This window comes from Deltaproteobacteria bacterium (assembly GCA_019309545.1).
Lineage (GTDB): Bacteria > Desulfobacterota > Desulfobaccia > Desulfobaccales > Desulfobaccaceae > Desulfobacca_B.
Map to the genome: position 1 here is coordinate 1 of JAFDGA010000010.1, position 57671 is coordinate 57671.

At 53.3% G+C, this 57671-nt stretch carries 56 protein-coding genes and 1 pseudogene (1 of these 57 running past the window's edge); 18 read left to right on the forward strand and 39 right to left on the reverse strand.

The genetic code is table 11. The features are described from left to right. Both JRG72_04420 and JRG72_04425 read right to left on the reverse strand, forming a co-directional pair. On the reverse strand, positions 1 to 161 hold a 161-nt coding region (locus JRG72_04420), incomplete at its 3' end, for a hypothetical protein (protein ID MBW2134466.1). Positions 162 to 233: 72 nt separating this feature from the next. After that, complete coding sequence (locus JRG72_04425; GenBank protein ID MBW2134467.1) at positions 234 to 1544, reverse strand: hypothetical protein; 1311 nt, start codon at positions 1542 to 1544, stop codon at positions 234 to 236. 527 nt (positions 1545 to 2071) lie between these two features. Here JRG72_04425 and JRG72_04430 point away from each other — a divergent pair. The 6 genes from JRG72_04430 to JRG72_04455 all read left to right on the forward strand — a co-directional run bounded on the left by JRG72_04430 (position 2072) and on the right by JRG72_04455 (position 7293). Beyond that, a complete protein-coding gene (locus JRG72_04430; protein ID MBW2134468.1) occupies positions 2072 to 2569 on the forward strand; it encodes an FKBP-type peptidyl-prolyl cis-trans isomerase in 498 nt (165 codons plus the stop codon). After that, entirely contained in the window at positions 2562 to 4271 is a 1710-nt protein-coding gene (locus JRG72_04435; protein ID MBW2134469.1) for a long-chain fatty acid--CoA ligase, read from the forward strand. Before JRG72_04430 ends, JRG72_04435 begins: the two co-directional genes overlap by 8 nt. Before the next feature lie 89 nt (positions 4272 to 4360). Continuing rightward, the gene (locus JRG72_04440) at positions 4361 to 4867 is read left to right on the forward strand and encodes a DUF2062 domain-containing protein (GenBank protein ID MBW2134470.1); all 507 of its coding nucleotides are present in this window, start codon (positions 4361 to 4363) and stop codon (positions 4865 to 4867) included. Beyond that, a complete protein-coding gene (gene rsmA / locus JRG72_04445) occupies positions 4815 to 5678 on the forward strand; it encodes a ribosomal RNA small subunit methyltransferase A (protein ID MBW2134471.1) in 864 nt (287 codons plus the stop codon). Before JRG72_04440 ends, rsmA begins: the two co-directional genes overlap by 53 nt. A 1-nt stretch (position 5679) precedes the next feature. Beyond that, positions 5680 to 6558 carry an EamA family transporter gene (locus tag JRG72_04450; GenBank protein MBW2134472.1) on the forward strand — a complete coding sequence of 293 codons (879 nt, stop codon included), beginning with the start codon at positions 5680 to 5682 and terminating at the stop codon, positions 6556 to 6558. 3 nt (positions 6559 to 6561) lie between these two features. Beyond that, on the forward strand, positions 6562 to 7293 hold the full coding sequence (locus JRG72_04455) for a UPF0280 family protein (GenBank protein MBW2134473.1): 732 nt from the start codon (positions 6562 to 6564) through the stop codon (positions 7291 to 7293). 194 nt (positions 7294 to 7487) lie between these two features. Here the strand turns inward: JRG72_04455 and hemB are convergent, their stop codons facing one another. After that, on the reverse strand, positions 7488 to 8459 hold the full coding sequence (gene hemB, locus JRG72_04460; protein MBW2134474.1) for a porphobilinogen synthase: 972 nt from the start codon (positions 8457 to 8459) through the stop codon (positions 7488 to 7490). 341 nt (positions 8460 to 8800) lie between these two features. On the opposite strand from hemB, the gene speD reads away from it, so the two are divergent. The 4 genes from speD to JRG72_04480 all read left to right on the forward strand — a co-directional run bounded on the left by speD (position 8801) and on the right by JRG72_04480 (position 14816). After that, the gene (gene speD / locus JRG72_04465) at positions 8801 to 9184 is read left to right on the forward strand and encodes an adenosylmethionine decarboxylase (protein MBW2134475.1); all 384 of its coding nucleotides are present in this window, start codon (positions 8801 to 8803) and stop codon (positions 9182 to 9184) included. A 135-nt stretch (positions 9185 to 9319) separates the two neighbouring features. After that, positions 9320 to 9928: a tetratricopeptide repeat protein gene (locus JRG72_04470; GenBank protein ID MBW2134476.1), complete on the forward strand. Its 609-nt coding sequence runs from the start codon at positions 9320 to 9322 to the stop codon at positions 9926 to 9928. Between the two features lie 5 nt (positions 9929 to 9933). After that, positions 9934 to 10149, forward strand: a complete 216-nt coding sequence (locus tag JRG72_04475; protein MBW2134477.1) for a hypothetical protein — start codon at positions 9934 to 9936, stop codon at positions 10147 to 10149. Positions 10150 to 11228: 1079 nt separating this feature from the next. Further along, entirely contained in the window at positions 11229 to 14816 is a 3588-nt protein-coding gene (locus JRG72_04480) for a tetratricopeptide repeat protein (protein ID MBW2134478.1), read from the forward strand. A gap of 332 nt (positions 14817 to 15148) precedes the next feature. On the opposite strand, the gene JRG72_04485 is transcribed toward JRG72_04480, so the two are convergent. From JRG72_04485 to JRG72_04495, 3 genes are all read right to left on the reverse strand, one after another. Then, complete coding sequence (locus tag JRG72_04485) at positions 15149 to 15310, reverse strand: hypothetical protein (GenBank protein ID MBW2134479.1); 162 nt, start codon at positions 15308 to 15310, stop codon at positions 15149 to 15151. Positions 15311 to 15622: 312 nt separating this feature from the next. Continuing rightward, the gene (locus tag JRG72_04490; GenBank protein ID MBW2134480.1) at positions 15623 to 16756 is read right to left on the reverse strand and encodes a hypothetical protein; all 1134 of its coding nucleotides are present in this window, start codon (positions 16754 to 16756) and stop codon (positions 15623 to 15625) included. Then, entirely contained in the window at positions 16710 to 17693 is a 984-nt protein-coding gene (locus JRG72_04495; GenBank protein ID MBW2134481.1) for a lysophospholipid acyltransferase family protein, read from the reverse strand. The genes JRG72_04490 and JRG72_04495 overlap by 47 nt, the downstream gene beginning before the upstream one ends. Before the next feature lie 293 nt (positions 17694 to 17986). Between JRG72_04495 and JRG72_04500 the strand changes: the two genes are divergently transcribed. Together JRG72_04500 and JRG72_04505 are read left to right on the forward strand one after the other, a co-directional pair. Further along, entirely contained in the window at positions 17987 to 20707 is a 2721-nt protein-coding gene (locus JRG72_04500; GenBank protein ID MBW2134482.1) for a response regulator, read from the forward strand. Between the two features lie 121 nt (positions 20708 to 20828). Continuing rightward, entirely contained in the window at positions 20829 to 22085 is a 1257-nt protein-coding gene (locus JRG72_04505) for an outer membrane protein transport protein (GenBank protein ID MBW2134483.1), read from the forward strand. A gap of 75 nt (positions 22086 to 22160) precedes the next feature. Here the strand turns inward: JRG72_04505 and sixA are convergent, their stop codons facing one another. The 29 genes and pseudogenes from sixA to JRG72_04650 form a co-directional block, all read right to left on the reverse strand. Continuing rightward, positions 22161 to 22625, reverse strand: a complete 465-nt coding sequence (gene sixA, locus JRG72_04510; protein MBW2134484.1) for a phosphohistidine phosphatase SixA — start codon at positions 22623 to 22625, stop codon at positions 22161 to 22163. Positions 22626 to 23703: 1078 nt separating this feature from the next. Continuing rightward, positions 23704 to 24081 carry an EamA family transporter gene (locus JRG72_04515; protein ID MBW2134485.1) on the reverse strand — a complete coding sequence of 126 codons (378 nt, stop codon included), beginning with the start codon at positions 24079 to 24081 and terminating at the stop codon, positions 23704 to 23706. A gap of 16 nt (positions 24082 to 24097) precedes the next feature. Beyond that, entirely contained in the window at positions 24098 to 24976 is an 879-nt protein-coding gene (gene hpnK, locus JRG72_04520) for a hopanoid biosynthesis-associated protein HpnK (protein ID MBW2134486.1), read from the reverse strand. Next, positions 24976 to 26049 carry a radical SAM protein gene (locus JRG72_04525; protein ID MBW2134487.1) on the reverse strand — a complete coding sequence of 358 codons (1074 nt, stop codon included), beginning with the start codon at positions 26047 to 26049 and terminating at the stop codon, positions 24976 to 24978. Before JRG72_04525 ends, hpnK begins: the two co-directional genes overlap by 1 nt. Further along, positions 26046 to 27506, reverse strand: coding sequence for a hopanoid biosynthesis associated radical SAM protein HpnJ (gene hpnJ / locus JRG72_04530; protein ID MBW2134488.1), 1461 nt, complete (start codon positions 27504 to 27506; stop codon positions 26046 to 26048). The genes JRG72_04525 and hpnJ overlap by 4 nt, the downstream gene beginning before the upstream one ends. 117 nt (positions 27507 to 27623) lie before the next feature. Next, the gene (locus tag JRG72_04535; protein ID MBW2134489.1) at positions 27624 to 28334 is read right to left on the reverse strand and encodes a class I SAM-dependent methyltransferase; all 711 of its coding nucleotides are present in this window, start codon (positions 28332 to 28334) and stop codon (positions 27624 to 27626) included. 129 nt (positions 28335 to 28463) lie between these two features. Continuing rightward, the gene (locus JRG72_04540) at positions 28464 to 29222 is read right to left on the reverse strand and encodes a hypothetical protein (GenBank protein MBW2134490.1); all 759 of its coding nucleotides are present in this window, start codon (positions 29220 to 29222) and stop codon (positions 28464 to 28466) included. Positions 29223 to 29261: 39 nt separating this feature from the next. Beyond that, the gene (locus JRG72_04545) at positions 29262 to 31187 is read right to left on the reverse strand and encodes a molybdopterin biosynthesis protein (GenBank protein ID MBW2134491.1); all 1926 of its coding nucleotides are present in this window, start codon (positions 31185 to 31187) and stop codon (positions 29262 to 29264) included. Positions 31188 to 31202: 15 nt separating this feature from the next. Next, positions 31203 to 32441, reverse strand: coding sequence for a molybdopterin molybdotransferase MoeA (locus JRG72_04550; GenBank protein ID MBW2134492.1), 1239 nt, complete (start codon positions 32439 to 32441; stop codon positions 31203 to 31205). 148 nt (positions 32442 to 32589) lie between these two features. Next, complete coding sequence (locus tag JRG72_04555; protein MBW2134493.1) at positions 32590 to 33465, reverse strand: radical SAM protein; 876 nt, start codon at positions 33463 to 33465, stop codon at positions 32590 to 32592. A gap of 54 nt (positions 33466 to 33519) precedes the next feature. After that, the gene (locus tag JRG72_04560; protein MBW2134494.1) at positions 33520 to 34647 is read right to left on the reverse strand and encodes a site-2 protease family protein; all 1128 of its coding nucleotides are present in this window, start codon (positions 34645 to 34647) and stop codon (positions 33520 to 33522) included. Between the two features lie 65 nt (positions 34648 to 34712). After that, entirely contained in the window at positions 34713 to 35522 is an 810-nt protein-coding gene (locus JRG72_04565; protein MBW2134495.1) for an Fpg/Nei family DNA glycosylase, read from the reverse strand. Then, a pseudogene (locus JRG72_04570) lies at positions 35500 to 36248 on the reverse strand (hypothetical protein). Before JRG72_04570 ends, JRG72_04565 begins: the two are co-directional and overlap by 23 nt. A gap of 24 nt (positions 36249 to 36272) precedes the next feature. Further along, complete coding sequence (locus tag JRG72_04575; protein ID MBW2134496.1) at positions 36273 to 37010, reverse strand: DUF72 domain-containing protein; 738 nt, start codon at positions 37008 to 37010, stop codon at positions 36273 to 36275. Between the two features lie 61 nt (positions 37011 to 37071). After that, positions 37072 to 37974, reverse strand: a complete 903-nt coding sequence (locus JRG72_04580; GenBank protein ID MBW2134497.1) for a F0F1 ATP synthase subunit gamma — start codon at positions 37972 to 37974, stop codon at positions 37072 to 37074. Positions 37975 to 38021: 47 nt separating this feature from the next. After that, positions 38022 to 39173 (reverse strand): hypothetical protein, encoded by a 1152-nt coding sequence (locus tag JRG72_04585; GenBank protein ID MBW2134498.1) that lies wholly within the window; start codon positions 39171 to 39173, stop codon positions 38022 to 38024. 68 nt (positions 39174 to 39241) lie between these two features. Further along, positions 39242 to 40801 (reverse strand): alternate F1F0 ATPase, F1 subunit alpha, encoded by a 1560-nt coding sequence (locus tag JRG72_04590; protein ID MBW2134499.1) that lies wholly within the window; start codon positions 40799 to 40801, stop codon positions 39242 to 39244. After that, positions 40791 to 41591, reverse strand: coding sequence for a F0F1 ATP synthase subunit B (locus JRG72_04595; GenBank protein MBW2134500.1), 801 nt, complete (start codon positions 41589 to 41591; stop codon positions 40791 to 40793). Before JRG72_04595 ends, JRG72_04590 begins: the two co-directional genes overlap by 11 nt. 10 nt (positions 41592 to 41601) lie before the next feature. After that, positions 41602 to 41871 carry a F0F1 ATP synthase subunit C gene (locus JRG72_04600; GenBank protein ID MBW2134501.1) on the reverse strand — a complete coding sequence of 90 codons (270 nt, stop codon included), beginning with the start codon at positions 41869 to 41871 and terminating at the stop codon, positions 41602 to 41604. Then, positions 41871 to 42626 carry a F0F1 ATP synthase subunit A gene (locus tag JRG72_04605; protein MBW2134502.1) on the reverse strand — a complete coding sequence of 252 codons (756 nt, stop codon included), beginning with the start codon at positions 42624 to 42626 and terminating at the stop codon, positions 41871 to 41873. Before JRG72_04605 ends, JRG72_04600 begins: the two co-directional genes overlap by 1 nt. 19 nt (positions 42627 to 42645) lie before the next feature. Further along, complete coding sequence (locus JRG72_04610; GenBank protein MBW2134503.1) at positions 42646 to 42939, reverse strand: ATP synthase subunit I; 294 nt, start codon at positions 42937 to 42939, stop codon at positions 42646 to 42648. A gap of 2 nt (positions 42940 to 42941) precedes the next feature. Further along, entirely contained in the window at positions 42942 to 44168 is a 1227-nt protein-coding gene (locus JRG72_04615; protein ID MBW2134504.1) for a cation:proton antiporter, read from the reverse strand. Then, positions 44152 to 44481 carry an AtpZ/AtpI family protein gene (locus tag JRG72_04620; GenBank protein MBW2134505.1) on the reverse strand — a complete coding sequence of 110 codons (330 nt, stop codon included), beginning with the start codon at positions 44479 to 44481 and terminating at the stop codon, positions 44152 to 44154. Before JRG72_04620 ends, JRG72_04615 begins: the two co-directional genes overlap by 17 nt. Next, a complete protein-coding gene (locus JRG72_04625; GenBank protein MBW2134506.1) occupies positions 44468 to 44863 on the reverse strand; it encodes a F0F1 ATP synthase subunit epsilon in 396 nt (131 codons plus the stop codon). Before JRG72_04625 ends, JRG72_04620 begins: the two co-directional genes overlap by 14 nt. Before the next feature lie 4 nt (positions 44864 to 44867). Next, complete coding sequence (locus tag JRG72_04630; GenBank protein MBW2134507.1) at positions 44868 to 46253, reverse strand: F0F1 ATP synthase subunit beta; 1386 nt, start codon at positions 46251 to 46253, stop codon at positions 44868 to 44870. Between the two features lie 2 nt (positions 46254 to 46255). Then, positions 46256 to 46687: a universal stress protein gene (locus JRG72_04635; GenBank protein ID MBW2134508.1), complete on the reverse strand. Its 432-nt coding sequence runs from the start codon at positions 46685 to 46687 to the stop codon at positions 46256 to 46258. 116 nt (positions 46688 to 46803) lie between these two features. After that, positions 46804 to 47007 carry a hypothetical protein gene (locus JRG72_04640; GenBank protein ID MBW2134509.1) on the reverse strand — a complete coding sequence of 68 codons (204 nt, stop codon included), beginning with the start codon at positions 47005 to 47007 and terminating at the stop codon, positions 46804 to 46806. A 2-nt stretch (positions 47008 to 47009) separates the two neighbouring features. Beyond that, a complete protein-coding gene (locus JRG72_04645) occupies positions 47010 to 47180 on the reverse strand; it encodes a hypothetical protein (protein ID MBW2134510.1) in 171 nt (56 codons plus the stop codon). Positions 47181 to 47585: 405 nt separating this feature from the next. After that, entirely contained in the window at positions 47586 to 47816 is a 231-nt protein-coding gene (locus JRG72_04650) for an NAD(P)-binding protein (protein MBW2134511.1), read from the reverse strand. A 416-nt stretch (positions 47817 to 48232) separates the two neighbouring features. Here JRG72_04650 and JRG72_04655 point away from each other — a divergent pair, with 416 nt between their 5' ends. Then, positions 48233 to 48439: a transposase gene (locus JRG72_04655; protein MBW2134512.1), complete on the forward strand. Its 207-nt coding sequence runs from the start codon at positions 48233 to 48235 to the stop codon at positions 48437 to 48439. A 284-nt stretch (positions 48440 to 48723) separates the two neighbouring features. Here JRG72_04655 and nadC read toward each other — a convergent pair whose 3' ends face one another. The 4 genes from nadC to JRG72_04675 all read right to left on the reverse strand — a co-directional run bounded on the left by nadC (position 48724) and on the right by JRG72_04675 (position 53018). Then, a complete protein-coding gene (nadC, locus tag JRG72_04660) occupies positions 48724 to 49578 on the reverse strand; it encodes a carboxylating nicotinate-nucleotide diphosphorylase (GenBank protein MBW2134513.1) in 855 nt (284 codons plus the stop codon). Positions 49579 to 49657: 79 nt separating this feature from the next. Further along, positions 49658 to 49948, reverse strand: a complete 291-nt coding sequence (locus JRG72_04665; GenBank protein MBW2134514.1) for a hypothetical protein — start codon at positions 49946 to 49948, stop codon at positions 49658 to 49660. A 110-nt stretch (positions 49949 to 50058) separates the two neighbouring features. Next, complete coding sequence (locus tag JRG72_04670; GenBank protein MBW2134515.1) at positions 50059 to 50250, reverse strand: Rho termination factor N-terminal domain-containing protein; 192 nt, start codon at positions 50248 to 50250, stop codon at positions 50059 to 50061. A gap of 110 nt (positions 50251 to 50360) precedes the next feature. Continuing rightward, a complete protein-coding gene (locus tag JRG72_04675; protein ID MBW2134516.1) occupies positions 50361 to 53018 on the reverse strand; it encodes a valine--tRNA ligase in 2658 nt (885 codons plus the stop codon). A gap of 450 nt (positions 53019 to 53468) precedes the next feature. Between JRG72_04675 and JRG72_04680 the strand changes: the two genes are divergently transcribed. The 5 genes in view from JRG72_04680 to JRG72_04700 are tightly spaced (at most 45 nt apart) and all read left to right on the forward strand, a layout consistent with a single transcriptional unit that may run on beyond the window. Beyond that, positions 53469 to 54116 carry a TetR/AcrR family transcriptional regulator gene (locus JRG72_04680; protein ID MBW2134517.1) on the forward strand — a complete coding sequence of 216 codons (648 nt, stop codon included), beginning with the start codon at positions 53469 to 53471 and terminating at the stop codon, positions 54114 to 54116. Between the two features lie 45 nt (positions 54117 to 54161). Beyond that, entirely contained in the window at positions 54162 to 55259 is a 1098-nt protein-coding gene (gene mqnE, locus JRG72_04685; GenBank protein ID MBW2134518.1) for an aminofutalosine synthase MqnE, read from the forward strand. Next, positions 55259 to 56380, forward strand: a complete 1122-nt coding sequence (gene mqnC / locus JRG72_04690) for a dehypoxanthine futalosine cyclase (protein ID MBW2134519.1) — start codon at positions 55259 to 55261, stop codon at positions 56378 to 56380. Before mqnE ends, mqnC begins: the two co-directional genes overlap by 1 nt. 20 nt (positions 56381 to 56400) lie before the next feature. Then, a complete protein-coding gene (locus JRG72_04695) occupies positions 56401 to 57267 on the forward strand; it encodes an MTAP family purine nucleoside phosphorylase (protein MBW2134520.1) in 867 nt (288 codons plus the stop codon). Further along, positions 57255 to 57671, forward strand: partial view of an amidohydrolase family protein gene (locus tag JRG72_04700; protein MBW2134521.1) — the start only. 822 nt of this gene lie beyond the right edge of the window; 417 of the gene's 1239 nt are visible here — the first part of the coding sequence; its start codon is at positions 57255 to 57257; its stop codon lies off the right edge, out of view. The genes JRG72_04695 and JRG72_04700 overlap by 13 nt, the downstream gene beginning before the upstream one ends.

Consider the following 57671-nt stretch of genomic DNA (forward strand, 5'->3'; position numbering starts at 1 on the left):
ACTGAACAAGCCGCTAGCGGATTGTGACCGCTGCCTAAAAATAAGGCCCGGATCGCCATGCGGCGAAGATGGCGGCGTTTGGTCGCCGCGGCTTGAGCCGCGCCCTCTGGTTCGGCCCGGGAGCAATTTCCGGCATGGGGCATGTTCGGCAGCCTGGCCATAGCCCAGATAAAGCACCATCTTCACTGCTACAGAACAACTAAAATTTTTGGGGATCGCTATAATACTCGAATTTAGTATACAAAATAAGTCCCGCAGGCGCGATCCAGGCTTTCTTGAGAAAGGCTGGGCGGAATTTGATAAAAACGTGAGTGGTCTAAAATATGTTCCACCAGGTCGCGGGGGTGGCAGGCATCCATCCGGCGTTGCTGGTCGGCGTAATAATTGTTCAACAAATAATTGACCGCCTCAGGATTAAACTCGATCTGATATTGCTGGCATACCAGACGGAAGATCTCGATAAACTGTTCCCGGGTCACTGGAGTCAGTTTCACTTTGGATCGGATACGCCGTAGAAAGGCATCATCTATCAGGCTGGTAGGCTCCAGATTGGTGGCGAATACCATAAACACATCAAACGGAATGGTAAATTTTTGACCGGTATGCAGTCGGAGCAGATCCTGGTGATTCTCCATGGGGATTATCCAGCGGTTGAGTAATTCATGGGGGTGAATGCTCTGGCGGCCGAAATCGTCCACGATCAATAGGCCGTTATTAGCCTTTAATTGTAAGGGGGCTTCATAATATTTCAGAGTCGGACTGAATGATAGATCAAGCATGTCCATGGTTAATTCGCCTCCCACAATTACTGCCGGGCGGGAGGTCCGGACCCAACGGCGGTCGATTAATTCCGGTTCCGTGGCCGGGGCGGCCACCGGCCGGTGAACCATTTCGTCAAAGACGCGAATGATTTGCCCATCGATATAGAGGGCATAAGGGATCAGAATCACATCTTCCCACATCTCTCCTAATCTCAAAGCGATAGTAGTTTTGCCATTACCCGGTGGCCCGTAAAGAAATAGGGGTTTGCCGCTAATTATAGCCGGCCCTAACTTGTTTAATAATTCCGGGGCTATCACCAGTCCCTGCAGCACTGCCTGGAGCCGCTCGGGGCTGACGTTGGTGATCTGAATACTCTGACTGGTGGCCTGTTCCCAATAATCATTCAAGGTTACCGGAGCCGGGCCAATGTAGGCATCATAATTCAAGATCTGGTCCGCCCGCTTTTTCCCCTCACCGGTAAGGGCGTAGCGCAAGGTCAGGTCGGTGGTAGTCAATAGCTGGCGGTAGGGATCACTCCCGAGAATCTCCACATATTTCTGTCTGACCAGGTAATCCAACAAGTCCATGATGATCGGGACCGATAACTTGAGGCGTTCCTCTAAATCGGTCAGTTTGAAGGCCTCCAGGTAAAAACAATGTTTGAGGGTAAGATTGGCCAAAAAGATATCCGGGATCTTGGTATCCTCAATGGACTGCGGCATAGGACGATACGGTAAAAGTTTTTGGGGCTGTTCCTGGTCAACTGGTATGGCTTTTTGCATGGCTTCTTTCCTGGGCTTATCGCTAAGGAATGTATGTACCAACAATCGGCAGGCGGCGGGAAAACTTTACAGATTTTTGAGGCATTAGGCTTCCGGAAGTAATAGTCAGGTCGGATTGGCACCCGCGCTGCCCTCCGGGGGGAAATTATTATCTAAATATTAAAACAAGATAGACCTTTTGACAAGTATAAATATGTCCAGGTCTGATAACTCTTTGGATTGGACCTCCTGCACCAATCTAAGTTTGAAATTCATACCACCTGGGGTTTTTAAGAATGGGTGGATTAGCTAGGCCCTTGCCTAATTTTTTTTCTTTGCTTATAATGGTAGACAATTTTGACCCCGGCCGGAGCTCTCGGAAGCCAAGGCGGTATCAGAACCGGAGGATTAGTCCCAACAGCTCTCATGGCGCGGTCCCTTTCTTGATTCAGTCAGAAATCACTTAACCCCCGGTCGGACCGAAAGGCTGGCCTATTAATACCCGACACGAAAACCGAAGCGATTAACTCTGCTTTTGAGGAGAACATATGAAAATAGATAAAAATTCCTTTGTCAACCTGGAATATCAGTTGCGGATCGGCGAACAGGTCCATCCTCCCTCAGGCCAGCCTGAGGAAATATCCATTTGCATCGGTCATGGAGGCATGCCTTTAGGTCTGGAAAAGGCCTTGCTGGGGATGGAAGAGGATGAGATCAAGGTGGTTAACCTGAGCCCCCAGGAGGCTTTTGGGGAGGTGAACGAACAGCTGATTTACGAGGTTGCCCGGAATGAGTTTGATCCCTCGGTAAAGCTGCGACCAGGCCTGATCTTTGAGGCCACCGACGACCAGGGCCGACCTTCCAAGTTCTTTATTCGAGAGCTCCGGCCGGAGACCGTGCTGATCGACTTTAATCACCCTCTGGCCGGAAAGGATTTGGAGGTGATGATCAACGTCCGCCAGGTTCGGGAAGCCACTGAGGAAGACATTGTTCGAATTTACGGCCCTCGCGCCACTGAAAGAACGGCGCCTGCCGAGCATGAATAAGGAATCTTTAGCCGTAGCCAGCCAATTCTGCTGGCATCGACAGTATGATCCCGGGGTGCCGGCGGAGATTGAGATTCCCAAGATTACCCTTTCCCAAGCGCTGTCTCAGTCGGCCCGAGATTTTCCCCAAGCCGTGGCCCTGCGCTTCTTGGGCCGGAAAATCACCTACCGCCAGTTAATCGATCAGATTGCCCGGCTAAAAACCGGGCTATATCATTTGGGTCTGAGACCCGGGCAGCGGCTGGCCCTGCTGCTGCCCAACTGCCCGCAAGCAGTACTGGGTTATTATGCTGCCCTGGAATTGGGGGCCGTGGTCGTAATGTTAAATCCTCTCTCCACGCCCCGGGAATTGGCTTATCAACTGAAAGATTCCGGGGCTCGGATTCTGATCGGACTGGATCACCTGGTTCCCAAGTTGAACGATTTAAGCGAGGCAGTTAATCTGGAGCGCCTGATTGTCACTAGCTTGGCCGATTATCTGCCTTTCCCGCTTAACTGGCTCTATCCCTTTAAGGCCCGCCGCCAGGGGTGGCATACCGGAGTTCGGTCTGATAAGGGGGAGATCAGGTTTACCGGAGTGCTCAAAACCCCTTTGCCACCTGCTCCTGAAGGGCCGCAGGAATGTGAGGCCATGGCGGTATTACAATATACCGGAGGCACTACGGGGGTGCCCAAGGCGGCAATCCTGACTCATCAGAACCTGATGACCAATGTGGCCCAGATTAACGCCTGGCTGCCGCGTCTGAACCGCGGAGCCGAACGGGTTCTGGCGGTGTTGCCGTTTTCCCATGCCTTTGGCATGACCGCGGCCATGAACTGGCCCCTGTCGCTGGGCGGCACGGTGATCATCCTGCCCCGGTTCGAGGTGGATCAGGTCCTTAAAACCATTCAGAAATATCGTCCCACTGTCTTTCCCGCGGTCCCCACCATCTTTGTAGCCCTGATCAATCACCCCCGGATTAGCAAGTTTGATTTATCCTCCATCTGGGGTTGTATCAGCGGCTCCGCGCCTTTGCCCCGGGAAGTGCAGGAGCGCTTCGAGAGTCTGACCCGAGGGCATATCCTGGAGGGTTATGGTCTGACCGAGGCCGCGCCCGTGACCCATCTCAATCCCATTCAAGGGGTGCGCAAGCCGGGCAGCATCGGCTTGCCTTTTCCAAACACCGAGGCCCGCATCGTGGACGCTGAATCTGGCACGCGGACGCTGGGCCCGGAGGAAGTAGGAGAATTGATCATTCGTGGCCCCCAGGTGATGAAGGGATATTGGCAGAACCCCGCCGAGACCGCTCTGGTTCTCCGGGATGGCTGGCTCTATACCGGAGATCTGGCCACCATGGATGCCGAAGGCTATTTTTATATTGTGGACCGCAAAAAAGACGTGATCATTGCTGGTGGTTACAAAATCTATCCCCGGGAAGTTGAAGAGGTCCTCTATCAACATCCCCGGGTTTTAGATGCAGTAGTGATCGGAGTGCCTGACCCCTACCGCGGGGAGACGGTGAAGGCCTTTGTGGTCCCTAAACCGGGGATGCAACTCACGGTGGAAGACATCCAGGAATTTTGTAAAGCTCAATTAGCTGCTTACAAGGTGCCCAGGATCATCGAATTAAGGACGGAGTTACCCAAAACCATGGTAGGCAAGGTGCTGCGCCGGGCCTTAAAGGAAGAATCACTGGTCCATGAAGATTCGACAGTGTCGTAATTTAAACCGAAAGTTAACAATTTTCTAAATGTTTTGAGGTCAAATGGCATCTAAAGCAGTCCCAGGTTATTACTGGGTAGTGACCGAGCATGCGTTGGCGCCGTAGAATCCGGTTTTTTTATCTGCGTTTCCGGCGGCTCCAGGGGGCCCCGCGTAAACTGGCCTGCAGTGTGGCCCTGGGGGTATATATCGGAGTAACCCCGACCATACCTTTTCATATGGTCATTGCCTTGGCATTGTCCTCTATTTTTCGCCTTTCCCGGGTTGCTGCGGTGATGGGCTGCTGGATCAGCAATCCCCTGACTATCCCGCCCTTCTATTATTTCAGTTTTAAGGTGGGACAATTAATACTCTTTTCAGGGGAGAGCTTTTCACTGCCAGACACTTTTAATTTTCTGGAAGTCTTGCGTCTGGGCTGGCGGATTAATCTGGCCCTGCAGGTGGGCGGGCTGATCATTGCCCTGCCGGTGGCGGTCATTGCCTATTTTTTAACTTACTGGGGCATCCGGCGCTATCGGTCCCGCAACTCCAGGAAGTTTAACCGTGCCCTTCGTCTCTCCCAAAGTCCTGTGCCGCCGTCTGGGACTGAAGCCTAAAAAATCTTTGGGCCAGCATTTCCTGCTGCACCCGGATCAGGCCCGGCGCATTGTCGCGGCTTTGGAACTGGAGGGGCGGCCGGAAACTGTGGTCGAAATCGGGGCCGGTCTGGGAGCCCTGACGGTTTTCCTGGCTGAGGCCGCCGCCCAGGTGTTTGCCGTGGAAATGGATGTCCGTCTGGCCCAGGGGTTAAGCTCGGAAGTACTGGCCGACGCCGCCAATGTCACGGTAATAACTCAGAATGTGCTGCACTTTGACTTTATCGGGCTGAGCGAAAACATTGGCCACCGTCTGGACGTAATCGGTAATCTGCCTTATCAGATTACATCACCGTTGCTGTTCAAATTAATCGCTGAAAAGCGGGCCCTTCACACCATGGTCTTTATGGTCCAGCAGGAGGTGGGCCAACGTCTGCTGGCTCAGCCCGGCAGTAAGGATTACGGGATTCTCTCGGTCTTGATCCAGTATCATACCCGGCTGGAACGGCTTTTTTCCCTGGGCCCGAACAACTTTTATCCTCCCCCGAAGGTAGATTCGCTGGTTATCCGGTTGCGTCCGGATGGGGAAACTATTCGAGCCGACGATGAGGCTTATCTGGTCCAGGTGGTCAAAATCGCCTTCAGCCAGCGGCGTAAGACTCTGAAAAATACCTTAGCCACCCAGGCCGCCGAGCTCAGGTCTACCCCGGAGCAGGTATTAGCTATCCTGGAGCAATCAGCCATTGATCCTAAACGGCGGGCCGAAACCCTGGGCGTGGCCGATTTCGTCCGCCTCAGCAACGCCATCCGAAGGGCCGCGGAGTTGGGATAACATGGGGGAGCAGCTCTGGATCATCTATGCTCTGGGCTCGGCCCTGGGCCTGGCCAGCGCCGATGCCTTGACTAAGCGCTTTTTTGCCGGAATGCCACCTTACGGCATGATCCTGGTGCGGCTGCTCTATGCTTCCCCATTTCTGGGGGTCGGTTGGTTGTGCATCTCCATCCCTCCCTTGGGACGGACCTTTTTTTATGCCGTAGCCGCTGCCCTGCCGCTGGAAACCGTGGCCCAACTTCTCTATATGCGGGCCTTAAAAGTTTCCCCGATTTCACTGTGTACCCCGATGCTGGCCTTCACCCCGGTGCTGCTGATTCTAACCGGTCAGATATTGTTAGGGGAGTCTTTAAATATCTGGGGCATCGGCGGTATCGGCTTGGTGGCGCTGGGGAGTTATATTCTCAATTTAGACCGGCGGCGCTATGGTTTTCTGGCCCCCTTGGCCGCCCTCTGGCAGGAGGAAGGCCCTCGCCTGATGTTGCTGGTGGCGGCCATCTTTGCCTGTACCTCGGCCCTGGGCAAACTGGCGGTGCTCAATTCTGCCCCGGCTTTTTTCGGATTATTCTACCCCTGTGTCTTTACTGGATTGATGCTGTCCGGCTATCCTTGGAGCCGTTCCCGACCTGGGCGGAGTTTGTTGGTCCACCCCGGTTGGGGGCTGGTGCTGGGTTTCTGCGCTGCCGCCAGTATCCTCTGCCATATGCACGGCATTCAGATTGCCCCAGCGGCCTATCTGATCGCCTTGAAACGAACCAGCCTGGTGATCAGCGTCCTCTATGGCGGTCTGTGGCTGAAAGAAATCCACTTCTCCTCCCGGCTGGGCGGAGCTATGCTGATGGCCGCCGGAGTACTGGTCATTGCCGTCAAAGGAAGCTGAGCCATGCTAACCCAAGAACGGACCTATCGAACCCATATGGCCCGTGGTCAGCTGGCGACTTTTCGGGTAGTGGTGAGAGAAACCGATTTATTGGTCCTGGCCGCACGAGATCTCAGCGACTTAACCCTGGACCTGATTTGTCAACTGCGCTATCAACTGGAGCGTTATATTGCCGGGCATCCTGATTTCCTTCATACCCTTTCACCATGGCCGTCTGATCCCTTTGCTCCGTTAATTGTCAAAGAGATGATTGTCGCGGCGGCCTCGGTGGGGGTGGGGCCGATGGCGGCAGTGGCGGGCGCGGTGGCCGAACAGGTGGGCTTGGCCTTAAAGGCTCAGAGCCCGGAAGTGATTATTGAAAACGGGGGGGATATCTTTCTGGCCGTGCAAGGCCGGGCCACGGTTGCCATTTACGCCGGCAACTCACCGCTGAGCCACCGGGTCGGGATTCAGGTCGAGGCCTCGGCAAACCCGCTGGGTATCTGCACCTCTTCCGGCACGGTAGGCCATTCTTTTAGCCGCGGCCAGGCCGATGCCGCCTGTGTGTTGGCCCCCTCGGTGGCATTGGCGGATGCGGCTGCCACCGCGCTCGGCAATCGAGTCCCTGATGCCCAAGCTATCCCCGCGGCCCTGGACTGGGCGGCTCAGGTGCCGGGCCTGTTAGGCGCGGTGATCATCGTCGGGGATAAATTAGGAGCCTGGGGGGAGGTAGAATTAGTGCCATTGAGGGCTTGAGATAATCTGTCACCCACAGATTAGACATGATATCTCTATAGAAAAGCTGGGAGGAAATATATCAGCAGGATATCCAGGGAATTTGGGGCTACCGGCCTTGCCTTCCGGCCAGTCCAGCCGTATAGGCAAGCCCAGGGATCTTTTAAAAAACTCTACTCTACAGGTATGCATTTTATTTTTATTTCTATTTGCCTTCATTTTCTACATAATCGGGCCGCATCTTTCGCAAAATATGTCAGAATCATATCCGCGCCAGCGCGTTTGATGGCGATCAGCGACTCCAACATCACAGCTTGCTCATCCAGCCAGCCCTGCTGGGCCGCAGCCTTGATCATGGCGTATTCCCCGCTCACCTGGTAGGCCGCCAGGGGCAGGTCGATTTCGCTCCGCAAGCGGGCCAGAATGTCCAGATAGGGCACGGCCGGTTTGACCATGATGATATCGGCCCCCTCTTCCACGTCCAGGGTGGCCTCGCGGACCGCCTCCAGGGCGTTGGCAGGATCCATCTGATATGAGCGCCGATCGCCGAATTGCGGGGCGGATTCCGCCGCGTCCCGGAAGGGGCCGTAGAAACTGGAAGCGTATTTAACCGCATAGGACAGAATCGGCACCATCTCAAAGCCCCGTTCGTCCAGGGCCTCGCGGATGGCCAGCACCCGCCCGTCCATCATGTCCGAGGGCGCTACCATATCGGCCCCGGCCTCAGCATGGGAGAGCGCTACCTGGGCCAGCAATTCCAGGGTAGCGTCGTTATCCACCTCCCCCTGCCGGACAAAGCCGCAATGCCCATGGCTGGTGTAGCTGCAAAGGCAGACATCGGTAATTACCAAAATCTCGGGCACCTGCTTCTTGAGCTGGCGAATCGCCTGTTGTACGGTGCCCTGTCGGGCCGCGGCCTCACTCCCCAAGTCATCCTTTTTCTGGGGCAGGCCGAAGAGCAGCACCGCCGGGATGCCCAATTGCTGGGCCTCCTGGACTTCCCGAACCAATTGGTCCACCGAGTATCGGCAAATCCCGGGCATTGAGGGTACTGGCTCTTGGACGCCTTTGCCCGGCACCACAAACATCGGGTAAATCAGGTCATCAGTCCTTAAGTAGGTTTCCCGCACCAGACGGCGGAAATTTTCCCGCCGCCGCAGCCTTCGAGGACGATAGGGTAGTTCCATGGCAAGGCGCTCCTGGTTGATAATTTTTCCGGCCCGGGCTGGTTCTATGTAACCCCATTAACCCCTTTCTGTCAAGAGAGGCATAACTAACCCCTGCCTGAGGCTGGGGGAGAGATTCCGGGGCCTCAGGGTCTATAACGTTTTTGGCCTGGTCTGCACCATTTTTAGTTGACTTGTGAGAGGATTTAAGATAATAAAGCGACTATTTGGTTCCAAGATCAGGATTGATGGCTGATAATTATAAATGTTTGCCTAACCGTAGTCTAATCAGACCAGCGAGGGGGTGGCAAAAGGGGAACCCTTGAGGTTCCTCAAAAAATTTTTAAAAGGAGGGCTTGGCCATGAAAAGGGAGCTCTTGGTCCAAAATCCGCGGCCTGACGGATATCATCTGATGTTGGAGCTTTATGGCTGCGATATGGAAAAGATCAATTCCCACCGATTCCTCCACCGAGCTGTTAAAACTGCCGTGAAAAATGTCGGTTTGACCAATTTGGGGTCCCGGTATCATCGGTTTCAACCCCAGGGGGTGACCGGCTTTACGCTGTTGGCTCAGTCCCATATTTCCCTCCATACCTGGCCGGAATACGGCTATCTGGTTCTAGATATCTTCACCTGTGGTGATGAATCCCAGGCTAATCAGCTTGAGCATCACCTATTAAAGCGTTTAGGCCCCTGCGAAGTCAAGCGACGAGTGGTTCGCAAGGGTTATCAATATCATAAATAGCTCTTAAGCATTATCGCTTTGATCGGGCCCTTATCCTGGCTCTTGAAAAAAGCCATTGACGTCCAGCGCCCGGATGGGGATAATTATTTTTTAAGGCAATATAATGGGTTGAACATCTGTTGAGGAGAAGTGGCTATGTCCAGGCTGTGGGCCAGTGTGTTGGCTATGGTGCTGGTAGGGGCTGGTTGTGGCGGTCCCCGGGTAATAGAAGAATACCCTGTGCCGCAGGTCAAATATGAGCCTAAAAAGGTAAAACCAGGGCGGCTTGCGGCTGACGATAAAGCCCTGCTAGAGGAGGCTCTTAATCGACAGGTGATGGATACTGAGGAGGTAATCGCACTGAGCGATCGGCTTTTGCGCCACGACAATCCCGCGGTCCGAGATAAAGATACCCTGGATAAGCTGCAAATCCTGCTGTTGAGAAGTTTACAGGATAAATCCAAAGATCATTATCCCCAGACTCTGCGGAATCTGGGGATTGTCAACTATTACCAGAAGCAGTATATGAATGCCCGGCAGGCCCTGCAGGCTTCCAGTGAACTGAATCCCAGGGATGGTCGGACCCATTTTTATCTGGCCTGCATCTATGCTGAGCAAGGAAGAATTCATTACGCTCAGGGCCAGAAACGCAAATCCGCGGCTCAGTATAAACGGGCCCAAATTGAGCTGGAGCAGGCCCGCAAGTTAGAACCTTCTAATCCCTTATATCGTCAGGATTTGAAGCAAGTTATGGAGACAGATTGAGCCGCATGCGGATTGTCTGCCCCTACTGTGGTAATGATACCGACTTCTATGAAGTGGCAGAAGAGGTCACCATCACTACTTTTTATGTTCAAAATGCAGATGGCAGCTTTAGCGCAATCAGTGATGAGTCGGAAATCTTAGGTGGGGTGCATTTCTATTGCGGAGAATGCCATCAAGAGCTTAAAGAGTACCATGACCATTTCCTGCAGATGCTCTTTTGAAACTTAGGTGGGGGCAGCCTCCGAATCGGCTTTAAACCATACCACTCTTGAAAATGCTTACCAGCTGCGAAAATTATATCTATCCATGGCATATTGACACATCGAGTCCAAATTCGCGAGCGCCCACCAATGTTGCTCCATTAAGTCTTAGCATCCGTAATCCCTCAAGTTTTTTAACTTTGTCTACACCCTCAAACCCCCGTCGAGTTCTCATACCAAGTTGCGATCAAAGAGCTAAAATCCCCCCTCACCCTCGCCCTCTCCCCCGCTGGCAGGGGAGAGGGGATATCGGTATCAGATCTGGCGGTTAGTCAGCATCATATATTGCCTTAACCGATTGATTTAAAAATTATGCATTCCCTAGCAGGATTCATGGTTCGCGGTGGCCGTTGGTTTTTCCCTCATCGGCCGGAAGCCATTGCAAAATGCAACCAGGCATCTGAGCTGGGCCTTGAGCAAAACGGCCTTGGCAATGTCGATGTTCTTTTCCCCTCTTAGCCGCCGCCAAGATGATACCCGCTCGCATTGCTAAGCACTGCTCGGTTTTCAGATTTCTGACCCAAGAATTAAGGCTCCTCTCCTCATGCGCAGTCAAATTTATCGGGCATGCCATGCGGCAGAAAATAATCTTAATGTTGGGTCCCAATCGCGGCCGCCTAATAACATATTGTTATCATTAGATATAGCACCTTTAGGGGATCAGCCCCCATGATTTTCTCCGCAGGTTACTAACCCTCAGGAATTCCCATCATCAATGTTAAAATATTTCAATTTTCGCCCTGCCAGGCCCAGGAAAATTATGACCAGGGTCCAATCCCAACCAAAGGAAGGAAACATCGTTATCCTCAGGGAGCTTAGTTATTTCTGATCCTTGGATTTTATGGTGGACCTGCCGATAATGCCTATGGTATGGTAACTTTTACTTCCTGAATCCAGCTAAGGCTTGAACCAAGAGTGCTATAAGTGCAGGAGAATCTTGGAGCAATTTCAGCGTAATCTGGGTTCCCCAGGGTAACCCCGGCGGTTTTTGAGGTCAGACTATGCTAATCCAATTATGGCGACAGGTTCTCTTGACATTCATGTTAGTTTTGGGTTTTATCGGATTTATCAGGCCGGCTCATGGTTCAACGGCGCTGGCTGGCAAGCTGATTTATCTCCAGGGCCAGGTTTATTTACAGCGGGCCTCTCTCGGGGGTTGGGAAAAACCGCAGCTTGGCGACTCTCTCTTTGCCGGCGATGTCGTAAAAACCGGTCCCGCCTCAGTAGCCGCCATCCTGTGTGTGGACGAAAGCCAGATCAAGCTTCATGAGAATACGGTCCTGGAGCTCAAAAGTGTAATGCCCTCACCTCGGTTGAGCCTGGCCGAAGTGGTCCCGGCCGCCCTGGAAAAGGCAGCTTTGAGTCTTTATGGCGTCAGTCAAGGGGAAGTTTGGCTGCGCAATAACAAGGAAACCTTTCATTTTGAGTTGGAGACTCCGGCGGTTACCGCCGGGATCCGCGGCACTGAGTTCAATCTCCAGGTCAGGCCGGACGGTACCACTTATCTCACCCTGCTCCAGGGGAAACTCCGGTTGGCTAACCCCCAGGGTGAATTAATCCTCAATCCGGGAGAAGAGGGGATCGTTCATCCTGGCCGGCCTCCGACCAAACGTCTGGTGCTCCAGCCCGAGGATGCCGTCCAGTGGTCGCTTTATTATCCTGGCATTTTTAGCTATCGGGATATTTCTTTGGCGAACCAACGGGTGGGAACCGGGGCGCGGTCTGGTCTGGTTAAGGAAGCCGCTTTATTCTATGACCAGGGACGCCTGTCCGAGGCCCGAGAGGCGGTCGCGGCTGTCCTCCGGCAAGCTCCGGGAGACGAACAAGCCTTGACCCTGCTGGGTTGGATTCACCTCCAAGAAAACGCCCCTTTGAAGGCTTTACAGACCTTTCAACAGGTGACCCGACCGGACGCCCTGGCTGTGGTCGGCCTAGCCCTGGCCCGCTACCGCCTGGGAGAACTTCTGCCAGCCTATGAATTGGTGAAAACCGCGCGGCAGCAGCTGACGCCCTCGCCCTTGCTCTGGACCATGGAGGGCTATTTTGCCCTGCTCGCAACACTAGTGCAGGAGTCCCAGGCCTGCCTGGAGCACGCCCTGGAACTGGCTCCGGAATATACTCTGGCCCGGACCTTGCTGGCGCAGATGTGGCTGGTGCAAAACCGCAAAGCAGCAGCCCGTCAGGAGGCCTCCCGAACTCTGGCCCAAACCCCTCAATCTCCGGCAGCTCTGTTTACCATGGCCCTGGTGGAGATTGCTCATTTCAACCCGTCAGTAGCCAAAACTTACCTGGAAAAGGCCATCAAAGCCGATCCTCGCTTTGTCCCAGCTTATCTATATCTGGCCAAGATCTGGTTGGGGGCGGATTATCTGGAGAGGGCCGAAAAGACCATTGACGCGGCCAGCCGATTGGCCCCGGAGGAGGGGGAAGTGCTCTCCATGGCCGGCTTTGTTAAGCTCGGTCTGAGGGATTACCAGGGTGCAAAAAAATTGTTTGACCAGGCCATCGAGGCCAACCCCGCCCTTGGCGAGCCGCACCTGGGAATAGGGATCTATTATTTCCGCTATCGGGAGCCGAAACAGGGTCTGGCCGAAATGTTAACTGCCACCCTGCTCGAGCCTCGGGTGTCCCTCTATCAGTCCACTCTGGGCAAGGCACTTTATCAAGTGCGCGCCTTTGACAAGGCCCTTGAAGTCTATGATTATGCCAAGGCCCTGGACAAAAACGACCCCACGCCGCATTTATATAAAGGCATTGCCCTGACTGACCTCAACCGGCCCGGAGAAGCCATCCAGGAGATCAATCAGTCCATCGCCCTAAATGACAACAACGCCATCTTCCGCTCCCGCCTAATGCTCGACCGGGATCTGGCAGTACGAAACTACAATCTGTCCCGGGCTTATAATCAATTAGGTCTGGGAGATTGGGCCTACAGCAAAGCGGTTAACGCGGTGAAAAAAGACCCTTTAAACAGTTCAGCCCGCCTGTTCTTGGCTAATGCCTACTTGGCTACCCGCCAGCGCCTGGGTTCAGCGGGGTCGGAACTATTACTCTATCGCCTGCTGTCTCCAGCCAACCAAAATACCTTTACGGTTTATAATGATTACACTCCCATGTTTGAAATGCCCTATCTGCGGGTGCAGGCCCAGGGGGGGATCGGTACCTGGTGCCATTCCCGGGCCATCCAGGACCACAGCCTCGAAGTTTATGGCGGCATTCCTGGTCTGGCCTTTGACATCTATGGCAGCTACTTTGATGACGATGGTTTCCGGGCCAAAAATGGTGACGATAATTTCCATATGAATCTTAATCTGGTTAAATGGGAGCCTACTGTCAGGAATTCGGTTTTGGGGGGATTTCGGTATTCTGATGCAGAAAGGGGGGATACCAGCAATCTCAATGACTTCGGTTTCGTTAATTCCCCAAATATGCGGCAATTTCCCCGTTTACGAATCTATGAATTAGGCTATGTGCACCGCTTCAATCCCAAAGCGACGTTTCTCAGTTATTTTACTTATGCAAACAATCATTATCACCGCAGGGATAAGACCTTTGATACGATATGGTTTTTGGGCCTCCCGATAGACCAGACCAGCACTGTTAGTCAACGCTATGACCAGGAATTCTATAATCTCCAATTCCAGCAGCAGTTGATCCTGGCGGATCACACCCTGATCGGGGGGGTTGATTATTTCTGGGGTCACCTGAAGTACAAATATGATGAACTGCTAGAATATTCCCTTTTTGGCATCCCGCTTGCCTCCTACCTGATAGCGGATAACTTCCGGCCGCCGAACCGCTCCTACTCTCTTTACTTACAGGATTATTGGCAAGTCACCCCACAATTGTTGGCGGAATTGGGAGTCTTTTTTGATCACACCCGGAACTCTCGGGCCGGGTTCGCCGATCCCGTGTCTCTGCAGCGCTGGAATCCCCGCTTGGGCCTCAATTACCAAGTTAATGCTGATCATACCCTGCGCCTGGTCCTGCAGCATTCTCTCAATACCCACAACCTGGTGGCCCCGCTGCTGGTGCCGGCCGAAATCGCCAGCTTCCCCTGGCAGATCAACATCGATGACGGCTCTGAGATGCGGGAGTTTGGAGTCGCCTGGGAGGCCCAGTGGAACCCCTTGACCTTTTCTGTGCTGCGTCTTAACGCCAATCGCATCTTTACGCCGCAATACGAGGTGGATAGTCAGCTTGAGGAGCATCGGGTCTGGTGGGGCTGGAAGCGCTATACTGCCAGCTTTACGGTCAACCGCATCCTGAGTCCCTCCTGGGGCCTAACTACCGGGGTGGTCGGCAAAAAATTCGATCCCAGTATATCCTGGAGCCATGATTTTTCCGAATTAAACGCCTTGTTACAGTTGTCTTTTCTGCACCGCTCCGGCTGGCAGGGGTTTTTCCGCACCTATGTCATAAAGCAGGATCTCACTGATCGGGGAGATAGTTTTTATGGATTGGCTGACGCTGGCCTGGGTTATGAATTTCCCGGCAAGCGAGGATTTGCTTCCCTGGAGGTCACCAATATCTTTGACCGCCACTTCTATTTTCAAAAAGAATTCGTAACCTTTGATGTTTTATATCCGGTCCGGCGGGTGCTTTTTAAGCTGGCGCTGTATTTCTGAAATCTTGGCCGGGTGGGGACGGAGCCAGAGTAAAAGCCTCACTGCTCCTGTAAGGCTAGGACAACCCACCGGGCTGGCGAAAGGAAGCGACACCTCAGGCCCCCTGGCCTTTTTAGCAATTACCCCAATCAATTATTTTTTAACAGCTGGTGGAAAAAGATTTGCACAAATTTGCCGGAAATCACTTCGCTTAACATAAAATGCAAAGTTGTTCCCCAAAAAGCTGGAGGTAAAGGCGAAATAGACCTTGTGAGAAATGTCGTCTAATTCTTGATCAGGTTTTCCTAAAAACTCCTGGCGCGTTGCGACGGGAAGGTCGAACAGGCGACAGGCTAGGGGACGCTGCTCAAAAATAAGACATTCGCGGGTTCTTTCAGGGGGCATAAGATTTGCGCCTGGTGATAGACCCCGGCAAAGCGGTGGCTCCGAAATTCAACCTCTTTCTGCCGGGCCAGCTCCCCCACCGAACGCGTCGCCCCTACAGCACGTTGCATTGCATCCTGGCGCGCCACCTGCGCCAGGGTGGTGTTAATTACATGGTTAAGGTAAACCGCTTCATTAAACCACTACCTGCTTTAGCAGGTAGTGGTTTTTGGTTTTGGGCGCCATTATGCTGTGGCAGACCCTGCTCACGGTGTTGGCCAAGAACAAAAAGGAAAAAGCCATCATGCAGGAGTTCCAAAAGGGTGCCCGGGAAGCCGCCGCTGTTAAGCTTGCCCAGGCGATTAGCTAAGGGATCCTGGGCATGGCCCAAGCATACATGGCTTGTCAGGAGCACTATTTTTTATAAGGGGCCAAAGCGCCCCCTATTCACCGATGGTTACCTTTGAAATGGCCAGCTCCTCTAGAATCGAATCCATTACCCGGACTCCTAATCCTGGGTCCAGGAAACCGGAGGCGAGCCCCCCGTTATCAAAGACCACCGAGGGGCAGACCGGATCTTTGGTCAACAGATATGGGGCAAATGAACCTTCCACATAGGCCAGGTGATTATTGCACAGGGCAAAATAGCGGCCTGCGGCAGCCAGAATACTGGTCTCGCCCACATGACACCCTAGTTGGCACCTGATGCCGGCCTTTTCGGCCATCTGTTTTATGCGGGTGGCTCTCCCCAGGCCACCACATTTAGACAGACGCAGGTTAAAAATCTGACAGGCCTGCAACTCGATCAGGCGTTGGGCATCTTCCTCAGTACATATGGACTCATCGGCAATGATCGGAATGGGCAGGGCCGCGCTCACTTTTTGCAAACCAGCAAAGTCCGTCTTGGCCACCGGCTGTTCCACTGCCGAGATCCGGTATGGGGTCATCTCCTCGATGCGCGCGATTGCCTCATTGGCGGTCCAGGCCGCATTAGCGTCGACCCGGATGTCAATCTCCCACCCAAGTTTTTCACGGGCCGACTTGAGGATTTCCAGATCAGAATTATTACCCACTTTTAACTTCAGGAAACGCATGTTTTTCGTTTTAACCAGGTCGAAGAAGCGCGCCATCTGTGTTGGGGAAGCCATGGGTAAAACCGCGCTGTAAACCACCCGCTCCCGGAGCCGGGGTCCGAGAAAATCTCCGAGGGACTTCCCCCAAGTCTTGCCGGCGGCATCTAATAGAGCCATTTCCACAGCACAAAAGGCAGCCGGATAGGCCTGATCCCTAGATTTGGAATAGCTGTGGGCCAGGGTGTCAAAGATGATTTGGCCAGAAGCCAACGAAGTTCGCAAAATAATTGGAATTAACTCTTCTTTGAGGAAAGAGAGGCTCTCCGGTATAGTCTCACCAGTGACAAAGGTGCGCGGAATCCCTTCTCCATAGCCTGCCATTCCACCGTCGGTAGTCACCTTCAGGATAATATTTTCGGAGCCCCGGTGCGTGGCCAGATTATGCTTGACCGGAGACTTAAACGCCAAATTCAGGTGCCAGATATCCACTTTCCTGATGATCATGCTCACTTTCCCTTTGGTCAATGTTAATCATTGTTCCGAATTTCTTCCATTGATACCACTGAGCCGGAGCGCCCTGGATGGCTTCTTCCAAGACCTTGAGGCACTTTTCTCCTACCGCCAGGGTGTCCGAATCCGCTCCATTTGTAATAGCGGTCAGATTCAAGGAATATTTTTTCCTGCCCTCCCGTTTGACCAAACCGGTGACCACCGGTGCTCCGGAACGCTTGCTTAAGACATCGAGGGTGCGGTCATAGCCGAGTCGGGAGCCGAGGAAATAGATGTGCTTGTGGTTGGTTACGCGCCATTCGTCGAACTCATCACATTCGGTAATAAGAATCTGGCCCTGTTTCAGTGCCTTAGTAGCTGTGAGCAGGATGTTTTTGCCATCCGCGTCAATGAGGTTGACATTGGCGGTTTGCGCCCTTTTAACCAGGGAATCCCTGAGGTGCCTGGTCTTAAAGCGACAGATCATGGAAACCGGATAACCTCTGACCCCCAAAAGTCCGGGCAGCAACTCGACACCGCCAAAATGACCCGTAACCAGGATGACCCCCTTGCCGACTGAGAGGGCCTCTTGAAGAAATTCCTCTCCCACGGCTTGAACTCGGAATTTTAAGAACCTTTTTAACCCATGGAGGCGGGAGTAAGCAACCACTAGTTTTTCATGATAGTGGTCGAAAATGCCCTGGAAGGCCTGGTTAACCAACTTCTTCAGTTTTCTAGGGCTTAATTTTCTACCATACACCCGGGCAATGGTCCCCCTGATAAACTTCTTTTCGGTTTGATTGCAGAAATAGTAAAGCCTGCCCAGCAAGGCCAGATAGCCTCGTGAAACCGAAAACGGCAGGAAACGAAAGAGCCAACAATTAAGCTTCATTTGAAAGAACTTGCTCAGATTGGGAAGCTTCTTAGAGGGAAAAAGAGTTTTGATAAACATGGCATCGCTCCTTTTTTGTTAAATAATTTTGGAAAAGTCGGAAGGACCAACAAAAAATGCCCACATGTTATTTTTAAGAAAAAGCATTATAATTTAGATGTTCAACAATCGGAACATTTATTAGAATTTAAGGTTTCATGCTAATTTACCGATAAATTAACACAAAGTTTAGAGAATTTTTTTTATTCCTCCCGAATTTAAAAACTTGCTTTCTCTTATATTATAATCGATAATATATTGTATATATGAAATTTTAGCGTTCGTTTTTGTTAACAATTTTTTGAGGATTGCCCGTGCAAAAGTATCATAGCTGCCTTAATACCAGAGCGGTCATAGAATTTTTCCAGGAAAAAGACCCATCGCAAGTGCCGAAGTTATTCGAGGGGCTTGGTCCGGAAATTGACACCTTGGACAATCCCCTAGAATTTTTAATGGAAATCAATAATTGGGTGTCGAGCGATGTCGTCATCAAAATGTTTGATAATGCCCGGAAGATCACCAACGATGATGAAATCTCTTTTAAAATCGGGTTTGAATCAGTAGCGCGCCGAAAGTTGGGTTATGTCCAGCGCATCGTCATGTTCGCCTATAAGAATCCGCGGCGCACCCTGAAAAAAGCCCAGGCCATAAATGATAAATTCAATAAAAACAAAGTAATCGAGATCGTCGAAACTAAACGTGACCGAGCCACCATCCGACTCCACTGGCTGAAACACGTTCCCAGTTCCATAGATTTCTGTCTGTACAACAAAGGAATTTATGCCGGCATTCCCACCATTTGGAATCTGCCTCCGGCTGAAGTAGAGGAGACCAAGTGTTTTTTCCGGGGGGATGAGTACTGCGAATACCACTTGGTTTGGAAGAGAAAGTCCTTTTTTAAAGAATTGCTGTTATGGATGCTGGTACCCTGGCGCCTCCTTACTTCTACCATTGAGGAATTGGAGCGCGACAAGGAACTCCTGAAGAAGAAATTTGACGAAGTTCACCGTCTGAACATTCAGCTTAAGGAAAAAATTGACCATCTTATGTGTCTGCAGGAGACCACCACCGCGGTTCTTTCCGTACTTGATCTGGAAGAACTCCTGCAAGCCACCTTACGGCTGTTGCTCAACTTCGCCAAACTGGATCGGGCCGGAATTTTTCTTCTTGATGACAAGGGCAGGGTTCTGGAACTCCAATATGCTGTCGGTATCGAAGCCGAACTATTTAGTAAGCTCCGAGGTTATAAGATTCCCATTTCCAAAGTAGATAACATCATTGCCCGGGTGGCCATGAACGGCATTCCGGTGGTCGTCCACGATGTCGAGCACAGCAAGCTCAACAAGGCCAACCTGCTGCTCCAACACTTCAAACCCAAGGTATTTATCCTGGCCCCGCTGACGGTGCGCGGCAAAGTTATCGGCGTCATTCTGGCTGATCGTCTCGATCCGAAGGCCATCATAACTGAAGCTGATAAAGAATTCGTGGTAAGCTTTGCCAACCAGATTGCCATCGCGTTGGAGAACGCCATACTTTATAAGAAGTTGTCAATTTCTGAACGCAAGTATAGGGAATTGGTCGAAAATGCGCATGAAGGAATCTGGATCATCGATGAAAACGGGGGCATTAGATTCGTCAACCGCCGCATGCGGGAGATTTTGGAGCACGCCGATTTAGAAGGGAGAAACATCTCGGAGGTCTTCGCTCAGGATAATACCAAGATTCTGATTGAAGCCTTATTTCAAAACCTGAAAGGTAATTCGGTCCAAAAAGAACTGGAATTCGCCGTAAAAGACCGCGGTCAGGTTTCAGTAATTATGAGTTCCGTCCCCCTGGTAGAAAAAGACCAGTTTCTGGGTGCCTTTGCCATGTTTACCGACATCACCGAAAAGAAGAAGATGGAAAGGCAGCTTTTACAGAAACAGAAAATGGAGGCTATCGGTACCCTGGCGGGCGGCATTGCTCATAACTTTAACAATATTTTGATGAACATCATGGGGTTGACCGGCTTAGCGCAGACCGAAGTCGGTGGTGCGCATCCGGTCCATCAGGAGCTGAAGCATATTGAGCAGGAGGTCAGCAAAGGAGCCGAACTTACCAAACAATTGCTCTCGTATGCGCGGGGTAGCCAATTTGAGCCCAAGCCCACCGATATCAATACCATAATCAACAACGCCGCTGACCTGTTCTGCCGCACCCGAAAGGATATCTGTATAGTAAAAAACCTGACTCCGCAGTTACCTCCGGTAGAAGTAGACGAGGGACAGATCGAACAGGTCTTGATGAACCTGTTTGTCAACGCCTGGCAGGCGATGTTCGAGCAAGGAGAACTGGGGTTAGCAACTGAAGAAGTTTACCTGGGGGAACGTTATTGCAAAATACATGGCCAACAGCCGGGACATTACGTGCATATTGCTCTCCGTGATTCCGGTGAGGGGATGGATGCCGAGACAAAGGCCAGAATTTTTGAACCATTTTTTACCACCAGAGAGGTCGGTCAAGGAGCGGGTCTGGGGCTGGCCACCAGTTACGCCATCGTCAAAAATCATAAAGGCATCATCGAAGTAGAAAGCGAAAAAGGTAAAGGCACCACCTTCCATATCTATCTCCCGGTCACCAAAAAGCCCATTGTTACCGAGGAAGTTGCACATCTTCAATATGTCAAAGGAACTGGTACCATTCTTTTGGTGGATGATGAGGAGATGATCAGGACGGTAGGCACCAAGATCCTGGAACGACTGGGTTATAAAATTTTACCGGCTGAAAGCGGTCAGCGGGCGATCTCAATATACCGCGACGGAAAAGACGAGATCGATCTGGTCATCCTGGACATGATCATGCCAGGTATGGGAGGCCGGGAGACCTATAAGATGCTGAAGCAGATTAATCCTGGGGTTAAGGTCTTAATTTCCAGTGGTTACGGCCTTGAAGAAGAAGGGCCGATGATCGAAGATGACAACCTGGACTTTATTCAAAAGCCCTACCGGATAGAGGCCCTGTCGCAAAAGATCGCCGATATGTTGAATATGAATTAATTCAGCCCCTTGGGGCTGGCGCCGTCTGGAGCAATAATTTTCCTGGCTTTTTCCATAAATATGTATAGGTGATTATATCGAACCCAATTTGATCTGACTGACCAAGAAAGGGAGTTCGCGCATGCCTCGGATTGGCTTGGTCTTAATTGCGGTTATGTTTTTCTGGTTCGTTTCTAATCCCTCCGCCTACGGGGCTGGTTTTGCTCTGGTCCAGCAAGGCACTGCGGCTATGGCCCAGGGCAATGCCTTCGTCGCCGAAGCCAATGACGCCTCGGCCATCTTTTACAATCCCGCCGGTCTCAACCAGCTTAAACGGCCCCAAATCTATTTGGGTACCATTTTTAACTACCCTGACCGAGAATTTCATGGGCCTGACGGCCAATTTGCGCAGACCAACCACCGACTGTTCCATGCTGGGACTGCGTATGTGGCTATTCCTTTCACCGACCGTGTGGCGGCCGGCGTCGGCTTTTTTGCCCCTTTTGGCCTGGGCACCCCATGGCCCCCGGAGTGGACCGGCCGCTACCTGACCACCTTTTCCGAGCTCAAAACCTATAACCTGAATCCGGTGATCTCGGTTAAGCCCATCGAATCGTTATCGGTGGCGATGGGTTTCAATGTGTTGTGGTCCTCGGTAAAACTCAAGCGCAAAGTCCAACTGCCTTTTCCCCTTCCAGACGCGGAGACGACCCTTGATGGCGACGGCACCGGATATGGCTATAATCTGGGGGTGCTTTACGAACCGGTGACCGGATTAAAACTGGGAGTGGCCTATCGCAGCGAAATTTCTCTGAGATACAAAGGCCAGCTCAAGACCACCTTGCCGGCCTTCATACCGGCTGTACCCGATATTCCTGGGTCCGCCAATCTTACCTTTCCGCCTTCCGTTACCGCGGGGATCTCGTTCAGCCGGTTTAAGCCTTTCAGCTTTGAATTTGACGCTACCTGGACCGGCTGGTCCACATACGATCAATTGGAAATCAGGCTAAACCGTCCCACCGTGGTCAATGGAGTTCTGACTGACCGGGTGGTGGTGCCCAAGAACTGGAAAGATGTTTGGGCCTTCCGCTTCGGGGCCAATTATGAACTCAAAAACGGCATGAAGCTTCGGGTCGGCTATATCTATGATCTCAACCCGGTGCCGGATGACACCTTAGATCCTCAGGTTCCGGATGCCGACCGCCATATTTTTACAGTGGGGGGCGATCTCAAGATCAAACAATTTACCCTGGGCATCGCGTATAACTATCTCCTGTTCGAAAGCCGAAACAAAAACAATAACTTAACCTTAAACGGCGTGCCCTTACCTGTACAGGCCAATGGCCGCTACGAAAGTCAGGTCCATTCCTTGGGCCTGAGCATGGCCTACCAATTTTAGACTCGCTGGCTGGAAATGGTTAGTTCTGCCGTTATCCCGGCCTAGAAAAAGATACTGGCTTGCGAAAACAAAGGCCTAGGAAATTATTTCCGGGACAAGCATCCATTCCACCGCCCAGTGGCCGACTTCCGTACGCCTCAGACAGACCACGCCGCCCATTTTGAAATTAATCACACTTTTTTCCTGGTCCCCGGTAAGCAGCAAAGCGGCCAACTTAGCCAGATGAGGAAGGTGACCCACCAGCATAATATCCGCATCCATTTCCGCCAGGCGACCCGCCCAACTCCCTGGGTCGTCCAGGGGTGCCAACCCGGTGGTTGGAGAGATCTCTTTGGGCGGCTTTAAAGCTGCCGCCAGAATTTTCGCAGTGCTTAAGGCTCTGGTCTTACCGCTATGAAATATCTGACTTACCGCAGGATGAAACTTTTCCAGCTGATCTGCCACTTTTTTAATGTCTTCGAGGCCTTTTTCGGTTAGATCACGGGCCGGATCTTCATCTTTACTCTTGGCCTCGGCATGCTGCACCAGATAAACAACCATGGCATTCCCTCCTCTATAACTCTTGCCGTTGAATGGACACCGGTTATCTAAAAACAATATTGGAATTATATTCAACTTAATAACATTTTGTAAGAAGGACCAGTTATTTAAATTTATTATTTTACCCTGGAGCTCGCCATGGACGCGAAATAGTATTGTGATGGCATGCAATCTAAGCTAAGCTGTTTAAAAGCGCGGGCCTATGAGATCATGCGAGCCCTAGAAAAGATGCCGCTGCCACTTTGATCAATGAGGACGGCAAAATTATCCATTCGCGGTATAAAATCAGCCCTAAGGAAACGGTTCCCCGAGCGACCCAGGCCTTGGCCGGGGGAAGTTAATTTTAAAAGCTAAGTTTACTTTTGTCATTTTTAAAACCATCGTCAGTAGGGGACGGAGAAGCTTCGCCCCTTAACCGTCTGATCCCCCTGGTAGTCGATATTTTTAATTATTACGGCGAGCATTTTAAAGGTTAAATTGATGACCTGGGTAATAACGGGCAACATGGCCGTTCTTCTCGAAAAACAGATTTTCCCCTCCCGCCAAGCCCATAACTTTTCTGATCTTAAAACCCCTAAGCTTTACCCCCAGATCTCTTCTATCGAACTGAAAGCCCCCAGACTTAACCAACATTAAGGCATTGAATATATTAAATTAATTTATAAGTATGGGTGGTACGGCTATTGCTCTTTGGTTATATCAAAGATCAATGGCCTTAAGTAAAATGGATGTTGTGCCTTAGAACCGAACTGGTGATCAGGCAAGGCCGATGGGAGGGAGATACCAAATGCAATTAGATATTCTAGGTTTAGCAATCAGCGGTTTTTTGGCGGTGTTTTCCGCCCTCTTGGTAACCTCGGTGACCTGGCCGCTTATCTGCCTCCCCGTGGAGCTCATCGCCAGAGTCCGATATGGCGTACACCCAAGATCTGCCTGGTTGAATATTTACCTTGGCGCGGCTCCTAGACCTGACCCCGTGGTGTCCTCTACTACCGACCAACTGTAGCCTTCTTTAAGACCAGGGGTCAGGTGGTGAACGCCTTTTTGAGCTTAAAAGGTATGGTTCCGGTGGGCCAGACTAATAGCCGCTCTTAGTGACCAGGGCTACGCCCATACAGATCAGAACGGTACCTGCCCAACGGATCGGGGTGACGGTCTCTTCCAGCAGGTATTGGGCCAGAAAGGCCGTAAGCACATAACTTAGGGCAGTCAGAGGCAAGGCAAAACTTAGGTCAGACCAGGAAAGCACCGCCAACCAGAGAAAGAAAAAAACCGCCAGACACAGGATCCCCAAAATTATGGTGGGGTGGCTAAAGATCTGAACCCCCAGCTTCAACAGGGCGTGGGGTTGATAGGAGGACACCGCGCCGATCTGTTTCATGCCATGTGATAGTAGCACATCACCTATCGACACCGAGATAACCGCGATGATCAGGGTAAGTAAGGTCTTAGTCATCATGCCTGGTTCTCCTTTAGAAATGTTGGTAATTGGTGAGTTCCAAACCATTTTCCACCAGGGCCTGTCTGATCCGGGGACTGAGCAGGGCGGCCAACTCGTCCTGGTGACGATAACTCGGCATCCACCGCCGTAATTCCTTATCGCTCCAAAGAGCGGGATGAGAATAGATCTCGGTTACACCGGCCCGCAATTGGGGCAGCAGCCTCAGGAGATAATCTTCATCCATCTGGCCGTCGTTTAGCAGGCCAAAAAGATGATCATTGACTTTAAAGCCACTGTTGCGGGCGGTCCTTTGAACCCGGCGGGCCAGCCAGATAAAGATTAAGGCATGGGCAATCTTATGAGCGGGCCGTTGCCGATTTAGTGCCAGGGTAATTCGAAGATTTTCATGAGTCAGGCGTACCCCAGGAATATTATATTCCTGGGCCAACTCCTGGACCATGGGCCATACCCTGGGATGTAGGTGGATATTGAGATGACCGTTAATAAACCAGGGGGTCAGCCCAGTACTCAGAAATGCTTCAATCTGGGCTGCCAATTCCCGGCGAATTTCGTTCTGCAGTCGGAGGGAGAAAAAGAAACGCAGACCAGCCCCAACCGGATCTGTGCGGAAATTGCCCGCTTGATCGGCCAAATGTGGTATGAAGCGGGGGGGCAGGACAGCATGGCCTTGGATCAGGGTCAGATGGAGGCCCAAACATAGATCGGGGAGTTCCCGGCCTAGCGCCACCGCCTCCGAACAGGCGGGAGCACCCACCATCAGACTGGCACAGCTCAGGACTCCCTTTCGGTGAGCCAGAGCAATCGCCTGATTTAGCGCCGACGACAGGCCAAAATCGTCGCCAGTGATGATGACCGCCCGCCTGGGCCAGGGAATAGTATTTGCGGTCATCAATCCCTTATCCAATGCAGACCTTCCAGCCAAGAGGCCAGAGAAAGAAAGTTAAGGGGATGAAACAGATGCCCTAGCGCTTTGCGGAGTTGGCCCTGACCTAAGGCAGTAAAGGCATCGGCCAGGGAGACGGCCGCATATTGATATACGCTGGGGTCTCGGTAACAATCAATCATGCAGGCCTGACAATCATCTCTGATCCGGGGCAGAGAGAGGAAATCTTCCAAGGCCCCCAACGGCGTCTTTAAATAATGACAGCGGTAAACCCTAAGCTCCCAATCCAGGAAAAAATATTTGTACCCGGCCAGACAGGGAAAGCGTGACCGGTGGTTGGTCAGTTGGCGCTGCAGTTCTATCAATGATCGCCGGGGATTAAGGATTTGTAAATGGTTCTGGGACTTTAAGTCCTTTATCTGCTCGAACCAGCTATATAGTTCGGCCGGTGAAAACTTTACCAAATCATGATCGGCACAGCCCAGATAAGAGGAATGGACCCGGGTCAAAGGATAAGAAAAGGTAACCAGGCGGAACCCTAGCTCGGCTAAAAACTTGGGGAGGGCTGGCAGATCCGTAAGCAGGCGGCTAATGGTTACTGAGGCGATGGGTTTAATTCCCCGCTGCTTGATTTCCGGCACCATCGCCCTAATATGGTCAGCGAGGCCGGGCAAACCCCGGTGTTCATCATGAAGTCGGGAAGAGGCAGCATCAATGGAGATAATCAAGCTGTCCAGACCAGCCTCTTGAAACTCGGATAGTTTAGCAGAACTGAGCAAGGCCCCATTGGTACACAGCAAGGTGGTGATGTCTAGATCCCGGGCCTGGGCCAGAAGGTCCGTCAGGGGAGAATAAAGCAACGGTTCCCCGCCGGTAAAAACAATATATTTTATCCCGCCCTGGGCCAGGAGCGGCAACCCTTGACGGAGACGGGCTGGGTCGGCCATAATCCAATCTTCGGGCTTGAGTCGGTGAAAATTGCAAAACGTACACCGGGCATTACAGGCATTGGTAACGGCAATCTGGCAGAATCCAGGGCCTCCTTGAAAAAGGAGGCTGAAAAATTCTTTGCGAGTCATGGAATTGAAGACTTGAGGGATTCCTCTGTTCCGCTATGGGAGGGTTGGTTCCGCCGGAAAAGAAAGCCAAAAAATTCTTTTCCTTCTTTAAGAAGGCGGCGGCGTTCGTCTGCATCCAGCAGCATAGTTTTCGCGGTCCGGGCCATATAACCGGGGCGAAAATAGAACTTGCGATAAAAACGGGGGACTGCCTGGAAAATTTCCTCGGCCTTGAGTTCGGGATATTCCACCACACATTGCTGATAACCGGTGTCGCCATCGACCAAGAACTCGGAGCGGAAATAACTCTGAGTAATGCAGAGATCATAAAAGGCCGTTCCGGGATAGGGGGTAGCCAGCGATACCTGGATGGTATCTGGATCCAGGTCACAGGCAAAGCGGATCGATTCCTCAATGGTGGCTGGGGTTTCTCCTGGTAAACCAACAATAAAAGTGCCATGGATCTGGATACCCAATTCCTTGCACCAGCGAGTAAAACGTCGGGCCTGATCCAGGGTGGCCCCTTTGCGGATGTTTTTTAAGATCTGCTCATTACCGGTTTCATACCCCACTACCAGTAAGCGCAAGCCGCCCTCTTTCATGGCTTTTAAAGACTTATAATCGGTGTTGACCCGGGCGGTGGCGGACCAGGTGAACTGTAAAGGGCGAAATTCCCGACTGAGCTGTCGGACCCGCTCCGGGTTGGCGGTAAAGGTGTCATCGTCAAAAAAGATTTCCGCGGCCTGAGGAAACAGCTCTAGGCTGCGACGCACCTCGTTGACCACGTCAGCTACACTGCGCACCCGATAGCGGTGACCGGACAAGGTTTGCGGCCATAGACAATAGATACAGTGGTGGGGACAGCCCCGGCCAGAATAGATGGAAATATAGGGGTCCCGGAGATAGGGTATGTGGTAGAGATTAATGTCCAGATCACGATGGTAGATTTCGGTAACCCAGGGCAGGGCATCTAAATCCTCTATCCAGGGACGGTCCGGGTTATGGTAAATTTTCCCATTTTTCCGGTAGCTTAAGCCTAAAATCTTTTCCCACCGCCGCCCCTCCGCCAGTTCCAGGACGGTATAATCAAACTCACGGCGGGCCACAAAGTCCAGAGCCGGGCTGGCGTCTAAAGCTTGGTCAGGCAATACCGTTACCTGAGGGCCTACCATCCCCACCGTTAAGTTTGGATAACTTGCCTTTAACGCCTCTACCGTCTTGATATCGTGGGTTAGAGACGCGGAAGAAGTGAAAATCACTACCAGTTCATAATCAGCAGCCTGTTTGACCACCTCCGCCACCCTTAAGTTCAAGGGTGGAGCATCCAGTACCCGGCTCTCGGTAATCAATCCCGCCGGGTAACAGAGCCAGGTAGGATACCAGAAGGAAGTTACTTCCCGCGTAGCCTGATAACGAGACCCGGCACCGCCATCAAAATCTTTGAAACAGGGAGGACTGAGTAAGAGGGTGCGTTTCATGAAATGCCTTTCGCTGAATTTTAAGGGTAGTCTAAATTTCCAATTAAATCATGAACTAGTCGATTCTCTCGAGGCCAACACCAGGCTCAACGCCTTAAAAACGAAAAATTACCATAATCATAGCCGGATGGCCAGGAGGGAATCCACTGCCTCGGTCTCCCGACCGGCCAGATCAGTGGCCAACACCTCATTCACGACGGATTGGACCCCAGGGTGGCGGTCATCGTAATCATGAAAGACTAACAGTCCTCCAGGCCTGACGTAGGGCTTCCAGCTCTGATAATCCTGTTTAACCGCCTCATAGACGTGGTCGCCGTCAATAAAAAGAAGATCAATCGGTGTCCCGGGCCATTGGCGGGCGGCGCTAAGAGAATCCTCAGCCAAGGGGGTGACGACATTTTTTAGGCCAAAACGCTCAATATTGGACAGAAAGCTTGGCAAACTACTGCCTCCGAGCCGATCTACCGATCGTTGCCAAGCCACCTGACTCTGAGGATTTAAGGTCGTTCCCAAAAATGTATCGACGGCGTATATCCGGCCACCTGACCCCGACCGCAGACCACATCCCAGGTAGGCGGTACCGACCCCGACCCAGGAGCCAATTTCAACTACACAGGCTCCGGGTGGCAAACCCGCGGCCAATCGATAGAGAGCCACCCTTTCGGTCCACCGGGCCATTTTTTCTGGAAAGAAAAAGGCATGTAAATCAAGGAGTTCTTGGCATTGCGACAGGTTTAACCCAAGCCTCGGTCCCAGTGAAGCGAGGATAAGTTGGGCCTGCCGCCGGGCCATGAGGCGCCGCCACCATCTTTTCAGAGAAAATTTCATGCCTGGTTATTCTATTCCAAAACTATTCGGTTGTCGACGAAATTGCGGGGGCCATTGGCGCTTGCCTGACCGCGGTAACGTTTTTTTAAAGGTGACATTTATTTTAGCCGATAATTCTAGATTGAAACATTACCTCAATTTGGCATTTAAGGCCTCAAGCACTTCCCAGAGTCTTTGAATCTCGGGATGCAGATTCCACTCTGCCGGTTGGGTGGCATATTTTTCGCCCTCGTTAATAAATTTGTAGAGATGGATTTCACAGGCCCGATATTCCTGCTGATTGCCGGTCCAGCGGGTGAAATTGCCAGGAAAAATACCCGCGATCTTCCAGCCTCGTCCCCATTTGAGGGTCACATCCTGGGTAATGGTGTGCCAGGTTTCCAGAAAAGTGGTCAGATATTCCGCTCCCGAGGCTTTGACCAGCCGGTCCATGAGTCTCCCTAAGAAGCCCATCAAACCCTGCTGTCGAAAATCGGGGTGAGTGCCGGCAAAGGTATACTCAACTTGGAGATTTTTATCAAATTTGGTCATCATCACGGCCGCGGCCAGCCGTCCGCTGGTAACTTCCTCAGCCGTCAGCATACAGTACGGTTTCTTAATAGCGTCGGTTTCCCAGGTTTCCTCCAGGGTGAGGCGCGCCTCATATTCCTCGGGATACAAAATAAAATCATGTTCGGAACCATAGACCTCGGGATAGGCCCAGCGCCAGAGTTCGGCCGCGGCGGCCACATCACCGCGCCGGAGCGGGCGCAGTAAAAACCGGCCCTCTAAAACATATTCCGGTTCAGGCATGATCCAAGTTACCTGTTTATCCCGGATTGGTCTGGTCAGACAAGTCTTCGCCATCTGACGATAGGGGCGGTAGGGACTCATATCCAAAACACGCATCTATCTCCTCCTACGCAACGAATCCTGAAGGTTACCAGACTATTGTTCCCAGATAATGGTCCCGGTGTCACAGGTATCGTAACCCCCGAGTTCCTTGACCAAATGCTTAAATTCCTCCGATCGAATAAGGGCCAGCAGAGTTTGAAAGCGGCCTTCGGCAAAGGTGGTTTGTGGAACGACCAGATCATAGCGTTCGACAACCACTGGGATAAAATCTAATTCCAGGGCCTGCGCTGCCGCCCTGATCCCCAGGCCGGCGTCGGCGCTGCCGGATAACACATTGACCGCCACCGCCATGTGAGTATATTCCTCCCTATCATACCCCGTAACCGCCTCCGGGGGAATACCAAGTTGCTGTAACTGATAATCCAGCAGGATGCGGGTTCCCGAGCCTCGCTGGCGGTTAATAAATCTGACCTCGGAGCGGGTCAGATCCTCGAATCCTTTGATATTTTTGGGATTTCCAGGCAGCACCATCAGACCCTGCTGGCGATACACCAGATTGATCAGCTTTAAAGGCATTCCTGGCAGATACCGCTGGATATAAGGGATGTTATATGAATTAGTGGCGGGATCAAAGAGGTGGCTGCCCCCCAGATGGGAGCGGCCTCTCTTCAAGGCCAGCAGCCCTCCCAGGCTCCCGACATGGGCTGAAGACAGGCGCAGCTCCGGGTTTCGCCGCCGCAGCAAGCTGGCCAAGACGTCCAGGGTATTGTCGTGGCTGCCAATGGCCACCAGGGTGCCGGCCAGTTCTTCTAAAGAGATGAGTAATTCTGCGATAGCCGGGCGGTCCTCCTCCAAACCCTCGCTCAAGGCCGGAATACGAATAATACCGTCAGCTCTTACCAGAGAGGTGATGGTGCCCGCGCCCCGGGGCAAGGGGGTGGCGATAACCCGCTCTCCCACTTTCCCCAGGGTTACCCGGATGAATTCCTCCAGGCCGGCCTTGGAGGGAATTTTTTGCGCCGCATGGACCTTCACCTGGGGCCGCGGCGGTAGCGGACGGCCCACCATGCCAGCGATCAGGGGCAGGATAAATTGTTCGGCGGAGAGCACCGCGGATACCGGATAGCCGGGGTTGCCGATCACCGGCTTGCCTTGCACCACTCCCAAAATCGTTGGTTTGCCCGGCATCATGGCCACCCCGTGCACCAGGATTTCACCCAGGTTGCTAACCGCCTCGGCGGTATAATCCTCGGTGCCAGCCGAGGACCCGGCATTGATGATAATTATGTCGCCTTGGTTTACCGCAATATCGAGAGCATCTTGAATGGCTGTCAAGGTATCAGGAACCGGCGGGTGAATCTGGGGCAGGCCGCTGGCCTGTTCGACCAGACTGGCCAGCATGACAGAATTAAATTCGATGATCTTCCCTGGGGTTAAATCCTCGCGCGACAGTTCTGTAACAGGTAACAGTTCCGAACCAGTGGGGATAATGACCACCCGCGGCCGCTGCTTAACCAGGACCCGGGTAATCCCCCCTGCCAGCAGCGCCCCCTGGGCCGCGGGAGTGATTACGGTTTTTTCCGGCAGCACCATTTCCCCGGCCACCAGATCCTCCCCCACCCGTCGGACGTGTTGCCAGGGATGCACCGCGGCCTCAATTTCAATGCTCTCATCATCGATGGGATTGACCTGTTCTACCATAATCACCGCGTCAGTCCCCGGCGGCAGCAAATTGCCAGTGTTGACCGGAAAGGCTTCCTGCCCCAGGCGCAGTCGCCGGGGTTGCTCCGTGGTAGCTCCAAAGGTTGCGGACGCCTCTAATGCATAGCCGTCCATGGCCGCGCTATGGTAGTGCGGCGAGGACAGCCGGGCGATAACCGGGGCGGCGGTAACCCGACCCAGGGCCTCCACGGTCGGCACCTCCTCCGGAGCCAGATAATTGTCCAGGTCAAATCGGGAAAGAAAAAGCTCCCGGGCCTCAGCCAGGGGTTTCATCTTTAGATAAATATGACGTTTCATCGACCTGGCAACAACTTAGCTATAAAACAATCGCACCGTAACTAGTTCGCCCTTTTCCAACCCTTCGGTGTGCAGGGGAATCTGAATCCAGCCGTGGGCCTTGACCATAGTGGAAATCAGGCCGGATTTGCCCAGAATCGGGTCGGCCCACAGAGTGTCTGCTTCGGACCGCAGACGGACCCGGACAAAATCTTCCCGTCCCTGGGGGGAGGCCAGGTTGCGGGAAAGCCGGGCGGTAATGGTCTGGCCCCAAGAATCCTCAGGGGCGTTTAGCCCACCCAATCGGGCCAATAGTGGTCGGCCCAACACCGCCATGATGATCATCGCCGACGCCGGATGGCCGGGCAAGCCAATCAATGGTTTATTGTCGATGACCGCTAAGATTGTCGGTTTGCCAGGGCTTATCGCCAAGCCATGGACCAGAATCTGGGAGTCCGAAAAGGATTGGATGGCCGTAATGGCCCAATCCCGGGTACCCACCGAACTGCCCCCGGAGATCAGAATCAGATCCGACTTAGGTAGAGCCGCAGCCAGCCGCTCTTGCAGGGCGGTCAGCTCATCCGGGACAATGCCCCAATAGCAGGGTTTCCCACCGGCTGTCTCCACCTGGGCGGCCAGGGCATAAGCATTACTGTCCCGCATCTGTCCCGGCTTCAAAGCGGCCTCGATAGGAACAATTTCATCGCCGGTGGAAATGATTGCTACCCGCGGACAGCGATAAACCGGAACCGTCGTCACCCCCAGGGCGGCTGACAGCCCGATATCCTGCGGGCGAAGGCGAACTCCGGCTGCCAACAGCCTGGTCCCGGCCCGGACATCTTCGCCTTGCTGTAAGACGTTTTCCAGGGGCGATACACTCCGGAACACCTCCAGGTTATGCGCGTCCAATTCCTGGGTATATTCTATCATGACCACGGCATCGGCTCCCGGCGGCAACATCCCGCCGGTGGCGATACGGACTGTCTCCCCGGGCTGCAGTAGCCGGGTGGCTTCCTCGCCCATGTTAATTTCCCCCACCACCTGCAGCAGGGCCGGAGCACTGGGGCTGGCCCCAAAGGTATCCCGGGCCCGCACCGCAAAGCCATCGACCACGGTCCGGGTAAATTCCGGGAGATCGGCGGTGGCGACCAAGTCCTGGGCCAGGACCCGGCCATGAGCCTGGCTTAACAACACCATTTCCGTCTCCACCGCAGAAAACTGACCCAGCAGTCCCAGGACCTCGAGAATAGTTTTGAGTTTAAAAAATTCCTTCATCCTTATTTTGCTGGGGGTCTTTAAATTCATTTGTGAAGAGCTGCCCGCAACGGCCTTGGCCCCCTTTTTATGGTCTTATTTTTGCCAATTTTTTATCTTATCTTTCCCTGGCGGACTGGTCAAGGTTGGGGTGATAAGGTATGGCGGTTTATTGGGTGCCGATAAAGAAAGGTCGGAAGTCTGACTCCTCCAGCTTCAGGGCCTTCCTTAGGGTCGCCAGCAGGCGATCCTTATCCTCCGGCAACCGGCCAGTTAGGTTAACGTAGTTGGTATAGTGGTCGCTGACCACATGAGTGGGGACGCTAATCCCCTCAATCAGGGCCATGGTCTCAAGAAGCACCTCGTGGGGGCCTAGCATCTGAAAGGCACCGGCCAGCACATCCTCCAACAAGGGAGTATTGATTTTGGGGACAAAGGTCCGCAGCCGCAAGAAATCTGGCTGAATCTGATTAATGGCCGCGGCCGTTTGGCGAGCATGCGCTTCGGTCCTCTCCTTCCCGCCAATGCCCAGCATCACGTACTCGCTGACCTCGATGCCTGCGGCCCGCAGCATCTGGCCCGCGGCAATCTGTTGCTGGGCGGTGGAGCCTTTTTTAATCCGCTCCAGAATGACATCATCACCACTTTCTAAACCGACATGGATGCGCTTCAGGCCGGCCTCGGCCAAGCTCCGCAATTGATCAATCCCCTTGCGATAGATAAATTGGGAGGAGCCATAGACGGTAATCCGCCGCAGACGAGGGAAAATCGAGTAACTGTGGCGGCAAAGTTCGGTCAGGGCTGCGGTGGGCATGGCAATGGTATTGCCCGCCGGAAAAAACAGGGTCTGCACCCGGTCACCATACACCTGGCGGGCTTCCTCCAGATCAGCCTTAATTTCCTCAATCGGCCTGACTTTGTACTTTACCCCGTTTTTGTAAACCATGCAAAAGGTGCATTTATTGTGGGGACAACCGACCGTCGCCTGAATCAGCAGGCTGTCCGCCTCACTCGGCGGCCGGTATATCGGGCCTTCGTAGCGCACGCCTATCACCTCCTTAGCTTTCATATGAATTTTTAAAAGCCATACCGCCTTAGGTCAGTCTTCCAGTTCCACTTTGAGAGAGAGAAACCCTAACAAATCTTTGAGCGATAGGATACCGACCAAACGCCCTTTTTCGGTCACCATGAGACGACTGTTTTCGCCGCGACTCATGAGCGCCAGGGCTTGGATAGCATCGGTCTCCGGGCTGATAGTATTCTGGTCTGAACATCGGTTGGCCACCTCTCCCACGGTTTTCCGTGACCATTCTTCCCGTGGCAGGGCCTTTATCTGTTTGGTAGTTATACAACCCAAGAGTTTGCCGTTGTCTACCACCGGAAACATTTTGAAATGGTATTTATAAACGTAATCTTCAACCAGCTCCGTAACTGTGGTCGAAGGCGGCACAGTTATGGGATCAGAGTGCATGAAGCGCCGCACCGGCTCTCCCTCCAGGGTCTGGCGGGTTAGAACGCGTTGATAGCTCATCTGGGCCGCCCCTCTAAGGAACATGCCGATCAGAAACCACCACATACCGGCGATGAAATTGCCGTTCAGCACCTGGAGGACCGCCATGAAGATCAGGGCGATGCCGAACCCGGAACCGATCTTAGAAGAGATGCGGGTGGCCCAACGCAGGTTGTTCTTCCAACCCCAAAGAAGAGAGCGCAACACCCGGCCGCCGTCCAGGGGAAAAGCCGGCAGGAGGTTAAACGCGGCCAGGATGCCGTTGATCATTGCCAGATAGCGGATCACCCCATTAATCGACACCGCCCAGTTACTCTTCAGGCCGTAATTGTGGATGCCATAAAAAACCAGACAAAGAACAATGCTGGCTATAGGTCCAGCAATGGCCATCATAAATTCGGCTCTGGGGTTGGGCGGCTCCTCCTCCATTTCGGCCACCCCCCCGAAAATAAACAGGGTAATACCCTTCATCTGGATGCCATACCGCCGGGCCACCAGGGAATGGGAAAATTCGTGGATAATGATTGATATAAAAAGCCCCAGGGCTCCTACTATCCCCATCGTCCAGTAGGTCCGGGGGGAAAGATTTTCATACAGATAAGGGAAAAGACCGACTGACAGGGACCAGGTGACCAAAACCGCGATGATGATCCAGCTCACATCGATCCGGACCTCGAACCCTAAAAGCTTAAACAATGTGATGCGATTTTGTAACATCTCTTACTCCTATAGCAGCTTAGCGGAGCCAGGACCGACCACCAGAACCCGGCTCAGCAGCAGATTCAGGAAATAGTTCTATGCCCTTTTCCCCCGGCCTGGCAGTAGGGGCAGTAGTAGGTTGTCCGCCCCGCAATTTTACACCGCGCTAAGCGATGGTGGCAATGGGGGCACTTTCCTTCCGGGTGCCGCTGCGGCAGCAAAAAAAAACGCGGCATCTGATCGGGATCGGCGCGGCAGTCAATGGCGGTCCGGAGCACTTGTTTGATCGCCTCGAACACATCTTGGAGCTGCTCCTCACCAAGTCGGCTGACCGGGGTTGCCGGGTTAAGGCCAGCCTGAAAGAGAATTTCATCGGTGTAAATATTACCCAGGCCAGCGATCAATTTCTGGTTCATTAAAATGGATTTAATCGCCGCTTTTCTTCCCTCCAGGAGCTCTTGCAAGGTGGGGAAATCCAAAATCAGGGCATCCGGCCCGATGTCTTTCTCGGCCAGAAAGCTTTCGGCATCGCGGGCCAGACTCACTTTCCCTAACATCCGCTGACAGACGAAAGCCAAGTGAAAGCCATTATCAAAACTGAGGCAAAGGCGGCTGTGAGCCGGTTCCTGGTCCTGGTCCTGGAAACACTTCAAATAACCGGTCATGCCAAAATGAAGGATCAACCACGAGCCGTCGTCCAGCTGCACTAAAAGATATTTGCCGTGACGCCGGGCAGATTCAAATCTGCGGCCCCTCAAAGTCCGGCTCAATTCGGACGCCGAAACCCCGGCAAGGACCGTAGCATTGTTCACCTCTACCTTTTCGATGAGCTTGTGTAAGGAGGTGGCATCCAGATATTGTTTGAAGATTTCAACATCGGGGAGTTCTGGCACTAGGATCTCCTATCTTAATTTTTTTCAATAATTCTTCAAAGGTCTTCTCATCCAGTGCCTTGAGGATGTCATCTGGCAGGTCCAGCGAGCCGAGTTCCAGGATGTCCACTTCAATGGCCTTGAGGATAATGATACCGTGGAGTCTGTCACTCAGCCGGTCAATTCTCTTAATCTGGGCGGCCAGAAATTTGGCATCCAGGCCATGGGCCATCGATACCCGCTGGGAATGGTCAGTGATGGCCAGGTATGCGTTGCCTTGTTCTTGGGCTGCTTGGGCCATCTCCTCCAGGCGGTGGCGGCCGTCCGTATCCTTGGTACGAACACGGAGGTCGCCCCGGATGTCCGGCAGGGTAATCAGCTGCGGCAGCCTTCCCTTTTGGGCCGTCTTCACTTCACCCCGATTCTCGCGCAATTCCGGCTCAATATAGGGCAGGCCGACCAGTTCAAAGCCCTCACCTTCTTTTCGTCCGCCTTGCCGTTGCTTATCCCGTATTCGGTGATCTTTAGCCCCTTTTTGATACCGATCTTGCGCACCGCGATGTTATGGGCCTTGGAACCGGTAAAGTAGTGCCGGGCCGCCCCATAACTCTCCTGGGGGACCAGATCCACTATCCTTTGGGGCAGCCCGGCAATAGTGCGGGCGGCATTACGGTAAGCCCGGAGGCGGAATTGATTGGCATCCTCAATATCCAAAAGATTGGCCACCTTATTGAAGATTGCGGCCATATCGGCGTTATGTACTGGCACAACCTATCCCTTTGTGATCATCTGTTGTAATTGCCGGGCATTCTGGACCGCATAACCGGCTTCATCATTATCAAAGTAGCAGAAGACCTCCTTTCCCTGAGCGGCCCAGGTGGCAAAGGCCTCGGCCCAGCCCGCCAGAAACTGGGTATCATAACATCCTTGGTACGGGCCGGCCGGGCCATGCAGCCGCAGATAGATCAAATCCGCGGTCACTTCCTTGGGAGACAGCCGACCGGCGAAATCGTAGATACAAAAGCCCACCCGGTGTGCGGCCAGGGCCTCATAGGTTTTAGTGGTCAACCAGCTAGGATCGCGGAATTCGATGGCATAACGATAACCGGCAGGCAGAGCCTGTAAAAAGGAGTTCAACCGGTTGAGATTTATATTCCATCGGGGCGGCAGTTGGAACAGGATCGGTCCCAATTTTTCCCCCAAGATCTGGACTCGCTCCAAGAGCGGGGACAGGGTCTGCGCTGCGTCTTTCAGTTTTTTCATATGGGTGATGTAACGGCTGGCCTTGACCGCGAAAATGAAGTCCTCCGGAACTCTATTTGCCCAGCCCTCAAAGGTCTGCGGGGCAGGCAGTTGATAGAAGGTATTGTTGATCTCGGCGGTATGGAAATATCGGGCATAATACTCCAGAAAGCCCAGGGGGGAAAGGTCTTCGGGATAGAAAGGGCCTTGCCAATGTTCATAGTGCCATCCCGAGGTGCCGATATGGATGCGTTGCTGTCCGGTCATGCTCCTAAACGAAAAACGGTCTCAAAAAGGTTGAACATCTCTATCTTTTGGGCGCAGCCAATTACCTTCCCCGCTGATTTTTTTTGCTGCTTAAGGCTGTAAACCCTGAGACAATGTCAAGCAGTTCTTCGGTGATTGACATCTGCCGTTGGCGGTGAAACTGGGTGGTTAATTCTGCCAGTCGTTCTTCGATATTCCGTTCCGCTCCCTGCATGGAAACCAGACGGCTGGCCTGTTCGCTGGCCAACGACTCTGCCAGGGCTTGATACAGGGAAACAAATAGATGTTCCCGGATCAGGGCCGAGAACAGCGGGTTCCAGTCCATGGTAAAAGTAGGCAACACCCGGGTCGGCCAGGGACTTCTCTGAAGATGTTGCAGCCACCCGGCCTCCACCGGTATTAGCTGAAAAGTAAAGGGACGAAAGGCCATCCCGGAAGAATGCTTGTTATAGAAGAGCAATACCCGATTAATATTCTGGCCAGCATGCCACTCTTCAATAGCAATCAGGAGCTCCTGGACCATCGAGGTGATGGCCGTGACCCCGCTAGGGACAGGGAAAAACCTTTCGACTGGTTGCCCAGCATTTTCCAACCGTTCGCCCACCCGACGGCCAACCACTAGGCAAAACCGGTGTTCCTGCGCCACCATCAGGTTATCCATACTTTGCAGGGTGTGTGCGACAATCTGCTCATTGAACATGCCACACATTCCCTGATCAGAGCCAAAAACCACGACTCCCAGACGCTGGGTGGGTTCCGAGGAGGTCAAAGCCGTGGCCTCCGGCCGGTGGCGCAGCAGGATTTGCAGCCCCAGAGCGACGGCATGATGATACTCGGCCACCGACTCCACTGCCCTTTCATACTGGCGGATATTCACTGCGGCCAGAGCTTTCATGGTCTTTACCACCGATTGCAGCTCTTCGGCGGTTTTGATTTTTCTCTGGATAGCCTCAGTAGTTGCCATCTTATCGCCTATTCCCTAAACCGAGGTTGATTTAAACCATAACCCGATCAGCAGCGGAAGACTGCCGCGACCGGGCTATCCTCAGGCATCTCTTCTGGCTTTGCCACAAAGACCTGTCCGGCCCGCAATAGGGTATGCAGGGCGGCAAGATCCAATAAGTCCTGATCCTTGGGCTCCGGCTCGGAATGCAGTTCCACCGCAGTGGTTTGCGGGTCGAAAGTCCCCCATTGCTGGCGGCCAACCGCTACAAACAAGGCTTCGATACGGCCGTGATAGGCGGCCGGAGCGATTTCTTTGATCTCTTTGGAGGTTTTCCCGGTCCCGGCCAATTGGCGATATTTAGCCGCGGCCTCAAGTTGACTCTGTTGAAAGTACGGTGCGATAATGCCCCAGGCTTGGGCGTGTAATTCCTCGGCGCTCAGCCCTTGGGGATTACCAATAATCCCATGATCTATGAGCTGTCCGTAGGAATTGACCTCCTGGTAGATGGGCAAAAGATAATCAACTCCGGCCAATACCAGGGGCGCCTGTTCGTTCCGCAGCAGCTCCTGCAGCCCCTTATCAATCTGGCGGAAATAGCGCAGGATTCGGTCTTTGGCATCGTCGGTGCCCACGCCATGGCCGTGAAACATGGCGGTCCGATCCCCTCCTGCTTTCGGAGTCCGGGTATGAAATTGGAGCTGTTTTTCCTGCTCCTCGAATTTAAGGGCCTCGGCCAGGCTCTGGGGCATTTCTTCCAGAATGACTTCACTGACCCGAAAGCGCGTTCCCTGCAACAGTCTGACCTCATTCTGGCTGAGGGCTAGAATATAGAAGCTGCCATCACCGCTGAGCAAGGAAAGCATCGGCTTAAGATGAAAGCGGTCAGTTACCACCACCAATTCGGTAATGGTGGTGGGCAACAGATAATCGCGGAAAAATTCTGGTGCTAAAAACAGTGCTAGCCCGTCCTTTTGGCGCTGCCAAAAGGGGAGTTGGGTTAACAGTCGTTCTGCCGGATCCAGAATGGCTTGGGCCTCGGGAGCCCGCAGACCATAATCCTGTAAGGCCTGATCAGCCTGACGCAGTAAGTTTTTCAGCCTGATCCGGTCCTGGGTAATTTCAGAGGGGATGCGATGGGTGGGCATATAGATCGAGACACATGGTCTTTGCTGAACCTCGGTCAAGTTGTGCAACTCGTTTCGAGTGAAAAGTTCCATAAACTCAGCCTCCTGTTAAAAACCGATTAATTAGGGCCTTCAGTCAGGTTGACCTCCGGACCAATTCTTTACCGGGAAGTCCAGACTTCCCGGGCCAGGTTTAACATGCTCTCACGATCCTCCTCACTCAGTTTTTCACCCGCGCTGATCCGTTTACCCAGGTCAGATAATTTTCGGGTCATGGCCTGGCGGATCTTGCTTTCCAGCCTTTCGACCTGATCGAGGTCAAGGCGGTCAAAGATGCCGCCGGTTACCGCGACCAGGGCGGCGATCTGTTCGGGAACCGACAGAGGTTGATATTGAGGCTGCTTAAGAATCTCCCGGACCCGGCGACCCCGCTCCAGGGTGTGGCGAGTTTCTTCGTCCAGTCTGGTCCCGAACCGGGCAAAGGCCTCCAACTCCTCGAACTGGGAATAGGCCAGACGTAAATCTCCAGCCACGGCCCGATAGGCGGGCAATTGCGTCTTGCCCCCCACCCGCGATACTGATTTGCCCACATCCACCGCCGGCAAGATGCCCTTTTGGAAGAGCTGCGGGGAGAGATAAATCTGCCCGTCGGTAATGGAAATCAGGTTGGTGGGAATATAGGCAGCGATATTCTGAGCCTCGGTTTCCACAATCGGTAAGGCTGTTAAGGAGCCGCCCCCGAATTCTTCCCGCAGATGGGTGGAACGCTCCAGTAACCGGGAATGAATATAAAAGATATCCCCGGGAAAGGCCTCCCTGCCTGGCGGACGGCGCAACAACAGGGACAGCTCCCGATAGGCCCGGGCATGGCAGGTCAGATCATCATAGACTACCAGGACGTCGCGGCCCTGGGCCATGAAATATTCGGCCATAGAAGTAGCAGCATAGGGAGCGACAAACTGTAATCCCGGTGGTTCTTCCCCGGTGGTCACTACCACCATGGTGTAATCCCGGGCTCCGTATTGATCTAAATCGGCAATTACTTTGGCCACGGCTGAGGCTCGCTTGCCGATGGCACAGTAAACGCAAAGGACGTCTTGGTCCCGTTGGTTGATAATCGTATCCAGGGCGATGGCCGTCTTGCCGGTCTGACGATCGCCCAGGATAAGCTCCCGCTGGCCCCGCCCGATCGGAATCAGGGCGTCCACCACCTTGAGCCCGGTTTGTAGAGGCACGGTGACCGGAGAGCGATCCATAATCGCCGGGGCTTCCCGTTCGACCGGCAGCCGGTGAGAAGCCTGCACCGGACCCAAGTTATCCAGGGGACGGCCCAGAGGGTCCACCACCCGGCCCAACAACTCTTCCCCCACCGGAACATCCAAGAGGCGACCGGTGCGGTGCACCTCGGTTCCGGCGCTCAGCTCTCCACTTTCATCCAGCAACACCACCCCGACCTCGTTCGGTTCCAGGTTGAAGGCCATCCCCAACCGATTTCCCGGAAACCGCAGCAGTTCATCCGCACCTACGTGGGGAAGTCCTTCCACTTGGGCAATACCATGGCCCAAAAAGCTTACCAGACCCACCTCTTGCGCCCGTAATTCTGGCTGGAATTCAGTTAATTCCTGGTCCAGAATAGTAAAGAGGTCGTCCAGGACTGACTTCAGCCGGGCAGGCTGTGCATTTGACTGTTTTATTTCTGATTTCAACGTATTACTGGTCATGATGTGGCAATTTTGGTTGCTGTTTTGGCCCGGCCTTTTCATCCAGGGCTTCCTGCAGGTCCGCCTCCAAAGTCTCCAGATAGTTTTCTAGAGTCCAGGCAATCTTATGACTGGGGGTTTTCAGTTCAATTCCCAAAATCACCTCGGGGGCAGTGCGATAATCAACCCGAAAGCCGTTATTCAGGAAATCTTGCACGGCCTGGTGGAGCTCTTGGCGCCTCTCCTCAGGAATCTCAAAGGCGCTGTTTACCACCAGTGCTTTATTCCCTTTATGGACCGATTCGACTATCAACCGCCGTTCTTCCTCATCCAGGGTCTGGAGGCGCTGAATAAGAACGCGGATGAGTTGATCTTCTAATGCGGCATTGGCCAGATCTTGCAGGGCCCGGCGGGCCACGGCGTAAACCTGCCGCCCGGCCCGTTGCCGGAGTTCTTGCAGAAACACGTTTTTCTCCTGTTGGATAGCGTCATACCATCTAGCCTGGAGATCATCGACCTCCTGGCGCGCCTTTTCCAGCAGCAGTTTGCGTTGGGCCTCCGCCTGTTCTTGGGCCTGGTCCAGAATGGCTTTTTTCTGGATTTCTAACTGTTGATTCTGTTGGCGGTAGATTTGCTCCAGTTGCTCAGCCTCCTGTTTTTTTTGGGTGGCCTCGGCCAGCCGGGCCGCGATTCTTTCTTCCCGCTGGTTCATGGCATTAATGATGCGGCCGTACAAAAAGTGTTTGGCCAAGGCTATGAGCACCAAAAAATTGATGATCTGAGCGATTACCGTATACCAATCAATGAGCACGGATATCCTCCTACCGCGAGATCACGTAATCCCAGAAGGGGTTGGCAAAGATCAGAATCATGGAAATCACGAAACAGTAAATGGCGGTGGATTCGATCATGGCCAGACCTACAAACAGAGTCCGGGTAATGGCACCGGTTTCATCAGGTTGTTGGGCAATCGAGCTTAAGGCCTGGGCCACGGCCCGGCCTTCTCCCAAAGCCGGACCAATGGCACCGAGACCCATGGTCAAACCTGCCGTAAAGATAGAGATCATGCCGATCAGACTGATGCCGTCCATCACAAATTGTCTCCTTTCAATGGATCGTGGGGTTGATTGGTTTCCGGAGAAGTGGTCATTTGAGCTCCCTGTTCGCGTTCCTCGCGCACCCGAGTAGCAGAAGCAATGTAGACCATGGCCAGAATGGCAAAAATATAGGCCTGGATTAGGCCGGTCAGTAATCCCAAGGCCCGCATCAGAATCGGAAAGAAAAAAGGCATTACCGCCAGCAAGATGGCCAAGATCTTGGTGCCGCTCATGATGTTGCCAAAGAGTCGAACCGCCAAGGCCAGGGTCCGGGACAGCTCGCCCAGGATGTTAAAAGGCAACATGAATATCGTCGGTTGGATGTAGAGTTTCAGATAGCCGAGCAAGCCGAGGTCGATAATGCCATAAACCGGCACCGCGACAAAGACGCAGATGGCCAAAGCCGTGGTCGTGGACAGAGAACCGGTCGGAGGGATGTAAACCGGGAACAGGGTCAACAGATTGGAAACCGCGATAAACAGGAACAGGGTGCCGATAAACGGCAGATAGCGGTCAGGGTCCTGGCGGCTGACTTCCCGGATCTGATTGCGGATGCCGCCTACCAGCACTTCCAGCAGAGTCTGCCACCGTGAGGCTTGGGCATCTACCGACAGGCTACGGGTGACCAGCCAGGAAATCACGATAATCAGGGCCATCACTATCCAGGTGAATACAATAGTGGCGTTCAGGGAAATCGCTCCCCATTGCCAGATAGTCACCATATCCGGAGTAATATCTTTTAAGCTCATGAATTCCATCGGCCAACCTTCATTTGGTCAACGGCTTCGGGTTTTCAGGTCCCCAGCGGCGGACTAAAATGGACCGCATTACCAAAAAACCCAGAGTGGCCAGGAGCAGCCGCTCCCAGCGGCCAGCCATGATCAGATAAAAACCCAACAGGCAGATAGCGGTGCGCCCCAGAAAACTGCCCACAGTCAGCCACTCCGGCCGCCGCATCTGGGGCAGTCGCTGAACCGTTAACCACAGGCTCCCGAAATATAACAGGCCCAGGCCCAGGCCCAAGCTGAAGGCTAGAGAGAGTTGAACGATGATAATGGTCATGGTTAGTTTTCTCCCTTAATCTGAGGCCACCGACGCAAAAGGACCCGCACGGTGATCGGAGAAATAATGCAGGTGGCCGCCGATACTACGACCATGGCGGCATAAACCGGGGGCGGCACGGCCCAGTTACCCAGGTTCAAGCCATGTTCCATGATGATCATGGCAATTTCCGCTCGGGGAATCATGCTCAAACCCAGCACCACGGCGCCGCTCCATCCCAAAGTAATCAAAGAAGGGACGCCATGCCCTAGTACCTTCCCCAGGATCGCCGCCACCACCAGCAATCCACTAAGTTCCAGGCCCGAGGTGAGGGCATAGGGATCGATATTCAGACCGATGTCGATAAAAAAAAACGGACTAAAAAATTCATAAATGTCTTCAAAAGAGGCATCAATTTTAACCGACTGCGGATCACGGCTGAATACCAGTCCGGCGAAAAAGCCGCCGATGGCCACCGAGAAACCTAGCAACGCCGCCAGCGCGGCCATGATAAAGCCGATTCCGGCCACCACCAGGGCCAAGTGAGGCGGCGAGCTGATTTTAGTAAAGAACTCAGTTACATGGCGTTCAATCCACATCGAAAACAGGATACAGAAAGCTCCGAACCCCACCAGCTTGGCCAGTAGCAGAACCGCGGTTAATCCGACCATATGCAACAGAGAATTATTCGCCTGTCCCTGCAAAACCGGGACGATGGCGAACAGCAGGGCCATCAACACAATCCCCGAGATGTCGTCTAACTCGGCCACATCAACTAACAGCTCTCCGATAGGAGAATTGAGGGCCTGGGCGTCCTGCCAAGTGGCTACCGAGACCCCAACACTGGTGGCGGTTAGAGCAATGGCCACGAACAGACTGGAAATCAGCGACAGGCCAAAGATAATGGAAGCAGTGAGATAGCCCAGTATCCCGCTGAATAAAACCCCTCCCAGCCAGATCAGAGAGGCCCGACGCAACTGATGAATCAGGCCGGCAACATTGCTTTCCAAACCGATCCGGAAGAGCAACACGATGACTCCGATTTCCCCTAAAAGGCTAAAAATCTCCCGGCCGCCGCTCCCCAGCCATCCCAACGCGACGTCGGCCCATCCCAGCAGGAAACCCAGCGAGATATAGCCAATCAAGGGTGGGATATTAGCCTGGAGACAGGCCGATTTCACCAACATGGCCAGAACCACCAAGGCTCCCACTAATGAGATCAACAGAGGGTGGCTAATTCCCACTTCCATGGTTTCGACTTTCTCGCTTGATCCAATACCAGGCATTCAGGCAACCGAGTATGACTCCGACAAAGAGCAGGGTGAGCGTCCAGGAAAAACGGGCGGGCAATTTCATATCCAGCCAGATTCCCAATGCTATTCCGATCAGGGTGGGGATCGCTACCGACCAGCCCACCAGGCCGAACATCCCCAACCCAAACCAGAGGGGGCGATCTCTCCGGTGTCTGGCTTTCAGCTTACGCTGTTGTTTGGCGGCGATCTTTTGGGACAGCTCTTCCGCCCGCTTCCGGTCCGGATGATTGACCTTCTCAGTATCGTTCATGCTCCCCTAGTTCCATGAATCTCCGGACCAAATCGGCTTCCAATTTGGCCGTCGCTGAATGGGCCTTTTTCTCCCGATCATCTCTTATCCGAAATTCTTGCTCCACGGTTTGCCGCAACTTCTCCAGTTCCGCACTGCGGAAGGCGTTCCGAGTCGAAACCAGCACATCCGGGCCGACTTTGACCAGGATGCCTTCATCGACGGCAACAAACTCCTCCTGCCCGTCCCGCGCGGTAAAGGCTAGGATACCGGGCACCAAGGCGGCGACGAAGTCAATATGCCGCGGCAGCAGACAGAAATAACCGTTGTCCGCTTCAGCAATGACTTTGGTCACTTCCTGATCGATCAGAATTTCGGAAGGCAGCAATAGCTTAAGTTTCATACGCTCAGGCCTCATCGATCGACCCGATCATGTACAAGGCTCTTTCCGGATAATCCTGTAATTCGTCGTTGAGAATCCGTTCGCAACCCTCGATTGCATCTTCCAGCTTGACGATTCGACCTTTGTGACCGGTAAATTGCTCGGTGACAAAAAATGGTTGAGTCAGGAACCGTTCCAGGCGGCGAGCCCGGTAAACCGTCCGCCGATCATCCTGAGAGAGTTCTTCAATGCCTAACATGGCGATGATATCTTTAAGGTCTTCGTATATAGCCAGAGTCTTCCGGATCTCCTGAGCCACATGATAGTGCCGCGGCCCGACGATATGGGGAACCAATACGTTGGACCCCGATTTTAAGGGATCAATGGCGGGATACAGGCCTTCGCTGGCTCGCTTTCGGGATAACACGATGGACGCCGAAAGGTGACCAAAAGTATGTACCGCTGCTGGATCCGTAAAATCATCGGCCGGGACATACACCGCCTGCACCGAAGTAATGGCGCCACTGGCGGTGTTGCAGATCCGTTCTTCCAGGGCGGCCAGCTCGGTACCCAGGGTCGGTTGATATCCCAGTCGCGAGGGCAGCTGACCCATCAACCCGGAGACTTCAGCCCCGGCTTGGATAAACCGGAAGATGTTGTCAATCAGCAAGAACACCTCTTGCCGGGCTTCATCCCGGAAGTATTCGGCCATGGTCAGCGCCGCATGACCGACCCGGAATCTGGCCCCCGGCGGTTCATTCATCTGACCAAACACCATTACGGTATGGTCCAGGACTCCGGCTTGTTGCATCTCCCGGTATAGCTCTTCCCCCTCCCGGCAGCGTTCCCCAATGCCACAAAAGAGACTGATCCCCTCATGCTGCCCGACTATGTTGTGAATCATTTCCATGATCAGCACGGTTTTCCCCACCCCGGCGCCGCCAAACAGTCCGGCCTTGCCGCCCCGCTCCAAGGGGGCCAGAACATCGATGGCCTTAATTCCGGTTTCGAAGATCTCGGGGACCGTGGCTTGTTGGCTCAGCGGCACCGGAGCGCGGTGAATCGACCGCCACTCTCCGCCAGTAATCCGGTCCTTGCGGTCGATCGTGTCACCGAAGACATTGAATACTCGACCTAAAAGGCGCTCTCCTACCGGGACCTTGATCGGCTGGCCCGTATCGACAATAATCGACCCATGCGCCAGCCCCTGGGTGGTGGTCAGGGCTATTCCCCGCACCATTTCGGCACTGAGATGTGCAACTACTTCAATAACGATCTTTCCCTGATCCCCGGTCTGGAGCAGATTATAAAGGTGAGGTACCCTTTTGGGAAAATAGGCATCAACTACATTACCCCGGACCGAAACTACTCTCCCCTGGTCAGGTTGACCGGGGTTGGACTGATCACTCATTGTCATAATTCCCTGAGATTAATAAGTTGGCCAAAGCTACCGGCAGTCTCCGTCGGTGCCTGGATGGTAAGTACTGGACACGAGGCATTTCTTACTGCCCGTTCGGCTACAGAACCCAATATAAAACGACGCCACCCGGTGCGTACATGACAGGCTATAACAATGAGATCACATTTCTCCGTCTCCGCCGCCCGAACGATCTGATCAGCCGTGTCTCCGGTGACGCTAATGGTTTTGACCCTTAATTCGGAGGCAACGTGGGCTTCGACAAAAAGGTCGAGGGCCTGGGCAGATTGAGCCCGCAACTCCGGTTGATATAAATGAATGTCAAATTCTGGAGTTATGGGCGCTGAAGGCGGCAATGGGGCAGGGGAAACCGCCGGCACCAGGGGAATCACGTGCATTATACAGAGCCAGGCAGAAAATTGCAACATGATCTTCCTCCTTAATTGGCGGCATCCCTCTCCGTTCAACCCCGCGTTGCTGCCCCCTTAACCGATATTCTTGATTTTTAGATTATCCTAACGTTTCCTTTGGTCTATTCTTTTTGTTAAGGATTATCAGCCGGAATGTCAATTGTTCCCCAGACATCACTAGTGCTGAGTAACAGGCACGCCAAGGGTTTCAAACCTTTAAGGGCCTGTTCCGGAAATTTTGACCTGCCCTGATTCAGGGCCTCTACCAGACCTGCTATGGCCAGGACCAATCTTTCCTTGAGTTTTTCTCCATTATTTTCCTCTAAGCCCCGTATCACTATTAATTTTTTCCTGCACTGTTTCTTGTCTCTGACGCAGATCTCACCAACTCATTTTTGGTTCCGGCCTCAGCCGCGGCCTTGTCCGCCTGAGCCTGCAGTTCGTCGATGCTGGCCGCCAATTCTTGTAATTGGGCTTCCAGTCTCTCCGGATAAGCTTTTCTATTCTCCATAGTTCACCTTTGGGTTACTACTCGGACCATGATAACGATTTTCCGGGGTTGTAATGCTGGGGGGAGTAAAAAGCCGGGACGAAAAATTTCCTTAATGTGGTGGCCCCAGAGAGAACCGTTGGCTCTGTCTTTCCTGGTGATATTAGCTCCAGAAAAATTAATTATTTGATTTTACAATAGCTTAAGGCTGTTGGCAACCATTTTTAATTTAACGATTATCGCAAAATCCCCATCCCGGGCAAGATCTCCCAAACCCCGGCGTAAACACCAGATGTCCATGAACATCTGGTCAAATCTAGGGTTAACCAGGTTCCACCGTTGGGCAAAGAGGCCATTGAAATTACGGAAATCATATTACAGGCCGGTCTGGGCATTGATAACCCTGAAGATCATGTTGGCTGGCTGCTAGTCTACGCCCAGACGTTTTAAAATCTCGATCAAGTTTGGGTAAGTAGTCTCGTGGAAGACGATGAAACCGGTGTCCACCGGGTAGGTTCGGCCCCCAGAAGTGACATCCGCCGTGTGGGAATGGCCGCCAGGTAATCGTTGGCTTCGAATACTGTTACTTCTTGCTGGCGACAAGAGGTAGGCAGCCACCGAGCCGGGAATGCCTGTCACGATCACGGCCAAGCGCATAGTTTAGCCCCCTCCGGGATATCATCGCCCTCCTCCCTTCCCGAGGAGGCCTGGAAATGGCTGGGTTTGAGGAGGTGTGGGGATGGTGATTGTGGTGCCACCCATTCCCCAGGGTAATAAGGGCCAGGATCGGGTTATTGCGGCTGGTGTTGGTGGTATTATAGCGGCGCCAGCCGAATAAGTGGCTGAAGGAGTTGATGGTGCAGGTTCCGTGAAATAGCGCCACCGTGGAGATAAAAACCCCAAAATGAGAAGCTGGGGCCGCTACTGGCCCGTAAGGGTTTTACCCCCCAAAAACCGGCACCCGGGACCTGGAACAGAATCCTCAAGGAGTACGCCTCTGGCTGGAGCGGAAATATCCGGAAATCCGGCAGCTTGCCAAGACGTAGAAGGCCCTGGTTTTTTTGGGCGATGAAATGGGGTTGCGATCCGACCATGCAGAATATTGGGTTGCTACCGACCGCTATGATCTCTCAGCCGAACAAATCACCCTAATTTATAAGCTCCGTTGGGAGATCGAAAAATTCTTCGGCTGGCGGAAACCGCACCTCAATGTTTACCATCTCATTGCCAGAAGCGCCTACGGCTTTATGGTGCAAATGGTCGCCGGACTGATTACCTAACTCCTGCTTTCCATCTTTTACACCAATATTATCTGGAAAGGGTTTCTGTAAAAAGAGTTAGAGATTTGCGGATCAAAATCATTGACGAGACCTGTGGGCTTAAACTTGAAAATAAGGCAATCTCTGACCATGGGCATCCAGCACAGACACCTGCAAAAACTTAACGAAACATTGCTGAATTGAGATTAAAAAGTTGAGCTTTCTCAGGCAAACTGGCAGGCGATACTAAATGCGGGTTGTGATATGGTTACTCCAAAGCTGGCGAGCGGTTGTGAACTTCTGGACTACATCCAGGTCCGGACCAGCTTCATACTGATATCCACACTACGGGCACTATGGGTCAGGGCTCCGACCGAGATCAGGTTAACCCCGGCAGCCGCCACTTGGGGCAGGCGTTCCAGAGTAATGCCTCCCGAGGCTTCCAGCAGAACCCAATCCTGGGTCTTTTTAACTGCCTGGGCCAGGGTAGCGTCGTCCATATTATCCAACAGCACCATATCGGCCCCGGCCGTGATAGCCTCTTCCAGACCGGCCAGATCGGCCACTTCCACTTCAATCTTTAGAGTATGGGGAACTGATCGGCGGGCCCGGCGGACGGCAGCAGTGATGCTCCCGGCCGCAACCAGGTGGTTGTCCTTAATCAGCACCCCGTCAAACAGGCCAAAACGATGGTTGGTGCCGCCGCCCAGCCGGACGGCATATTTTTCCAGGACCCGCCAACCTGGCGTGGTCTTGCGGGTATCGACCAGTTGCACCGGATAGGGCTGCACGGCCTCGACAAAGCGACGAGTTTGAGTGGCAATACCGGACAGCCGCATGAGGAAATTGAGGGCCACCCGCTCGCCGCTAAGGAGCAAACCGGCCGGTCCAGTTACTATAGCCAGTATAGTACCCGGGGGTACCTGGTCGCCCTCATGAACCTGCTCATGGAAGCTGATCGCCGCATCGAGGCGGTGAAATACTGCGGCGGCCACCGGCAGGCCGGCCACGAATAACTCCTCTTTGGCCCGCATATGGGCCTCGGCCTGAAGTTGCGGGTCAATGGTGGCCTGGGTGGTCAGATCGCCCGGCCCCAGATCTTCTTCCAGGGCCAAGTCAATGAGACGTTGGACCGCAAAAGGCAGGGGGGTTAGGCTCATGGGTAACATGTCAATAGAGTTATTTAAATGTCTTAAAAATAATCAAAGGGCCGCAACAATGTCTGGGTTTGCTAGCTATTCAGCCGGGCGCATTCTTTCCGGGCTGGAGGGGGGCTTCTCTGGCCAGCAATCCTAATACTCCCAGGGAGTGCAGGCTTATGTAGCCGCATTGTTTACAAATTATCACCACCGCCGGGACGGAAACTCCCTCGCTGACTGGACCATTTAATTCGATCTGCAGAGTTGGATTGAAAAAGCCATCTAGAATGATAAAAGATTTGTTGCCGCAACGGGGGCAGGGAAGATTAGCTCGGCGATCGGCGAGAGCCTTGATAATTTTATCTTTCAGTTCTTTGGATAATTCTTGCATATCTGGTTCTAGAAACCGCGATTGGCCTGGTTCCCTAATACTGCTGGGCAAGGGTCACCCCTGATTCGCTAAACTGGGACCAGAAAATGGCGAAGGCCACCAACTTGGCCCTACGGAGCCGCAGATTCCTGACAGTCCGCGCGCCACAGACAATCATATACCTGGCAGTCGTTGATCCTTTTAAAACAGGGATCGTTTCCCTCTTTTACCTGAATCACCCGAATCAGGTCGTCCTTTCTAAACCGGGAATAGTTCTTGACGCCAAGGTGGCGGGCCATTTCCCTGATGTTTTTTAAGTTCATTACTCCACTCCAGAAATTAAGTGGTCGGAAGAAGAATGGTATTTTAACACTTAAGGCAAAAACCCGTTATAGCGACAGGGCCGCAGGCCAAGATAGGCAGATATCCCTGATCAAGCCATCAACTCCCGGATCTTCTCCCGGTGGCTGCGGAGTTTGGCCAGTTTTTCGCTCCACACATGGACTTTCTCTTTTTCCCGCTCCACCACCTCCTCCGGGGCTTTGGCCAGGAAGTCCTCATTGGCCAGCTTCTTCTGGGCATTGGTCAAATCTTTGCTCAATTTCTCCATTTCCTTGGCCAGGCGGCGGTCTTCTTCGGAGAAGTCGAGGATTCCGCTAAGCGGCAGGTAAATTTCCACCGTGTCCACCACGGCTTTGGCCGCGGCCCGAGGGGGCTGGCCGGTAAATTCGATATTGAGCTCCCCCACTCGGGCTAAAACCCTTAGGAAATGGCGGTGGGTCCTTAAAATCCGTAATGAAGAAGGGTGGGGGGTAAATAAATCAACCTTGACCCGGGTCGTCAGGGGCACATTCATCTCGGCCCGGATATTGCGGATAGCGGTAACCACCTCCATTACCAATCCCATTTCGGCCTCGGCATCGGGATTAATCAGCTCCGGATGGCTCTGGGGAAAAGGTGCCACCATGATACTGCCCTCGACCCCCGGAAGCTTATGCCAGACCTCTTCGGTAATAAAAGGCATAAAGGGATGCAGTAATCGAAGGATAGTCCCCAAGACCTGTGTTAAGACCCGCTGGGTATGGCGGCGCGCCGCGGTTTCGGCGCTTTCATAAAGGGCGGGTTTGATAAATTCGAGATACCAGTCGCAGAATTCGTGCCAGGTAAACTGATAGACCAGATGGGCGGCATGGTCGAATTTATAACTATCCAGCGCCTCGCCAACTCCCTGGGTGAGACGCTGCAGGCGGCTGATAATCCAGCTCTCCACCGTCGTCAGCGGTTGGGTGTCTTGATGGGCGGCTTCGGGATCATAGCCTTCCAGATTCATCAGGGTAAAGCGGCTGGCATTCCAGACCTTGTTGACAAAATTGCGGTAGCCGATAATCCGCTCCTCAGACAATAAGACATCCCGCCCCATGGCGGCAAATGCGGCCAGGGAAAAGCGGAAGGCATCGGTGCCATATTTATCCATGATTTCCAGGGGATCAATGATGTTACCCTTGGATTTACTCATCTTCTGGCCTTCCGCATCCCGCACCAGGGCATGAATATAGACCTCCCGAAACGGCACCTCATGCATGAAATGCAGGCCCATCATCATCATCCGGGCCACCCAGAAAAAAAGGATGTCAAAGGCAGTGACGAGCACGCTGGTAGGATAAAAGAGCTTCAATTCCGGGGTTTGTTGAGGCCAACCGAGAGTGGAAAAAGGCCACAGCGCCGAAGAAAACCAGGTATCCAGGACATCGGTTTCGGGCACCAACTCCGTTTTCTGGCAGTGGGGGCAAGAACTGGGAGTTTCCCGGGCCACGATTAATTGCTGGCAGTTGCTGCAGGTCCAGGCGGGAATGCGATGACCCCACCAGATCTGCCGGGAAATGCACCAGTCCCGAATATTGGACATCCATTCAAAATAGGTTTTCTCCCACATCTGGGGAATGATTTTAATGCGGCCGGCCTGGACCGCGGCCACTGCCTCGGCAGCCAAGGGTTTGACCGCGACAAACCATTGCTTCGAGAACATGGGCTCGACCACGGCCCCGCAACGATAACAATGGCCCACGCTATGGCTATATTTTTCAATCTTTTCCAACAGGCCGTCAGCCTTCAGGTCTTTAACGATCTTCTCCCGGCAGGCAAACCGATCCATTCCCTCATATTTGCCCGCGGCTTCGGTCATCCGGCCCCGTTCATTAATCACCTGGATAGCCGGCAGTTGATGGCGTCGGGCAATTTCAAAGTCATTCAGATCATGGGCAGGAGTCACCTTCAAGGCCCCGGTGCCGAATTCGGTCGTTACATAACTATCAGTAATCAAAGGAATCTTGCGAGCCAGGATGGGTAAGGTCAGGGTAGCCCCATGGTACTTTTGATAGCGGGGATCATCCGGGTTCACCGCTACCGCGGTATCGCCCAGCATGGTCTCGGGGCGGGTGGTAGCAACGGTCAGATGCCCTTCTTTCCCGGCCAGGGGATATTTTATGTAATAGAGATGGCCTTCCTTGGTCTCATGCTCCACTTCCAGATCGGCCAGGGCGGTTTGACAGCGGGGACACCAGTTAATGATATAATCACCTTTATAGATCAGGCCTTCCTCATAGAGGCGGACAAAGACCTCGCGCACCGCTGCCGACAGCCCTTCATCCATAGTGAAGCGTTCTCGGCTCCAATCGCAAGAACATCCCAACCGCTTAAGCTGTGAGATAATCCGCCCCCCGGATTCCGTTTTCCATTTCCAGACCCGGGCCACAAAAGCCTCCCGGCCCAGAGTATAGCGATCCTGACCCTCGGCGGCCAGCATCTTCTCCACCACATTCTGAGTGGCAATGCCGGCATGATCCGTACCCGGCATCCATAACACGTTATAGCCCTGCATGCGCTTGAAGCGGATTAAAATATCCTGCAAGGTATTATTCAGGGCATGGCCCATATGCAAAGAGCCGGTGATATTGGGAGGGGGAATAACAATACTGTAGGGCGGTCGTTGGCTTTCCGCCTCCGCCCGAAACAAGCCTGATTCCTCCCAATACTTATACCAGCGACTCTCTATTTGTTCGGGGTGGTAAACCTTATCTAACAGTTCTGCCATAAACTACTCCGGGTCCACAGGTGGCCCAGCCATAAATTATCGTAATTCAACCTGACGCCGAATTATCCAGCGACTTTGGTTAATTAAGGGTAGTATATCACAAAAAAAGGGATTAGTAGCTAATCCCTAAAACGGTCCTCTTGACCAAACCAGGTATCAGGTTTTATCTACCCGGCTTTCCTTTAAATCCTCAATCGACTCAATGTCTTCCTCTGTACTCGAGGTTGTCGGTCTTCTGAAGGAAAATCTTTCCTCACCTCGAGGGTCAGCCATTTCTCAACCTGTGCTTTTTATAATGACTAATTAAGCTAAAATCGGGATTAACACATTGACCCCGGCCTGTCAAGATTTTTCTGGGCTTGAAAAGCGGTTAATTGAGCGTCCTAAAATTAAGCTTGACTTTCACCAAGAATATTTGATATGACCAAATGGTCGTACGAGGATTTTGCAGTGACCGAAACTGTTCTCCCCACTTTTCTTAATCTACCGCAGGCCAAGCAGGACAAGATTGTGGCTGCGGCCTTGGCCGAGTTTGCCGACAAAGGTTATCAACAGGCCAGTATCAACGTCATGGTGGCCAATACGGGCATCGCCAAGGGTTCAATGTATCAATATTTCAAGGACAAAAAAGGAATCTTCCTCTATATTTTTGAATTTGCCATCTCCTTGGTGCGCTGCACCCTGATGCAGGTCAAGGAAGCTACCCGAGAGGAAGATTTCTTTACCCGGCTGGAGAAATCATTGCTGGCCGGAGTCGAGTTTATCCGTCACCATCCTCGCATCTATGGAATTTATCTGAAAATTTTATTTGACCAACATGTGCCCCAACGACAGCAGTTGCTCAAGGCCATCCGCCAGTTTGCCGCCGAATATTTTCAATCGCTGCTGCGCCAGGGTCTGGAACGGGGAGAACTCCGGGCCGATCTGCCCGGCTCGGCGGTCATCTTCCTGTTGGACGCTTTGTTCGACCGCTTTCTCCAGGCCACCTGCGTGCCCTTCTTCGATGTTACCCTGGGGCTGGAACAGGCCCCGGCGGAAGAGATCGAACAACGGGTCCAAGAATTAATCGAACTGCTGCGGGCCGGGTTGGCAGGCTAAAATTTTTTAAATTATAAGTGACCTGCTGGTCATAAGGAGAGACCCATGCATCGGGAGAATGGAAATTTCAGTGATCGAAAGCTGTTTCCCATCTATGAAAAGGTAAGGGCGCAAAGACGCCTGGACTTCGAGGATGGCCGGACTTTGTACCAGACCTCGGATCTGCTGGGTCTGGGCTATCTGGCCAATCTGGTCCGGGAGCGGTTGCACGGCTCTCGGGCTTATTACATTTATAATCAGCATATTAATTATTCCAATATCTGTATCAATGGCTGCCGCTTCTGTGCCTTTGGCAAGACCGCCGATGATCCTCACGCCTATGAAATGAGCCTGGAAGAGATTTTTGCCAAGGTCCGGGAGCGCCTGGACGAGCCCATTACTGAGCTCCATATTGTCGGCGGACTGCACCCCGACCTGCCATTTAGTTATTACCTGGAAATGCTCAAAGGTATTAAGGCTATCCGCCCGCAGGTCCACATCCAGGCCTTCACCGCAGTGGAAATCGCCCATCTGGCCAAAATTGCCGGGCTGTCGGTGACCGAAACCCTGGAAGCCTTAAAGGAAGCCGGCCTGGGGTCGCTGCCCGGGGGCGGGGCTGAAGTATTTAGCCCTCGTATCCGCCACGCCCTATGTCCTCGCAAGCTGTCCCCCAAAGGTTGGCTAGAGGTCGCCCAAAGCGCTCATCGCCTGGGTCTGAAAAGCAACGCCACCATGCTCTATGGGCACATCGAAACCATTGAGGAACGGGTGAACCATCTGCTGCAGCTGCGTGTTGCCCAGGATGAGAGCGGCGGCTTTTTGGCCTTCATTCCCCTGGCCTTTCACCCCCGGAACACCCAATTAGATCATTTAAATGACACCACCGGCTTTGACGACTTGAAAAATTTGGCAGTAGCCCGCCTGCTGCTGGACAATTTCCCCCATATCAAGGCCTTCTGGATCATGATCGGGCCTAAGATCGCCCAATTATCGCTGTCCTTCGGGGTCAATGACATCGATGGCACGGTGATCGAGGAGCGCATCACCCATATGGCCGGGGCCCAGACCGCGCAGGCCTTAACCCGGGCGGAACTGCTGCACCTGATCCGGGAAGCCGGGCGGGAGCCCATAGAACGGGATACCCTGTATAACGCCATCTCCTGATGAAAACCAATAACCCCGGACTTGCAGAAAAACTGGCCAGCGGAGAACGTTTAGGAGCCGCTGAGGCCATGGCCTTATGGGATGAGGATTGGTTGAGCCTGGGGCGTTGGGCCGATCAGGCCCGTCAGCGTCACCATCCTGAGCCCTGGGTAACCTATGTGGTCGATCGCAACATCAATTATACCAATATCTGTGTCTCGGGCTGTAAGTTCTGTGCCTTTTACCGGCGGCCCGGAGCACCGGGCGGTTATGTTCTGGAGCGCACCGCCCTGATGCAAAAATTGGCCGAAACCAAAGCCCTGGGCGGCACCGGCATTCTCCTCCAGGGCGGCCTCAATCCGGCCCTGCCCCTGGAATTTTATGAAGAATTGCTGAACTTTATTCGCCGTGATTTTGGCCTGCATATCCACGGGTTTTCACCGCCGGAGATTGTTTTTCTGACCCGGCTTTCGGGGCTGTCGGTGGCCGAAATCCTCCAGCGGTTAATCGCCGCCGGGTTGGGATCGATTCCCGGCGGCGGCGCCGAGATTCTGGTGGACCGGGTCCGCCAGGCGATCTCCCCTCATAAATGCACGGTCCAGGAATGGCTGGCGGTGATGGAAACCGCTCATGGATTGGGTTTGCGCACCACTGCCACCATGATGTTTGGCCATCTGGAAACCCGGGCGGAACGGGTGGAGCATCTGTTGCGCCTCCGGGAGTTGCAGGACCGCACCGGGGGGTTCACTGCCTTCATTCCCTGGAGCTATCAGCCCGGTAGCACCGCCCTGGGTGGGACTACCGCCGGAGTCATCGAATATCTCAAGACCTTGGCCATCTCCCGGCTGGTCCTGGACAATTTCGCCAATCTGCAGGTCTCCTGGGTCACCCAGGGGGCCAAGGTGGCCCAGGTGGCGTTGAAGTTTGGGGCCAATGACTTCGGCTCTACCATGATCGAAGAAAATGTAGTGGCCGCCACCGGGGTCGGGTTCCGCCTGTCGCAGGAAGAGATCATCCGGCAGATCACCACCGCCGGCTACCAGGCCCGGCAGCGGGACCACCTGTATCGCCTGGTATTAAAGAGAAGCTCTCGCCCAGACGCCAAGACGTCAAGACGCTCAAGTTTGATCTTGGCGACCTAACGTCTTGGCGAGATTAAAAAATGAAGACCAACGTCGCCATTATCGCCCGGGTCGGGACACATAAAGCCTTTCAGGCGCTCGGGCTGGGGCCGCGCCTCAGCCTGGCCTACCCGACGCCGTTTGGGAGCAGCAATCCGATTCACCTCTTTACGTCCCAGGGCATGGATTTTGCGGTGCTTTCCCGCCATGGCGAGGATGGTTACCAGGTGTCGGCGCCGTTCATCAACGACCGGGCCAACCTCTACGCGCTAAAAGCATTGGGGGTGGAAAAAATCCTGGCCTGGACCGCGCCGGGGGCGATCAATGAATCCATGGCTCCTGGCCACTTGGTGGTGCCAGACGATATTTTGGATGAAGGCAAAGGCGGCCCTAACACCTTTTTCCCTAATCAGGGTCTGGGTTTTATCCGCCATAACCCGGTGTTCTGCCCGGAATTGCGCGGCCAAGTGATTCAGACCCTGCAAAACGGCCCCTTCCCGTTGCATTCCCAGGGAGTTTATGTGGCTACCACCGGCCCGCGGCTGGAAACCGCAGCGGAGATTCGCAAGTTTCAACGCCTGGGTGGCGACCTGGTAGGCATGACCCTGGTGCCTGAGGTTTTTTTGGCCCGGGAACTGGAACTCTGCTATGTGGCCCTGGGTTATGTGGTCAACTTTGCCGAAGGCCTTAAAAATCGTCCCTATCAACCGGGGGTGTTGTTTGATGGGCTGGCCACTCCGGAGGAACTGGCCCGGGTCCAGGAAGTGGAGGCCGCCTTTGCCGAGATAGCCTTAAGATTGCTGCCGGGGCTGGCCTCAACCCCCCGCCTTTGCCCTTGCCCCCGGCTGATGGAGCGTTATCGCCGACGCGGCGATATCGGCGAGGATTGGCAAACATGGTTCCGCTAATCATGCATCAGGCCCGCTGGGTGGTGCCGGTACGCGGCCCGGTACTGGAAAACGGGGCAGTAGTGGTCTCCGGGGAGCAGATCGTGGCGGTAGGCCCGGCCGTGGCGCTGCGCCGCCAATATGCCTGCCGGTGCTGCGACCATGGTGATGGGGCGATACTCCCGGCCTTGATCAATGCCCACATCCATTTGGAATTGTCAGCGCTGCAGGGGCGGATTGCCCCGCAATCGAGCTTTGGCCACTGGCTGGAGGCCGCTTTAGCCGAGATTGCCTGCCTTTCTCCCGCCGAGATGAGCCAGGGCGTGCGGCTGGGGTTGGCCGAACTCCGCCGCTATGGCACTGTTATGGCAGGAGAGGTCAGCAATACCGGTCTGAGTCTGCCCCTACTTTTAGAAAGCGGCTTC

Excerpts from the sequence above, each read along its gene's own strand:
- JRG72_04425 (MBW2134467.1), bottom strand. The coding sequence starts at position 1,544 with ATGCAAAAAGCCATACCAGTTGACCAGGAACAGCCCCAAAAACTTTTA.
- JRG72_04430 (MBW2134468.1), top strand. The coding sequence starts at position 2,072 with ATGAAAATAGATAAAAATTCCTTTGTCAACCTGGAATATCAGTTGCGG.
- JRG72_04435 (MBW2134469.1), top strand. The coding sequence starts at position 2,562 with ATGAATAAGGAATCTTTAGCCGTAGCCAGCCAATTCTGCTGGCATCGA.
- JRG72_04440 (MBW2134470.1), top strand. The coding sequence starts at position 4,361 with ATGCGTTGGCGCCGTAGAATCCGGTTTTTTTATCTGCGTTTCCGGCGG.
- JRG72_04450 (MBW2134472.1), top strand. The coding sequence starts at position 5,680 with ATGGGGGAGCAGCTCTGGATCATCTATGCTCTGGGCTCGGCCCTGGGC.
- JRG72_04455 (MBW2134473.1), top strand. The coding sequence starts at position 6,562 with ATGCTAACCCAAGAACGGACCTATCGAACCCATATGGCCCGTGGTCAG.
- hemB (MBW2134474.1), bottom strand. The coding sequence starts at position 8,459 with ATGGAACTACCCTATCGTCCTCGAAGGCTGCGGCGGCGGGAAAATTTC.
- speD (MBW2134475.1), top strand. The coding sequence starts at position 8,801 with ATGAAAAGGGAGCTCTTGGTCCAAAATCCGCGGCCTGACGGATATCAT.
- JRG72_04470 (MBW2134476.1), top strand. The coding sequence starts at position 9,320 with ATGTCCAGGCTGTGGGCCAGTGTGTTGGCTATGGTGCTGGTAGGGGCT.
- JRG72_04475 (MBW2134477.1), top strand. The coding sequence starts at position 9,934 with ATGCGGATTGTCTGCCCCTACTGTGGTAATGATACCGACTTCTATGAA.
- JRG72_04480 (MBW2134478.1), top strand. The coding sequence starts at position 11,229 with ATGTTAGTTTTGGGTTTTATCGGATTTATCAGGCCGGCTCATGGTTCA.
- JRG72_04485 (MBW2134479.1), bottom strand. The coding sequence starts at position 15,310 with ATGCAACGTGCTGTAGGGGCGACGCGTTCGGTGGGGGAGCTGGCCCGG.
- JRG72_04490 (MBW2134480.1), bottom strand. The coding sequence starts at position 16,756 with ATGATCATCAGGAAAGTGGATATCTGGCACCTGAATTTGGCGTTTAAG.
- JRG72_04495 (MBW2134481.1), bottom strand. The coding sequence starts at position 17,693 with ATGTTTATCAAAACTCTTTTTCCCTCTAAGAAGCTTCCCAATCTGAGC.
- JRG72_04505 (MBW2134483.1), top strand. The coding sequence starts at position 20,829 with ATGCCTCGGATTGGCTTGGTCTTAATTGCGGTTATGTTTTTCTGGTTC.
- sixA (MBW2134484.1), bottom strand. The coding sequence starts at position 22,625 with ATGGTTGTTTATCTGGTGCAGCATGCCGAGGCCAAGAGTAAAGATGAA.
- JRG72_04515 (MBW2134485.1), bottom strand. The coding sequence starts at position 24,081 with ATGACTAAGACCTTACTTACCCTGATCATCGCGGTTATCTCGGTGTCG.
- hpnK (MBW2134486.1), bottom strand. The coding sequence starts at position 24,976 with ATGACCGCAAATACTATTCCCTGGCCCAGGCGGGCGGTCATCATCACT.
- JRG72_04525 (MBW2134487.1), bottom strand. The coding sequence starts at position 26,049 with ATGACTCGCAAAGAATTTTTCAGCCTCCTTTTTCAAGGAGGCCCTGGA.
- hpnJ (MBW2134488.1), bottom strand. The coding sequence starts at position 27,506 with ATGAAACGCACCCTCTTACTCAGTCCTCCCTGTTTCAAAGATTTTGAT.
- JRG72_04535 (MBW2134489.1), bottom strand. The coding sequence starts at position 28,334 with ATGAAATTTTCTCTGAAAAGATGGTGGCGGCGCCTCATGGCCCGGCGG.
- JRG72_04540 (MBW2134490.1), bottom strand. The coding sequence starts at position 29,222 with ATGCGTGTTTTGGATATGAGTCCCTACCGCCCCTATCGTCAGATGGCG.
- JRG72_04545 (MBW2134491.1), bottom strand. The coding sequence starts at position 31,187 with ATGAAACGTCATATTTATCTAAAGATGAAACCCCTGGCTGAGGCCCGG.
- JRG72_04550 (MBW2134492.1), bottom strand. The coding sequence starts at position 32,441 with ATGAAGGAATTTTTTAAACTCAAAACTATTCTCGAGGTCCTGGGACTG.
- JRG72_04560 (MBW2134494.1), bottom strand. The coding sequence starts at position 34,647 with ATGTTACAAAATCGCATCACATTGTTTAAGCTTTTAGGGTTCGAGGTC.
- JRG72_04575 (MBW2134496.1), bottom strand. The coding sequence starts at position 37,010 with ATGACCGGACAGCAACGCATCCATATCGGCACCTCGGGATGGCACTAT.
- JRG72_04580 (MBW2134497.1), bottom strand. The coding sequence starts at position 37,974 with ATGGCAACTACTGAGGCTATCCAGAGAAAAATCAAAACCGCCGAAGAG.
- JRG72_04585 (MBW2134498.1), bottom strand. The coding sequence starts at position 39,173 with ATGGAACTTTTCACTCGAAACGAGTTGCACAACTTGACCGAGGTTCAG.
- JRG72_04590 (MBW2134499.1), bottom strand. The coding sequence starts at position 40,801 with ATGACCAGTAATACGTTGAAATCAGAAATAAAACAGTCAAATGCACAG.
- JRG72_04600 (MBW2134501.1), bottom strand. The coding sequence starts at position 41,871 with ATGGACGGCATCAGTCTGATCGGCATGATCTCTATCTTTACGGCAGGT.
- JRG72_04605 (MBW2134502.1), bottom strand. The coding sequence starts at position 42,626 with ATGAGCTTAAAAGATATTACTCCGGATATGGTGACTATCTGGCAATGG.
- JRG72_04610 (MBW2134503.1), bottom strand. The coding sequence starts at position 42,939 with ATGACCATTATCATCGTTCAACTCTCTCTAGCCTTCAGCTTGGGCCTG.
- JRG72_04615 (MBW2134504.1), bottom strand. The coding sequence starts at position 44,168 with ATGGAAGTGGGAATTAGCCACCCTCTGTTGATCTCATTAGTGGGAGCC.
- JRG72_04620 (MBW2134505.1), bottom strand. The coding sequence starts at position 44,481 with ATGAACGATACTGAGAAGGTCAATCATCCGGACCGGAAGCGGGCGGAA.
- JRG72_04625 (MBW2134506.1), bottom strand. The coding sequence starts at position 44,863 with ATGAAACTTAAGCTATTGCTGCCTTCCGAAATTCTGATCGATCAGGAA.
- JRG72_04630 (MBW2134507.1), bottom strand. The coding sequence starts at position 46,253 with ATGAGTGATCAGTCCAACCCCGGTCAACCTGACCAGGGGAGAGTAGTT.
- JRG72_04635 (MBW2134508.1), bottom strand. The coding sequence starts at position 46,687 with ATGTTGCAATTTTCTGCCTGGCTCTGTATAATGCACGTGATTCCCCTG.
- JRG72_04645 (MBW2134510.1), bottom strand. The coding sequence starts at position 47,180 with ATGGAGAATAGAAAAGCTTATCCGGAGAGACTGGAAGCCCAATTACAA.
- JRG72_04650 (MBW2134511.1), bottom strand. The coding sequence starts at position 47,816 with ATGCGCTTGGCCGTGATCGTGACAGGCATTCCCGGCTCGGTGGCTGCC.
- JRG72_04655 (MBW2134512.1), top strand. The coding sequence starts at position 48,233 with ATGGGGTTGCGATCCGACCATGCAGAATATTGGGTTGCTACCGACCGC.
- nadC (MBW2134513.1), bottom strand. The coding sequence starts at position 49,578 with ATGAGCCTAACCCCCCTGCCTTTTGCGGTCCAACGTCTCATTGACTTG.
- JRG72_04665 (MBW2134514.1), bottom strand. The coding sequence starts at position 49,948 with ATGCAAGAATTATCCAAAGAACTGAAAGATAAAATTATCAAGGCTCTC.
- JRG72_04670 (MBW2134515.1), bottom strand. The coding sequence starts at position 50,250 with ATGAACTTAAAAAACATCAGGGAAATGGCCCGCCACCTTGGCGTCAAG.
- JRG72_04675 (MBW2134516.1), bottom strand. The coding sequence starts at position 53,018 with ATGGCAGAACTGTTAGATAAGGTTTACCACCCCGAACAAATAGAGAGT.
- mqnE (MBW2134518.1), top strand. The coding sequence starts at position 54,162 with ATGCATCGGGAGAATGGAAATTTCAGTGATCGAAAGCTGTTTCCCATC.
- mqnC (MBW2134519.1), top strand. The coding sequence starts at position 55,259 with ATGAAAACCAATAACCCCGGACTTGCAGAAAAACTGGCCAGCGGAGAA.
- JRG72_04695 (MBW2134520.1), top strand. The coding sequence starts at position 56,401 with ATGAAGACCAACGTCGCCATTATCGCCCGGGTCGGGACACATAAAGCC.